37 protein-coding genes, 1 tRNA gene and 1 rRNA gene (1 of these 39 running past the window's edge) are annotated in these 42508 nt (G+C 68.5%); 32 read left to right on the forward strand and 7 right to left on the reverse strand.

Annotated features, from left to right (window positions below):
• Both FFS52_RS14250 and FFS52_RS14255 read left to right on the forward strand, forming a co-directional pair.
• A protein-coding gene (locus tag FFS52_RS14250; RefSeq protein WP_137810071.1) for an SMC family ATPase crosses the window boundary here: on the forward strand, positions 1-2179 show its 3' portion. Its footprint begins 812 nt before the window's first position; 2179 of the gene's 2991 nt are visible here — the last part of the coding sequence; the start codon falls outside the window, past its left edge; it ends in the stop codon at positions 2177-2179.
• 55 nt (positions 2180-2234) lie between these two features.
• Positions 2235-2310: transfer RNA gene (locus FFS52_RS14255), tRNA-Arg, on the forward strand.
• Between the two features lie 318 nt (positions 2311-2628).
• Here FFS52_RS14255 and FFS52_RS14260 read toward each other — a convergent pair.
• The 3 genes from FFS52_RS14260 to FFS52_RS14270 all read right to left on the reverse strand — a co-directional run bounded on the left by FFS52_RS14260 (position 2629) and on the right by FFS52_RS14270 (position 4911).
• The gene (locus FFS52_RS14260) at positions 2629-3057 is read right to left on the reverse strand and encodes a methyltransferase domain-containing protein (protein WP_065632833.1); all 429 of its coding nucleotides are present in this window, start codon (positions 3055-3057) and stop codon (positions 2629-2631) included.
• Positions 3058-3138: 81 nt separating this feature from the next.
• A complete protein-coding gene (locus FFS52_RS14265) occupies positions 3139-4017 on the reverse strand; it encodes a DUF305 domain-containing protein (protein ID WP_137810072.1) in 879 nt (292 codons plus the stop codon).
• A gap of 75 nt (positions 4018-4092) precedes the next feature.
• Complete coding sequence (locus tag FFS52_RS14270; RefSeq protein WP_065632835.1) at positions 4093-4911, reverse strand: DUF3105 domain-containing protein; 819 nt, start codon at positions 4909-4911, stop codon at positions 4093-4095.
• Between the two features lie 150 nt (positions 4912-5061).
• Here FFS52_RS14270 and argS point away from each other — a divergent pair, with 150 nt between their 5' ends.
• The 6 genes from argS (at position 5062) to rho (ending at position 13924) form a co-directional block, all read left to right on the forward strand.
• Positions 5062-6714, forward strand: coding sequence for an arginine--tRNA ligase (argS, locus tag FFS52_RS14275; protein WP_058252745.1), 1653 nt, complete (start codon positions 5062-5064; stop codon positions 6712-6714).
• Positions 6711-8132 (forward strand): diaminopimelate decarboxylase, encoded by a 1422-nt coding sequence (lysA, locus tag FFS52_RS14280; protein WP_065632836.1) that lies wholly within the window; start codon positions 6711-6713, stop codon positions 8130-8132. The genes argS and lysA overlap by 4 nt, the downstream gene beginning before the upstream one ends.
• Positions 8129-9469 (forward strand): homoserine dehydrogenase, encoded by a 1341-nt coding sequence (locus tag FFS52_RS14285; protein ID WP_058252747.1) that lies wholly within the window; start codon positions 8129-8131, stop codon positions 9467-9469. Before lysA ends, FFS52_RS14285 begins: the two co-directional genes overlap by 4 nt.
• Complete coding sequence (gene thrC / locus FFS52_RS14290) at positions 9462-10547, forward strand: threonine synthase (protein WP_068969916.1); 1086 nt, start codon at positions 9462-9464, stop codon at positions 10545-10547. The genes FFS52_RS14285 and thrC overlap by 8 nt, the downstream gene beginning before the upstream one ends.
• Positions 10528-11499 (forward strand): homoserine kinase, encoded by a 972-nt coding sequence (thrB, locus tag FFS52_RS14295; RefSeq protein ID WP_068969915.1) that lies wholly within the window; start codon positions 10528-10530, stop codon positions 11497-11499. The genes thrC and thrB overlap by 20 nt, the downstream gene beginning before the upstream one ends.
• A 337-nt stretch (positions 11500-11836) precedes the next feature.
• Positions 11837-13924 (forward strand): transcription termination factor Rho, encoded by a 2088-nt coding sequence (rho, locus tag FFS52_RS14300; RefSeq protein WP_068969914.1) that lies wholly within the window; start codon positions 11837-11839, stop codon positions 13922-13924.
• A gap of 371 nt (positions 13925-14295) precedes the next feature.
• Here the strand turns inward: rho and FFS52_RS14305 are convergent, their stop codons facing one another.
• Together FFS52_RS14305 and FFS52_RS14310 are read right to left on the reverse strand one after the other, a co-directional pair.
• Positions 14296-15228, reverse strand: coding sequence for a heme transporter (locus FFS52_RS14305; protein ID WP_137810073.1), 933 nt, complete (start codon positions 15226-15228; stop codon positions 14296-14298).
• A gap of 1 nt (position 15229) precedes the next feature.
• Complete coding sequence (locus FFS52_RS14310) at positions 15230-16438, reverse strand: sulfite reductase subunit alpha (protein ID WP_137810074.1); 1209 nt, start codon at positions 16436-16438, stop codon at positions 15230-15232.
• Positions 16439-16739: 301 nt separating this feature from the next.
• On the opposite strand from FFS52_RS14310, the gene rpmE reads away from it, so the two are divergent.
• The 16 genes from rpmE to FFS52_RS14390 all read left to right on the forward strand — a co-directional run bounded on the left by rpmE (position 16740) and on the right by FFS52_RS14390 (position 31277).
• Complete coding sequence (gene rpmE, locus FFS52_RS14315) at positions 16740-16952, forward strand: 50S ribosomal protein L31 (RefSeq protein WP_010842972.1); 213 nt, start codon at positions 16740-16742, stop codon at positions 16950-16952.
• A 120-nt stretch (positions 16953-17072) separates the two neighbouring features.
• Positions 17073-18149 carry a peptide chain release factor 1 gene (gene prfA, locus FFS52_RS14320; protein ID WP_058252753.1) on the forward strand — a complete coding sequence of 359 codons (1077 nt, stop codon included), beginning with the start codon at positions 17073-17075 and terminating at the stop codon, positions 18147-18149.
• Positions 18150-18154: 5 nt separating this feature from the next.
• Positions 18155-19063, forward strand: coding sequence for a HemK/PrmC family methyltransferase (locus FFS52_RS14325; RefSeq protein ID WP_137810075.1), 909 nt, complete (start codon positions 18155-18157; stop codon positions 19061-19063).
• Positions 19064-19067: 4 nt separating this feature from the next.
• On the forward strand, positions 19068-19727 hold the full coding sequence (locus tag FFS52_RS14330; RefSeq protein WP_137810076.1) for an L-threonylcarbamoyladenylate synthase: 660 nt from the start codon (positions 19068-19070) through the stop codon (positions 19725-19727).
• Positions 19724-20983, forward strand: coding sequence for a serine hydroxymethyltransferase (locus FFS52_RS14335; protein ID WP_137810077.1), 1260 nt, complete (start codon positions 19724-19726; stop codon positions 20981-20983). Before FFS52_RS14330 ends, FFS52_RS14335 begins: the two co-directional genes overlap by 4 nt.
• A gap of 51 nt (positions 20984-21034) precedes the next feature.
• Entirely contained in the window at positions 21035-22234 is a 1200-nt protein-coding gene (locus FFS52_RS14340; RefSeq protein ID WP_078112009.1) for an MraY family glycosyltransferase, read from the forward strand.
• A gap of 284 nt (positions 22235-22518) precedes the next feature.
• Entirely contained in the window at positions 22519-22932 is a 414-nt protein-coding gene (locus FFS52_RS14345) for a hypothetical protein (RefSeq protein WP_004021250.1), read from the forward strand.
• Positions 22929-23678: a F0F1 ATP synthase subunit A gene (atpB, locus tag FFS52_RS14350; RefSeq protein ID WP_055474992.1), complete on the forward strand. Its 750-nt coding sequence runs from the start codon at positions 22929-22931 to the stop codon at positions 23676-23678. Before FFS52_RS14345 ends, atpB begins: the two co-directional genes overlap by 4 nt.
• A gap of 136 nt (positions 23679-23814) precedes the next feature.
• Positions 23815-24066, forward strand: a complete 252-nt coding sequence (locus FFS52_RS14355) for a F0F1 ATP synthase subunit C (RefSeq protein ID WP_004021252.1) — start codon at positions 23815-23817, stop codon at positions 24064-24066.
• Between the two features lie 47 nt (positions 24067-24113).
• Complete coding sequence (locus FFS52_RS14360; protein ID WP_055474991.1) at positions 24114-24602, forward strand: F0F1 ATP synthase subunit B; 489 nt, start codon at positions 24114-24116, stop codon at positions 24600-24602.
• Between the two features lie 2 nt (positions 24603-24604).
• Complete coding sequence (locus tag FFS52_RS14365) at positions 24605-26029, forward strand: F0F1 ATP synthase subunit B/delta (RefSeq protein ID WP_137810078.1); 1425 nt, start codon at positions 24605-24607, stop codon at positions 26027-26029.
• Positions 26030-26115: 86 nt separating this feature from the next.
• The gene (atpA, locus tag FFS52_RS14370) at positions 26116-27744 is read left to right on the forward strand and encodes a F0F1 ATP synthase subunit alpha (protein WP_055474989.1); all 1629 of its coding nucleotides are present in this window, start codon (positions 26116-26118) and stop codon (positions 27742-27744) included.
• 45 nt (positions 27745-27789) lie between these two features.
• Positions 27790-28713, forward strand: coding sequence for a F0F1 ATP synthase subunit gamma (locus FFS52_RS14375; RefSeq protein ID WP_055474988.1), 924 nt, complete (start codon positions 27790-27792; stop codon positions 28711-28713).
• Positions 28714-28781: 68 nt separating this feature from the next.
• A complete protein-coding gene (gene atpD / locus FFS52_RS14380; RefSeq protein WP_010842985.1) occupies positions 28782-30230 on the forward strand; it encodes a F0F1 ATP synthase subunit beta in 1449 nt (482 codons plus the stop codon).
• A gap of 9 nt (positions 30231-30239) precedes the next feature.
• Complete coding sequence (locus FFS52_RS14385; protein ID WP_055474987.1) at positions 30240-30620, forward strand: F0F1 ATP synthase subunit epsilon; 381 nt, start codon at positions 30240-30242, stop codon at positions 30618-30620.
• Positions 30621-30836: 216 nt separating this feature from the next.
• The gene (locus FFS52_RS14390) at positions 30837-31277 is read left to right on the forward strand and encodes a DUF2550 domain-containing protein (RefSeq protein ID WP_058252759.1); all 441 of its coding nucleotides are present in this window, start codon (positions 30837-30839) and stop codon (positions 31275-31277) included.
• On the opposite strand, the gene FFS52_RS14395 is transcribed toward FFS52_RS14390, so the two are convergent.
• Entirely contained in the window at positions 31274-31966 is a 693-nt protein-coding gene (locus tag FFS52_RS14395) for a cob(I)yrinic acid a,c-diamide adenosyltransferase (RefSeq protein WP_137810079.1), read from the reverse strand. The two genes, FFS52_RS14390 and FFS52_RS14395, sit on opposite strands and share 4 nt — an antisense overlap.
• Positions 31967-32064: 98 nt before the next feature.
• Between FFS52_RS14395 and murA the strand changes: the two genes are divergently transcribed.
• From murA to FFS52_RS14430, 7 genes are all read left to right on the forward strand, one after another.
• Positions 32065-33321, forward strand: coding sequence for a UDP-N-acetylglucosamine 1-carboxyvinyltransferase (gene murA, locus FFS52_RS14400; RefSeq protein WP_058252773.1), 1257 nt, complete (start codon positions 32065-32067; stop codon positions 33319-33321).
• A gap of 138 nt (positions 33322-33459) precedes the next feature.
• The gene (mdo, locus tag FFS52_RS14405) at positions 33460-34731 is read left to right on the forward strand and encodes an NDMA-dependent methanol dehydrogenase (RefSeq protein ID WP_137810080.1); all 1272 of its coding nucleotides are present in this window, start codon (positions 33460-33462) and stop codon (positions 34729-34731) included.
• Between the two features lie 96 nt (positions 34732-34827).
• Entirely contained in the window at positions 34828-35925 is a 1098-nt protein-coding gene (locus FFS52_RS14410; RefSeq protein ID WP_247452084.1) for a MoxR family ATPase, read from the forward strand.
• Positions 35922-37469 (forward strand): VWA domain-containing protein, encoded by a 1548-nt coding sequence (locus tag FFS52_RS14415; protein ID WP_137810082.1) that lies wholly within the window; start codon positions 35922-35924, stop codon positions 37467-37469. Before FFS52_RS14410 ends, FFS52_RS14415 begins: the two co-directional genes overlap by 4 nt.
• A gap of 78 nt (positions 37470-37547) precedes the next feature.
• Positions 37548-38723: an iron-containing alcohol dehydrogenase gene (locus tag FFS52_RS14420; protein WP_137810083.1), complete on the forward strand. Its 1176-nt coding sequence runs from the start codon at positions 37548-37550 to the stop codon at positions 38721-38723.
• Positions 38723-40102 (forward strand): GAF domain-containing sensor histidine kinase, encoded by a 1380-nt coding sequence (locus FFS52_RS14425; RefSeq protein WP_137810084.1) that lies wholly within the window; start codon positions 38723-38725, stop codon positions 40100-40102. Before FFS52_RS14420 ends, FFS52_RS14425 begins: the two co-directional genes overlap by 1 nt.
• Positions 40099-40755: a response regulator transcription factor gene (locus FFS52_RS14430; protein WP_058252764.1), complete on the forward strand. Its 657-nt coding sequence runs from the start codon at positions 40099-40101 to the stop codon at positions 40753-40755. The genes FFS52_RS14425 and FFS52_RS14430 overlap by 4 nt, the downstream gene beginning before the upstream one ends.
• A gap of 35 nt (positions 40756-40790) precedes the next feature.
• On the opposite strand, the gene mftM is transcribed toward FFS52_RS14430, so the two are convergent.
• Positions 40791-41654 (reverse strand): mycofactocin oligosaccharide methyltransferase MftM, encoded by an 864-nt coding sequence (gene mftM, locus FFS52_RS14435; RefSeq protein ID WP_137810085.1) that lies wholly within the window; start codon positions 41652-41654, stop codon positions 40791-40793.
• Positions 41655-42399: 745 nt separating this feature from the next.
• Here mftM and FFS52_RS14440 point away from each other — a divergent pair.
• Positions 42400-42508, forward strand: a 16S ribosomal RNA gene (locus FFS52_RS14440); the annotation flags it as partial.

Below are 42508 nucleotides of genomic sequence, written 5' to 3' on the forward strand. Positions count from 1 at the left end.
CGAGCTGCGTCGCCGGGGGCGTGCGGCCACCGAGCGACTCGCACGGCTCGCGGACGGCGAAGCCGCTCTGAGCGCGGCGGCACAGGCTCGTCGGCAGGCCCTGCAGGCGGCGCCCATCGTGCCGCTCGCCGACGACGCCGACCGTGTCACTCGCGAACTCACGGTCGCCGAGCAGGCCGTCACGCGTGCGCACGCAGAGCTGTGCGCGCTGCCGGAGGGTGAGTCTCTGTGCGCCGGCGGGTCAGACGAGGATCTCGACGCACGCCTGGATGCGGCGATCGACCGCTGGACCGAGGAGTCGGGGCGGTGGGAGCCCCTCGCCGAACGCGTCGCGCAGCGGCCGGCTCTGGTCGCCGAGATCCAGACCCTGAACTCGGCGATCGTCGAGGCGGACCGCCGCACTGCCCAGACCCGGACCCTGCTCGACGCCGCGCCGGGCCGTCGCGCCGAGGCCGTCGCCGCACTGGCGGAAGCGGGGGAGTTGCGGATGCAGGCTCCGAAACTCCGGGCCGAGCGCGACGCACTCCGCCGCGTACGCGACGCACTCACCGACCGGGACGCGGTGCTGGTCCGGCTCGCGACCGCCGAGAAGGAGTTGCTCGACGCCCGCGACGCCCATGCCGCTGCGCGGGAGCGCGTGCTCGACGCCCGCGAGCGTCGCCTCGCCGGGATGGCAGTGGAACTGGCGGGCGGGCTCGTCGAGGGTGAACCCTGCGTCGTGTGTGGTTCAGTGACGCACCCTCGACCGGCCACCGACGACGGCGACGCCCCGGCGTCCGAGGTCACAGCCAACGAAGACGCGGCAGCGGCCGCCGAGGAGCGGGCGAGCGCGATCAAGGCCATCGCGCAATCCGCGGTGGCGGCTCTCGTCGAACGCCGTACGCATCTCGACGCCGTGATCGGTGGTGCTCGTTCCGACGCCGTCGACGCCGACCTCGCCCGGGTGGGCGCCGAACTGGCTGCCGCGGAACGTGCCGCGTCGCGACTCCCAGCGCTGCAGACGGCGGTCGATCGGATCGACGCCGAGGTCGATGGGTGGCGCACCACCCTCGCCGACGACGAGTCGGCCCAGTCCGCCCGTCGCGAGCGGGTGACCGCGTTGCGGCAGAACCTCACCGAGCTCGATGAGGCCGTCCGGGAGGCAACCGGCGGCCGCGGCGGGGTCGCCGAGCGGCGCCGTGAACTCGCCGAGCTGGTCCGTCGCACCCGTCGTCACCGGAACGCCCGGCAAGAAGCCGCGCGAGCGCGGGACCGGGTCGCCGAGGCGACCGATCGATTGTCCGCGGCGTGTGCCGACGCCGGGTTCGACGATGTCGCCGCCGTCCGAGCGGCATTCGCCCCGGACAAGCAGATCGCGGCGTGGGACACGTTGCTGCAGGAGGCCGCCAGTCTGCGCGCCGCTGCCGAGGAGACCCTCGCCGACGAGGATGTGCGCGCCGCGATGTCGACTCCGGAGCCGGATGTCGAACAGCTCACCGCAGACCGTGACGCCGCCCGCCGCCGCCTCGACACCGCCGCGAAGGAACACGCCGTGGCCGGCCGGCAGGCGGCCGACCTCCAGGAGTACGTCACCCACTTCTGGGAGGCCCTCGACTCCCTGGCGCCTCTGCAGGAACGTCACGCCGAACTCCAGGGACTCGCCGAATTGGTCAGCGGGCGCGGACAGAACGCACGCCGGATGTCGCTGCGGTCCTACGTGCTGGCCGCGCGTCTCGACGAGGTCCTCGTCGCCGCGTCGGGTCGTCTCCGCGAGATGTCCTCCGGGCGTTACGAATTCGTGCACACCGACGCCGCGGGTGTCCGGGGCCGGCGTGGCGGCCTCGGTATCGAGGTCCGCGACGAGTACACCGGCGCGCTCCGCCCGACGACGACGCTGTCCGGCGGCGAGACCTTCTTCGCATCGCTGGCCCTCGCACTCGGACTCGCCGACGTCGTCTCCGCGGAGTCGGGCGGGCGGGTGCTCGACACCATCTTCATCGATGAGGGTTTCGGCACCCTCGATCCCGAGGCGCTCGACCTCGTCATGGGGGTCCTGGATGACTTGCGGGCCGGCGGGCGTGTCGTCGGCGTGGTGAGTCACGTCGACGAACTCCGCGCACGAATTCCGGCCCAGCTGCACGTCCTCCGCGGCGAGCACGGGTCGTCGGTCCGAGTGCAGAGCCCGCTCGGCGTGTCCTGAGCTGCCGATTGGGATGTCGACGGATCGGTGCGCTAGGCTGAGTCCCGCCCGATGAGCCCCCGTAGCTCAGGGGATAGAGCGTCTGCCTCCGGAGCAGAAGGCCATAGGTTCGAATCCTATCGGGGGCACCAGTAGCACTGACCGGCGTAGCCGTTCTTCCCGGGAGTCTCCGGGCCCGATCCCATAATCCCTGGCCTCCGCGCTGAACAGGTGGGCTTGGCGGGGTATGTGCCATTGTCAGGCGGCTTCTGCCGCGTTCAGCAATAGGTATCGGATACCGATACCTATTGCTGAACCGAGCAGCCCGGAGGATGTTCCCTCACACGTACGGCTCTCCCGGCGCCTCCATGCCTGATGCGGTCCGCCACCGGCACGCGGCGCTGGGCAGCAGCGTGCCACAGCCCCGGCGTGATCGCCACAGTTCCACGCGCACGCGGTGCTGATCTGCCTCAACTCGCCGGCAACTCGATGCGCCGCAACGGATCACCGCCGTCGACAAGCAGCACTCCGCCCGGACGCAGCGCCCGGGCCACGGCCCCCACGGCCGCGTCGTAGAGATCGGGGTGTCGCCCGTCTAGTGCGCCGACGCGCAGTGCGAACGCCACGTCGAACGGGATGCGCGCGCCGAGGTCGAAGTCCTCGATGGCGCTGCAGTCGAAGTCGAGTCGGTCCGGACCGAAGCCGCCGGCGATCGCGGCCCGGCGGGCGGCGTTCACGGCTTGAGGCGACCGATCGATGCCGAGTACGAAGCCGTCGGGTCCCACCCGGCGCGCCACCTCGCGTGCTGCCGGCCCGGGCCCGCAGCCGATCTCGAGGACTCGCAGACCAGGGGCCAGTGGCAACGCGTCGACCGCGGCCGCGAGGCGTGGTGAGAGCATGCCGCCATCATCGCCGTTCGGAGAGCCGCGTGGCCCGACCGAACTTGCTCACCTCACCGGCGTGCCCGCCGTGCGGGGCGCTCAGTTCAGCGGAAGTGGTTGTGCGCCACGCAGGGCCAGCATCTGGGTGATGATGGCGATCTCCTTGTCCTGGGTCCGTTTCATGCTCGACGCCAGGTCGCGGACGTAGGCCTGCTCGACGTTGGCGGGGTCGGCGGCGTATTCCATCATGTGCAGACCGCCCTCGTGGTGACGCAGCATCAGCTGGAGGAACCGGATGTCGACCTCGGGACCCCGCATCGCGCGGAACTGTTGCATCTCCGCCGACGTCGCCATCCCGGGCATCGGCGGCTGTTCTGCGTCGGAGTCCGCGGCACCTGAGGCGGGTGCGGACATGTCCCCGTGATCCATGTCCCCGTGGTCCATGTACCCGTGGTCCGAACTGCCGTCGCCACCGTGGCCGTGATCGTGACCGCCGGCGGAGTGATCCGCGGGATCGGAGTGGTCGTGTCCGTCGGTCTCGGAACCGCCGTGGCCCATCCACGCCATGGTCGCGCCGGGGTTGGTGACGGGCTGACCCCATCGCGTCAGCCACGACTGCATCTGGCCGATCTCATTGCTCTGGGCGGTGAGGATGTCGAACGCCATGCTCCGCACCTCGGGGTCGGTGCCGTGTTCGAGTTCGATGGCGGCCAGTTCCACACCCTGCTCATGGTGGCGGGTCATGTCCTGCGCGAAGCCGACGGCCGCCGAGTTCGCAGCCGGGGAATCGTCGCCGGTGGAGTCGTCGGCGAGGCTCGCCTGGATCAGCAGTCCCAGGCCGAGACCGAACAGTAGGAGGGCGGCGCCGCCCAGGGCGAGCAGGATCCGTGGGCGCGACGACGGCTCGGCGGTGTCGTCCGGACCCTCGGGAGTCGTTGTCCCGTCCCGCGATTCGGGCTGGTCGCTGTTGTCGGTCATCGCTGGTCCTCGCCGATCTCGTCGGGGCGTGCGGCCCGGTCCGTTACCTGGTCTGCTGCTCGCTGGGAACCCGCGTCAGCCCGCGGGCTGCTGGTTGCCGCCATCCATCGGGACGGCGTCGGGGCCGGGCTCACCCTCGTCGGCCGGCGGGGGGTTCGACGGATCGAACCCGGGGATGGCGGTACAGGTGGCCTGGGTCTCGGGGTAGGCGGCGGTCTGCGGGTTCTCCGGGTAGACCCCGGGCATCATGTTGCGGCGCAGCGCGGTGATGAACTGGTTGACGCGCGGATCGCGGGCGGATTCGAGCTTGAGCTGGTGTCCCCAGCTCTGCAGCGACACCGGCTGGTCTAGTCCGGGGTAGGGCGAGAGGAACAGGTACTGCTCACCGCGGACAAGCTGCTTGAGGTAGTCGAGGTCCTCCGGTGAGACGGTGTCCGGGTTGTAGGTGATCCAGACCGCGCCGTGTTCGAGGGCGTGGACGGCGTTCTCCGACCGCAGCGGGTTCGGGTACACGACGCCGGTACAGGTCGCCCAGATCTCGTCGTGCGGCCCGCCGAACGGAGGCGACTGGTCGTAGGCGACACGCTGGGTCGCGGTGACGTGCCGCGCGGCCTCGTAGTAGCGCTTCGTCACACCCGGGATGTTCGCCGACGGATCGGGATTCTGCGGTGAGGGCACGAACTCGGACACCGTTTCCACGGCGAAGTCGTCCTTCTGTTCGGCGCGCCGCTCGTTGAACTTGGGGACGAGGTAGATCGCGAGTCCGGCGATGAGGCCGATGACCACCACGACGGCGCCGATCAGCATCCAGTCGACCTGACGTCCCGTCGCCGAGGGAACGGATCCTGCTCGCTTGCGGGACTTGGGGACGTTGGCCCCTGGTTTGCGCGCCATTGACTTCTTTCCTCATCCGACTGCGGGGGCCGAGCGGACCTGCGGGAGACCCGGCCCGCGCTCGGCGCACACGAGTGTACTGGTGGGCCCGATGGGTGGAGCAGGGTGCGATTGTCGGTGTAGTGGCCGCGGCCAATAGGATGGTGTCCTGTGACTCCCGCCGACCTGGCCGCGCTGCTGCGCGACGTGACCCTGACCGTGGTCCGCGACCGCGGACTGGACGAGAACCTGGTGCCCGACTCCATCGTCGTCGAGCGCCCCCGTCACGCTGACCACGGCGACTATTCCACCAACGTCGCCCTGCAGATGGGCAAGCGGCTCGGCGTGAACCCGCGGGAACTCGCCGGCTGGCTCGCGGAGGCGTTCGCCGCGGCCGAGGGTGTCGCGAAGGCCGAGATCGCCGGTCCCGGGTTCGTGAACCTCTGGCTCGGGGCCGCCGCGCAGAACACCGTCGTCGCGGCGGTGCTGGCCCGGGGTGCGGACTACGGCCGCGGAAACGAACTCGCCGGTTCGGTCATCAACCTCGAATTCGTGTCGGCCAATCCGACCGGGCCGATCCACCTGGGCGGTACCCGCTGGGCGGCCGTCGGCGATGCTTTAGGCCGCGTGCTGGCCGCTCGCGGTGGTGCGGTCACGCGTGAGTACTACTTCAACGACCACGGTGCCCAGATCGACCGGTTCGCCCGGTCGCTGGAGGCCGCGGCACTGGGCAACCCGACCCCGGAGGACGGCTACGCGGGCGATTACATCGCCGACATCGCCGCGAAGGTCGTCGAGACGGTCCCCGAGGTGCTGTCGCAGCCCGACGCCGACCGCCTCGAGACGTTCCGTTCGGTCGGGGTGGACCTGATGTTCACCCACATCAAGCAGAGCCTCCACGACTTCGGCACCGACTTCGACGTCTTCACCCATGAGGACAAGATGTTCGCCACCGGCCTCGTCGACGAGTGCATCGGCGAGCTCAAGGCCAATGGCAACCTGTACGAGAAGGACGGCGCGTGGTGGCTGCGGTCCACCGAGTTCGGTGACGACAAGGACCGTGTGGTCCTCAAGAGCGACGGCAACGCCGCCTACATCGCGGGCGACATCGCCTACTACCGTGACAAGCGCAACCGCGGCTTCAACCTCTGCATCTACATGCTCGGCGCCGATCACCACGGGTACATCAGCCGGCTCAAGGCCGCGGCGGCGGCGCTCGGCGACGACCCGGCCACCGTCGAGGTGCTGATCGGCCAGATGGTCAACCTCGTGCGCGACGGCACGCCGGTCCGTATGAGCAAGCGTGCCGGCACGGTCATCACGCTCGACGACCTCGTCGACGCGGTCGGCGTCGACGGCGCGCGCTATTCGCTGATCCGCTCGTCGGTCGACGTCAACATCGACATCGATCTCGACCTGCTCACCAAACAGTCCAACGACAACCCGGTGTACTACGTGCAGTACGCCCACGCGCGGATGTCCGCACTGGCCCGCAACGCCGCTGACCTCGGGGTCGTGTCGTCGCTGGACCATCTCGACCTGCTCGACGATCCCGCCGAGGGCGAATTGATCCGCACCATCGGCGATTTCGACGATGTCGTCGCGACCGCCGCCACGTTGCGCGAACCGCACCGGGTCTGTCGCTACCTCGAGGTCCTCGCCGGCACCTACCACCGGTTCTATGCCAAGTGCCGTGTCCTGCCGCAGGGTGACGAGAAACCGGCGGACATCCACCGGGCCCGGCTCGCCCTGTGCGAGGCCACCCGTCAGGTCTTGGCCAACGGCCTGGGGCTCGTCGGCGTCACCGCGCCGGAGCAGATGTGAACGCACACCCCGCCGGCCCCCGGCACGCCGAACTGCTGGCCGCACCCCATCTCGCCGAGCGTCCGAACGACCCGGCGGTGCTCGCCGCCATCCCCGCACAGGTGTGGCCGCGCAACGCATCCCGCGACGAATCGGGCGAGCTACGGTTGGCCGGCGTGCCGGTGAGTCAGCTCGCCGAAGAGTTCGGGACGCCGGCGTTCGTCGTGGACGAGGCCGACTTCCGGTCGCGCTGCCGGGACATGATGGCGGCGTTCGGCCCGTACGGGCGAGTGCACTACGCGTCGAAGGCGTTCCTGAGTACCGAGATCGCGCGCTGGGTCGACGACGAGGGGCTGTCCCTGGACGTCTGCAGCGGTGGTGAACTCGCCATCGCACTGCGCGCCGGTTTCCCGCCGGAGCGAATCGCATTGCACGGCAACAACAAGAGCGTCGACGAGCTGCGCGCTGCGGTCGACGCCGGGATCGGGCACGTCGTCCTCGACTCGATGATCGAGATCGATCGGCTCGACGTGATCGCCGGCGAACGCGGTGTCGTCGCCGACGTGCTGGTGCGCGTGACCGTCGGTGTCGAAGCGCACACCCACGAGTTCATCTCGACCGCACACGAGGACCAGAAGTTCGGATTCTCGCTCGCCGGTGGGATCGCGATGGAAGCCATCCGGCGGGTCTTCGCGACCGACAACCTCAGGCTCGTGGGTCTGCACAGCCACATCGGGTCGCAGATCTTCGACATGGACGGATTCGAGCTGGCCGCCCACCGGGTGCTCGGACTGCTCCGCGACGTCGTCGGCGAGTTCGGTGTCGAGAAGACCGCGCAGATGTCGGTCGTCGATCTCGGTGGCGGACTGGGGATCTCGTACCTCCCCGACGAGCGTCCGCTGCCGGTGCAGAAGGTGGCGGAGACGCTCGCGGCGATCGTCGAGCGGGAGTCGGCAGCACTCGGGCTGCCCATGCCGACCATCGCCGTCGAACCGGGCCGCGCCATCGCCGGTCCCGGCACGATCACGCTGTATCGCGTCGGCACCGTGAAGGACGTCGCACTGGGCGGCGGCGCCGTACGACGCTACGTCTCCGTCGACGGCGGCATGAGCGACAACATCCGCACCGTTCTCTACGACGCCGAATACGACGTGCGGCTCGTGTCCCGGGTGTCGGAGGCCCGTGCGGTGGTGTGCCGGGTCGTGGGAAAGCATTGCGAGAGCGGCGACATCGTGATCAAGGACTGTTGGCTGCCGGAGGATCTCGGCCCCGGCGACCTGATCGCGGTGGCGGCGACCGGTGCCTACTGCTACTCGATGTCGAGCCGATACAACATGACCATGAGACCGCCCGTGGTGGCGGTGGCCGACGGGAACGCCCGGCTACTGCTGCGCCGGGAGACCATCGACGACTTCCTCAGCCTGGAGGTGGGCCTGTGACCGAATCCGTGCAGAACACAAGTGGCGCAACCGATGCGGACTCGCGCACCATCGGTGTCGCGGTGCTCGGCATGGGCAATGTCGGTGCCGAGGTGGTGCGCATCATCACCGACAACGCCGACGACCTCCGGGCGCGCGTCGGGGCTCCCGTGGAGATCCGCGGCGTCGCGGTGCGGGATCTCGGCCGTCCCCGCAAGATCGCGCAGGATCTCCTGACCGACGACCCGGCGGCACTCGTCGCGCGCGACGACGTCGACATCGTCGTCGAGTTGATGGGCGGCATCGACCCGGCCCGCGGTCTGATCCGGTCGGCGCTCGAGAGCGGCAAGTCGGTGGTGACGGCGAACAAGGCGCTCCTCGCCGAATACACCGGCGAACTCGCGACCGCCGCGGCAGATGCCAAGGTGGACCTCTACTTCGAGGCCGCGGTCGCCGGCGCCATCCCGGTCATCCGTCCGCTGATGCAGTCGCTGGCCGGCGACACCGTCGAGCGGGTCAACGGCATCGTCAACGGCACCACCAACTTCATCCTCTCCGCGATGGACGAGACGGGCGCCGACTACGCCGACACCCTCGCCGAGGCCGGCCGCCTCGGATATGCCGAAGCCGATCCGACGGCCGACGTCGAGGGCTACGACGCCGCGGCCAAGGCGGCGATCCTCGCCTCGATCGCCTTCCACACGCGGGTCACGGCGGCCGATGTGCACCGCGAGGGCATCTCCTCGGTCACGTCCGCGGACCTGGTCGCGGCCAAGAAGTTCGACTGCACGATCAAACTGCTCTCGATCTGCGAGCGCGTCCGCGACGCCAATGGCGCGCAACGGATCTCGGCGCGCGTGTACCCCGCGCTGATTCCGCTGACCCACCCGCTGGCGACCGTGAACGGCGCGTTCAACGCCGTCGTCGTGGAAGCCGAGAACGCCGGGCGGCTGATGTTCTACGGGCAGGGTGCCGGGGGATCACCGACGGCATCCGCGGTTCTCGGCGACATGGTCATGGCCGCCCGCAACCGCGTGCACGGCGGGCGCGGACCGCTCGAGTCGACCTACGCCTCCCTGCCCGTCGCCCCGATCGACGACGTGTTCACGCGGTATTACGTCTCGATGCGGGTGGCCGACAAGCCCGGCGTGCTGGCGCAGGTCGCGGGGGAGTTCTCGAAGCGGTCGGTCAGCATCGCCGCGGTGCGCCAGGAGGGCGCGGGCGACGACGCCCGCCTGATCCTGGTCACCCACCGCGCCCCCGACCGAGCTCAATCGGATTGTGTTGCGGCGCTCGAAGACATGGACGCCGTCATCAAGGTGTCGAGTGTTTTGCGATTGGAAGGTACCGATGACTGAAGCGACTTCTACGCCTGTGCACCGCGCGTGGCCGGGCCTCATCGAGGCCTACCGGTCGCGGTTGCCCGTCGCCGACGACTGGAAGGTCGTCACGCTGCTCGAGGGTGGCACCCCGCTGATCAGTGCGCCGCATCTGTCGTCGCTGACCGGCTGCGAGGTCTACCTCAAGGTGGAGGGCCTCAACCCCACCGGTTCGTTCAAGGACCGCGGCATGACGATGGCCGTCAGCAACGCGGTCAACAACGGCAAGACCGCGGTCCTGTGCGCATCCACGGGCAACACCTCGGCATCAGCCGCCGCATACGCCACCCGGGCCGGGATCACCTGCGCGGTCCTGATCCCGCAGGGCAAGATCGCGATGGGCAAGCTCGCGCAGGCGGTCATGCACGGCGCCAAGATCATCCAGGTCGAGGGCAACTTCGACGACTGTCTCGAACTCGCGCGCAAGGCGACCGCCGAGTTCACCGAGATCGAACTCGTGAACTCGGTCAACCCGGCGCGGATCGAGGGTCAGAAGACCGCCGCCTTCGAGATCGTCGACGTGCTGGGCCGTGCCCCCGACGTCCACGCTCTGCCGGTCGGCAACGCGGGCAACATCACCGCGTACTGGAAGGGCTACAAGGAGTATCACGCCGACGGCGTCTCGTCGTCGGTGCCGCGCATGCTCGGTGTCCAGGCCGCGGGCGCCGCGCCGCTGGTGAACGGCGCGCCGGTGAAGGACCCGGAGACCGTCGCCACCGCCATCCGCATCGGTTCCCCGGCCAGCTGGAACCAGGCCGTCGCCGCGAAGGACGAGTCGACCGGGCAGTTCCTGGCGGCCACCGACGAGAAGCTGCTCGAGGCCTACCGACTCGTCGCCGGCAAGGAGGGCGTGTTCGTCGAGCCGGCGTCGGCGGCCAGCGTCGCGGGCCTGCTCGCCGCGAGTGCCGACGGCTGGATCGAGCGGGGCTCGACCGTGGTGTGCACGGTCACCGGCAACGGTCTGAAGGACCCCGACACCGCGCTGGCGGGCATCCCGGCGGTCGAGGCCATTCCGGTGGACCCGGTGGCGGTCGCGAATGCTCTCGGTGTCGGCTGACGGGGCCGGGTCCGCGGCGGCTGCTGCGGGAACGGTGCCGGTAGGGCTCTCGACGAGGGTCCGCGTGCCCGCCTCCAGTGCCAACCTGGGGCCCGGATTCGACTGTCTCGGAATAGCTCTCGGAATCTACGACGAGGTGATCGTCGAGACGGTCCCGGATGGCGTCACCCTCGAGGTCGAGGGTGAGGGCGCCGACGCCGTGCCCCGCGACGACTCGCACCTCGTGGTGCGGGCGCTCACGCACGGACTGGCACACGCCGGGCTGCGGGCCCCCGGTCTGACATTGCGCTGCGTCAACCGGATCCCGCATTCCCGGGGTCTGGGTTCGTCCGCCGCCGCCGCGGTGTCGGGTCTCGCCGCCGCGTCGGGCCTGATCTCGGCCGCCGGCCTCGGTCCGGGGCTCTCGGCCGACGAACTGGTACAACTGTCCAGCGAATTCGAGGGTCACCCCGACAACGCGGCCGCGAGCGTGCTCGGCTCGGCGGTCGTCACGTGGACCGAATCAGCTGACGGCGTCGCCTCGTATCACGCGCACCGTCTCCCGGTGCACCCCGACATCTACGCAACGGTCTTCGTGCCCGACACCGAGTCGTCGACGTCGTTCACCCGCGGGCTGCTCCCGGATTCGGTCCCGCGCGCCGACGCCGTGTTCAACCTGAGCCGGTCGGCCCTCGCCGTCGTCGCGCTGACCACCGATCCGCGCAACCTCATGGCCGCGTCCCAGGATCGGTTGCACCAGCCGTACCGGGCGTCGGCGATGGCGCCGACGCACGATCTGGTCAGCGCGCTGCGTGCTCGGGGACATGCTGCGACGGTGTCCGGAGCGGGACCGACCGTCCTGGTGCTCGGTACGGCGCCGGTGCCCGCCGAGATCCGTCAGCTGGCGCAGGGCCTCGGGTTCGACGCCCGGTCGGTCGCCGTCGCCGGCGGCGTCGAGATCACCGTCGGCTGATCGGCGTCGTCCGCACGACCGCCGGAGTGAAAGCGCATTCATTTGGCGCTTCCGGCGTGTTGCCCCTATCATGCGAACGGGGTTACCATATTCTGGTCTAGCCGCGCAGGCTTGTCCTGCCGCTTCTCATCCTTCACCGATCGGAGATGACCGGCTGTGTATCCGGGCCGGGGTCATGGATCTCTGTCGACGGTGCCGAAGCGCAGGTGTTTCCGGGCACGCTCGCAGCGGACCACACATTCTCACCGTCCACCGCGGACGGACTCCCTAGCGCACAGAAGCAGGGAAACGTAGACCTCACGCAGTTCTCGTCTGCGGGAGGAACGAAAGGACTTCCGTGACCGATACGGACCTGATCACCGCACCTGCCGAGCAGGAATCCGCGGGTTCGGCCGGCCCCGACTCGGGACGACCGGCCACCAAGACACGTGCACGAACCGGCCTGTCCGGCATGGTGCTCAGCGAACTGCGGACGGTCGCCGGTGAACTCGGCATCAAGGGCACCTCCGGGATGCGCAAGGGCGATCTGATCGCCGCGATCAAGGAGCGCCAAGCGGGTGGCGACGCCCCGGCCGCGAAGAGCGCTCCCGCCCGGTCGAAGGCCGGCACGTCGAAGCCGGCGACGAACGACGACCAGCTGACCATCGGCGACTCCCCGGCCGCGACCGGGGCGGACACGACCGAGAAGAACGACGCCCCCCGGAGCGGCGCGCGCACCCAGCGCGGCGCCGGCCGCAAGGCCGCTGCCGCGGACGCACCGGCCGAGGCGTCGTCCACCGAGACCGCGAACGCCGACGCTTCGGGAACAACGAACAACCCGGCTGCCACCCAGGCCGACGGCTCGCGGAACGGCGCCGACGCGGCGAAGTCCGAGGCCCAGGCCGGGGATGCACCCAAGGGCGGCAGCGCTTCCGAGACCGACTCGTCGGAGACCGGTGCGGGACGCGAGCGACGCCGCGGCCGTGACGGCTCGGGCGAGGCCGCGGGTGACTCCGACGGCAACGACCAGCGCACTCGGCGCAACCGCAACCAGAACCGCGACAACCAGAATCGCGACGGGGGCCAGAACCGCGACGGGGGCCAGAATCGCGACAAGCAGAACCGCGACGGCAACCAGAACCGCGACGGCAACCAGAACCGCGACGGAAATCAGAATCGTGACGGGGGTCAGGACGACGACGGCGAGGGCGGCGGTCGCCGTCGGGGTCGCCGGTTCCGTGAGCGTCGTCGCGGCCAGAATCGCGACACCCCGAACGAGCCGCAGGTGTCCGACGATGACGTGTTGCAGCCCGTCGCCGGCATCCTCGACGTGCTCGACAACTACGCCTTCGTGCGCACCTCGGGGTACCTCGCCGGTCCGAACGACGTCTACGTCTCGATGAACCTGGTCCGCAAGAACGGACTTCGACGCGGCGACGCGATCACCGGTGCGGTCAAGGTGCCGCGTGAGGGCGACCAACAGAACCAGCGCCAGAAGTTCAACCCGCTGGTGCGGCTGGACACCGTCAACGGCGGAGACGTCGAGACGGCCAAGCGTCGCCCCGAGTTCAACAAGCTCACGCCGCTGTACCCGAACCAGCGCCTGCGGCTGGAGACCACCCCCGAACGACTCGACACCCGTGTGATCGATCTGATCATGCCGATCGGCAAGGGGCAGCGGGCCCTGATCGTGTCGCCGCCGAAGGCCGGTAAGACGACGATCCTGCAGGACATCGCCAACGCGATCGCGACCAACAATCCCGAATGCCACCTCATGGTCGTCCTCGTCGACGAGCGTCCCGAGGAGGTCACGGACATGCAGCGTTCGGTGCGGGGTGAGGTCATCGCCTCGACCTTCGATCGGCCGCCGTCAGACCACACCTCGGTGTCGGAGCTCGCGATCGAGCGCGCCAAGCGACTCGTCGAGAGCGGGAAAGACGTTGTGGTGCTGCTGGACTCGATCACCCGTCTGGGTCGTGCGTACAACAACGCGTCGCCCGCGTCGGGTCGGATCCTGTCCGGTGGTGTCGATTCGACCGCGCTGTACCCGCCGAAGCGGTTCCTCGGCGCGGCGCGCAACATCGAGAACGGCGGGTCGCTGACGATCATCGCCTCGGCGCTCGTCGAGACCGGCTCCACCGGCGACACGGTGATCTTCGAGGAGTTCAAGGGCACCGGCAACGCCGAGCTCAAGCTCGACCGCAAGATCTCCGAGCGCCGGGTGTTCCCGGCGGTGGACGTCAACCTGTCGAGTACTCGTAAGGACGAGCTGCTGCTGTCGCCGGAGGAATTCTCCATCGTGCACAAGCTGCGTCGCGTGCTCTCGGGTCTCGACTCGCAGCAGGCCATCGACCTGCTGATCAGTCAGCTGAAGAAGACCAAGACGAACATCGAGTTCCTGATGACGGTGCAGAAGACCGCACCGGGCGGGAACAACGACGACTGAGTTCTGCGACTGCGACGAGCCACGAAGGTCACCGGACCTTCGTGGCTCGTCGTTTTCGCTCCTCGGGAACTGCGGCCTGGCGGCCGTCGTGGACTACGACACAACACTCGAGCATCTGAACCTCATCCTCCCTGAGGTGCGAGCGAAGCGAGCCACGAAGGGTGTAGCAACGTGTCTCGCCAGCCCTTCGTGACTCGTCGACCTCGACGCGCTCCTTCGTCGCTTGCTCGGCCCGGCGGCTTGCGCTCCTCGCACCTCAGGGAGCAGGGGTTTTGTAGTCTCTTCGGATCAGCGAGCGATGGGGGTTCGCTTCTCTCGGATTGGGGAGCGGTGGGAGACGGACGGGGTTGCGCGACTCGCGCGGTGTCCTCTCAGCCGGCGAGGTCGGCCGCCAGGTGTTGCCACGCCTGCGCACTCGGCGGTGCGACGGCCCCGGTCTGGGTGACGATCAGCGCGCACTCGCCTCCGCGGCTGTAGATCTCGAGTGATCCCGTGCGGTCCCACACCCCGCGGGGCCACGTCACCCAGCATTCGCCGACGAGGTCGAAGTTGATCATCACGCGGGCGCTGCCGGATGCCAGCACCATCTGGCCCCGATGCTCGCGGGCTCCGTCGAGACGGTCCTGGCGCATCTGGATGCATCCCGGCGCCGCCGTCGCGAAGGTCACGGTCATCCCCAGTCCCGCTGCGTGCTCGAGTGCGGCGATCACCGTACGTGTCTCGACGCGGACGGTACGCGCGCAGTCGAGATGGGGGAGGGCCGCCAGGCGGGCGACACCTCCGTCGGTGAGTACCGCGTCGAATTGTGCGACCTGATCGTCGTCGATCGAGGCGGACGGGTCCACGCACTGTGGCGCAGGCGAATCCACGAAGGGCCCATCAAGGACCGCGGCCGCGCCGGTGCAGGTCATCGCCTCGAACGCCAGCCGGTCGGAGTTCTCCGTCAGGTAGGTGGCGTGAGCGGTGTTGCCGCGGTGGTCGAACAGTCGCAGGGTCGGCGGAACGTGGGCGGCGGGATCGCTGAGCAACGCCGACGACAAGCGAGAGGGGTTGAGCCGCAGTGCGATCTGCTGCGAGTCGACACGAAGCGGACCGCCCACGGTCGTCGGGAGGTCATGGACTCCGACCGCGTTCATGATCACCGGACCGGCAACGGTGACGCCGACGACCTGGGCCAGGCCGGGCAGGCGCGCGGCGACCGCGGGGACGTCGTGATTCACCGAGGAGTCCGCGAATCCGGCTGTCCGCAGCAGGATCTCGAGATCGCTGCGGGCGTGCGGATGGTCCCCGGCGGAGTGGGTCATCTCAGTAGACGTCGCGTGAGTAGCGATTCTCCGCGCGCAGGCGATCGACGTACGCCGCGGCCTGGTCGGGCTCGAGACCACCGTGTTCGGCGACGATCTCGTGCAGCGCCGCATCGACGTCGTCGGCCATCGTCGTGGCGTCGCCGCACACATACAGATGCGCGCCGGCCTCGAGCCACGCGAACAGCTCACCGCTGTGTTCGCGCATCCGGTCCTGGACGTAGACCTTGTGTTCCTGATCGCGGGAGAAGGCGAGGTCGAGCCGGTCGAGAAGCCCGTCGGTGACGAACCGGTCGAGCTCCTCGGCATAGAGGTAGTCGTGGCCGCGATGCTGGTCACCGAAGAACAGCCAGTTGCCGCCGGGTGCGCCGGCCGCGGCCCGCTCATGCAGGAAACCGCGGAACGGGGCGATGCCGGTGCCCGGGCCGATCATGATGGCCGAGACGTCGTCGGCGGGCAGCCGGAACTTCTTGTTGGGGGAGATGAAGACGGGCACGGTGTCGCCGGGCGCGCAGCGGTCGGCCAGGTGGGTGGAGCACACACCTCCGCGATCCCGGTCGGCGACGCGGTAGCGCACCGTGGCCATCGTGATGTGCACGGTGTCGCCGTGGACCCGCGGGCTCGACGAGATCGAGTACTCGCGGTGCGCGAGGGGACTCAACTCCTCGAGCAGTTCCTCGGGAGTCGGGGTGAAGATCGGGTCCAGATCCAGCAGATCGAGGACGTCGAGTCCGTGGAGCCACGCGTCGAGTGCCTGCGGGTCACCGGCGTCGAGAAGTCGGGCGAGTTCGGGGTGTCCGGTGCGTTCGGCGACGACCCGGACGAGGTACTTCGACGGCGCGCCGATCTCGTACCTGCTGGTCAGTGCCTCGCGCAGGGTGTAGGTCGCCTTGCGGTCGGCGATGATCTCGTCGCCCACCGCGCGCAGCCGGGCGAGCAGGAGATCGACCAGCGCGGGATCGTTCGTCGGAGCGATCCCGATGCCGTCGCCGGGCTCGTAGGTGATGCCGCTGTCGCCGAGATCGAGTTCGAGATGCCGGACCTCCTTGGCCGATCCGGGACCGGAGAGGAGTTCGTTCCGCACGACCGTCGCCGGGTAGGGATTGCGCCGGTTCCACGGCGATCGGGCCGTCTTGCCGGTACGACGGGCGGGGGAGGTCCGTGCGGTGTCGACTGCGAGGCTGCTGCCGGTGGAGGCGGCGTCGTACATCGAGGATTCCTTCGGGGACGGGGTGCGGGGGAGCGTGTGCCGCCGACAGGGCGGGCGACGCCACGGTACTACACTTAGGCAACCCTTACGAGGATCGCGATCTGCGTCACGTGTAGCGAAGTGGCGGTGGCCGTGTCGGGAATGGATCCGAGCAGCCCGCCGTTGAGGCACCTGCGACCGCGGTGACCGGGATTTTTCCCGGGTGATGCCCCCGTGGCATACTGATCGGTCGAGTCCGGTTCCGGTTCACACCGTCGACAAGCGACGGTGACCCGGCGACCTCAGAAAGGGACAGTCAGACATGAAGCAGGGAATCCACCCCGAGTACGCGACGACCACCGTCGTCTGCGGCTGCGGCAACACCTTCGAGACCCGCAGCACCGCTGCCAACGGTCGGATCAACGTCGAGGTCTGCTCGCAGTGCCACCCGTTCTACACGGGCAAGCAGAAGATCCTCGACACCGGCGGCCGCGTTGCCCGGTTCGAGAAGCGCTACGGCAAGCGCGCCAAGTAGACCACGCTGCGACGCCCGCCCGACGATGTCGGGACGGGCGTCGCTGTGTTTTCCGGTCAGAGTTCTTCCCGGTGTCGCCGATCATCCGGCGTGCGCCGGTCGACAAGTGAGGTCGCCTTCATGAGTACGCAGAGTCCCTCGGCCATCGACGACATCCTGGCCGAGCACTCGGGTCTCGAACGCCAGCTGGCCGATCCCGCCCTGCACGACGATCCCGCCGCGGCCCGTCGCGTCGGTAAGCGATTCGCCGAGCTCGCGCCCGTCATGGCGACCTACACCCGGTTGAAGGCGGCACGCGAGGATCTCGAGGCCGCACGGGAACTGGCCGCCGATGACGCGTCGTTCGCCGCCGAGATCCCCTCTCTCGAAGAGGCCGTCGAGGAACTCGACGCGACGTTGACCGACCTGCTCGCCCCGCGCGACCCCCACGACGCCGACGACGTGGTCCTGGAGATCAAATCCGGTGCGGGCGGCGAGGAATCGGCACTGTTCGCGGCGGACCTGGCCCGGATGTACCTCAAGTACTGCGAGCGTCACGGCTGGAAGGCGCAGGTGCTCGGCGTGACCGAGTCCGATCTCGGCGGCTACAAAGAGGCCACCTTTTCGATCAAGTCGAAAGAGGCCGTGCGCGACGGGGTCTGGTCGCGACTGAAGTTCGAGGGCGGTGTGCACCGCGTCCAGCGGGTGCCGGTCACCGAGTCGCAGGGCCGCATCCACACGTCGGCGGCCGGGGTGCTGATCTACCCCGAGCCCGAAGAGGTGGCCGAGGTGACGATCGACGAATCGGAACTGCGCATCGACGTCTACCGCTCGTCCGGCAAGGGCGGCCAGGGCGTGAACACCACCGATTCGGCGGTCCGGATCACCCACCTGCCCACCGGAATCGTCGTCACATGCCAGAACGAACGTTCGCAGTTGCAGAACAAGGCGCGCGCGATGCAGGTCCTCGCCGCCCGGCTGCAGTCCGCAGCCGAGGAAGAGGCGGAGGCCGCCGCCGCGCAGGGTCGTGCGGCCCAGATCCGCACCGTGGACCGGTCCGAGCGGATCCGGACCTACAACTTCCCCGAGAACCGCATCACCGATCACCGGATCGGTTACAAGGCCAGCAATCTCGACGCGGTCCTCGCCGGTGACATGGACAACCTGCTCGACGCGCTCGTCGCCGCGGACCGGCAGGCCCGCATGGAAGCGGAATAGGTGTCGTGACCGGCAGGCCGACCCCGGTGCCGGACGAACTGCGTGCCGCAACCGCCCGTCTCGCCGCGTCCGGGATCGACTCCGCACGCCGTGACGCCGAATGGCTGATGGCGCACGTGCTCGGGATCGATGCGGGCCGTCTCGTGCTGGTGGACGCGATCGACGACGCGCCGGCGCGCGCGTTCCGGTCGGCGATCGACCTGCGGTCGCAGCGGATTCCGTTGCAGCACATCATCGGGACCGCCGCCTTCGGCCCGGTCGAGCTGGCCGTCGGCCCCGGAGTGTTCATCCCCCGGCCGGAGACCGAGTACCTCCTCGAATGGGCGGTCGACCGACTCCGGGCCACCCCCGGACCGCATTCCGCGGCCGATTTCTGCAGCGGCAGTGGGGCACTGGCGATCGGCATCGCCGCGATGAGTCCGGCGACGCGGGTCGTGGCGATCGAGGCCGACGAGGACGCGCTGGTGTGGTTGCGTCGCAACGTCGCCGCCGCGACACCGGCCGTCGGGTCACGGGTCGACGTCGTCGCCGCGGACGTCACCGACCCGGATCAGGTCGGGGGAGCCGTGCCGGCCGGCAGCGTGTCGGTCCTGGTCACGAACCCGCCCTACGTGCCGCTCGACGCCGTGGTCGGACCGGAGGTCGCCCACGACCCGGCTCGCGCGGTCTTCGGCGGCGCGGACGGGATGTCGGTCATCGTGCCGATGGTGCCGGTCATCGCCCGCACGCTGACGCCGGGTGGCGTCGTCGGGATCGAACACGACGACACGACCGCCGACGCCGTCGTGTCGTGCCTGCACGCGCACGGCGACTTCGAGGAAGTCACCCGTCACACCGATCTGACGGGCCGGCCGAGGTTCGTGACGGCGCGCCGACGGCAGGCCGGGTCCGTCGGACGCGGCATGGCAGGATGATCGCGTGAGCACTGTTTTCGACTGCAACGATCCACAGAACCGCTCGTCGGGGATTCGGGCGGCGGTCGGGGCGGCGAAGGCCGGACGGCTGATCGTGATGCCCACCGACACGCTCTACGGAGTCGGTTGCGACGCCTTCGATTCCGACGCCGTCGGTGCACTCCTCGCGGCCAAGCACCGGGGACGCGACATGCCCGTGCCGGTCCTGGTCGGTTCGTGGCACTCGATCGACGGCCTGGTCCTGTCCGTCCCGCAGCCCGCACGCGACCTGATCGAGGCTTTTTGGCCGGGCGGTCTGAGTCTGGTTGTCCGACAAGCACCCTCGCTGGCATGGGACCTCGGCGACACCGACGGCACCGTCATGCTGCGGATGCCGCTGCACCCGGTCGCGATCGACGTGCTGCGCGAGGTGGGGCCGATGGCGGTCTCGAGCGCGAACGTCTCGGGGCGTCCGCCGGCGACCACCGCCGACGAGGCGCGCGACCAACTCGGTGACGAGATCGCGGTGTATCTCGACGGTGGCCCGGCGCCGGCCGCGCAGGCGTCGACGATCGTCGATGTCTCCGGGCCGAGTCCGCGCATCCTGCGCGAGGGTGCGGTCTCGACGGACGCCGTCGCCGACGTACTCGACACGGACCCGGCCGCGCTGCTCGCGGAGCGATGAGCCCCGACGCGCCGAGGTTCGGACCACCCGGCGTCGAGGCGGGCGGCGCCCCGACCGGCGACGCCGCGGTCGACGCCCTGGTGAGCCGCGAGGTCGGCCGGCGCCGCGACACCTTGCAGCTGCTCGCCAGCGAGACCGAGCCGACGCCCGGGGTGCGGGCCGCGATGGCGTCGGTCTTCGACGCGAAGTATGCGGAGGGGTATCCCGGCGCGCGCTACCACGGCGGTTGTGAAGTGGCCGACGAGCTCGAGGAGCTCGCCGTCGGACGGGCCCGCGCGCTGTTCGGCGCCGAGTACGCCAATGTCCAGCCGCTGTCGGGGAGTGCGGCCAACCTCGCCGTCTATGCCGCCTTCGCCCAGCCCGGAGACCCGGTGCTCGCGCTGCGCCTCGAACACGGCGGCCACCAGACGCATGGTTCTCGGGCGAACTTCTCCGGGCGATGGTTCTCGCCGTTGCACTACGAGGTCCGCCGCGACGACGAACTCGTCGACTACGACCAGGCCCGGGATCTCGCGCTGGTGCACCGCCCCCGCATCCTCGTCGCCGGCGCCGCGTCCTACTCGCGGACGTTCGACTTTGCGTCCCTGCGCCGGATCGCCGACGAGGCCGAATGCATCCTCTGGGTCGACGCCGCACATCTCGCCGGGCACATCGCGGCCGGCCTGCTGCCCTCGCCGGTGCTGCACGCCGACATCGTCACCCTGTCCACCAACAAGGTGATCCGTGGTCCGCGCGGCGGGGTCATCCTCGCGCGGGCCGAACACGGCGAGGCCCTGCGCAAGGCGGTCTTCCCGTTCGTGCAGGGCGGTCCCGCGATGCACGCCGTCGCCGCGAAGGCGGTCGCCTGCGCGGAATCCGGTACCGACGAGTTCGCCGGCTACGTCCGTCGTGCGGTTGACAACGCCCGCGGTCTCGCCGCGGAACTGGCGTCTCGGGGCGCCCGGGTGGTGTCCGGCGGCACCGACATCCACCTCGCGGTCGTCGACGTCAGCGGCTTCGGCATCTCCGGGATGGAGGCGCAGCACCGGCTCGGCGCGGCCGGGATCGTCGTCGACAAGGCGGTCCTCCCGTTCGACACCCGCCCCGTCTCCGAGGGATCGGCGATCCGGATCGGTACGCCGGTGGCCACCGAGCGCGGCATGACCGCCGCGATGCATCCGGTCGTCGCCGACGCGATGGCCGCGGCGATGTCGACGCGCGACCGTGAGACACACGAGCGGATCCGTCGCGAGATCGCCGCACTGGCCTACGGGTAGCGTGGTCGCAATGTCAGAGACCCTTGCCCGTCTGACACCGGTGGTGGCGCGATGACCGGTGGCGCACCGGCCTTGCTCGCCGCCGCCGCGGACGGGGGAGGGACGGGGGTTCCTCTGCGCGAGCTCCTGCTCGTGGGGCTCACTGCCGCGGCCATGACCTACCTCCTGACCTCGGCGGTCCGCGTGTTCGCGATCCGCGCCGGCGCGGTCGCCGTGCCGCGGGTCCGCGACGTGCACGTGATCCCGACACCTCGCCTCGGCGGGCTCGGGATGTTCGGTGGGGTGGTGGCCGGGATCGCGCTCGCCGCGAACCTCCCCGCGCTCAATCGCGGATTCGCCTACACCACGGACATGACGGCGGTGATCGCCGCCGGCACGGTGATCGTCCTCGTCGGCGTCGTCGACGACCGGTGGGGCCTGGACGCGCTGACCAAATTCGTCGGTCAGCTCACCGCCGCCGGCGTTCTGGTGCTGCTCGGCATCAGCTGGCTGCAGCTCTACATCCCGTTCGCCGACATCGGCACGCTGGTGCTCGACCCGCTGCAGGCCGGTCTCCTCACGGTCGCGATCACGGTCGCGACGATCAACGCGATCAACTTCGTCGACGGCCTCGACGGTCTGGCCGCGGGATTGGGACTCATCGCCGCGGCGGCGATCTGTATGTTCTCGCTCGGTCTGCTGCGCGACCAGGGCGGCGACGTCAGCTACTACCCCCCGGCCCTCATCTCGGTGGCACTGGCCGGCGCGTGCCTCGGATTCCTCCCGCACAACTTCTCGCCGGCACGGATCTTCATGGGTGACTCGGGTGCGATGCTGATCGGTCTGCTGCTCGCCGCGGCCTCCACGAGTGCCTCGGGCCGTATCGCCGTGAACGCCTACGGACCGGCCGACATCTTCACGCTGCTGTCCCCGCTGATCCTGGTCGCCGCCGTCGTCTTCATCCCGATGCTCGACATGCTGCTGGCGGTGATCCGGCGGACCCGGGCCGGCGTCGGTTTCTACACCCCGGACAAGATGCACCTGCACCACCGCCTGCTCGAACTCGGGCACTCGCAGCGCCGGGTCGCGCTGATCATCTATCTGTGGGTCGGGGTGCTCGCGTTCTCGGCGGCGGCCAGCACGCTGTTCCCGCTGTCGGTGGTCGCCCCGGCCTTCGGTGCGGGCCTCGTCGTCGCGATGCTGGTGACGATGGCGCCGCGCCTGCATCGACGCCTCGCCGAACTGCGAACGTCGACGAAGGCGTACCGCTGACCGGCGTCTGCGACCCTGTCATTTCCGTGAGGGCGATACCTGGGCCTAAGGTAAGGAAACCGTAAATTATCGTGTACTATCGCCCGTAGTAGTCAACATGTGCGCAGACCCGGACACAAAGCCCCGGTTCTGTCTCACACGACGCAATACCCCCCGGTGAGACACCAAGAATGGTGTTGGTAGGGTCACAACGAAACGCGAGCTGACGCCCAGCGGCCATGTGTTGCTGCACGTACGCGGGTGATCCGTGCCATCGGTATGGAGTAGGAGAGCTGAGGAGGGACATGACCGCATCTGCCCCTGATTCGGCCCCCGTCTATCCCCAGGCGCCGACCGGACTCCGCCGCCCCGCGCTCATCGCGGGCGGGTTCATCGTGGTCGTGGCTGCCGTCTCGCTCGCCGTCGGACATCCGCTCTTCGCGGTGTTCTTCCTTCTCGGTGTCGCCGGGATCTTCGTCAACGCGATCCTCGTCCGACGTGCCGTCGACGTCGTGGTCGCCGACGAGAACCCGCGCAAGACCGCCCTTGCTCTCAACTCCGCCATGCGACTCGGTGCCATCACGGCGCTCGCGCTGCTGGCGGCTTTTCTGGTCCAACCCGACGGGTTGGGCGCGATGTTCGGACTCGCCATCGGCCAAGTGGTCTTGGTGCTGAACACGGTCATTCCGGTGATGAAAGGACTTCGTAGCCAACCATGACGACCGCCTTCAACCTTGCCGCAGAGGATGGCGAACCGGCCATCCAGGTGGGTCACTACACCAAGTTCGAGCTGTTCGGACTGACCTTCAACCTGGAGACCATCATCGCGACGGCGCTGGCCGCGGCGATCATGCTCGCGCTGGCGTTCTACCTGAAGTCGAAGGTCACCTCGACCGGCGTGCCGTCGGGTGTGCAGCTGTTCTGGGAGGCCATCACCATCCAGATGCGTGGGCAGGTCGAGAGTGCCATCGGCATGAAGATCGCCCCCTACGTTCTCCCGCTCGCGGTCTCGCTCTTCACCTTCATCCTGATCTCCAACTGGCTGTCCATCCTGCCGGTCCAGGTCGGTCACCACGAGATCCTCAAGCCGCCGGCCGCGGACGTGAACTTCGCCTACGCCCTTGCGCTCTTCGTCTTCGTCTGGTACCAGATCGCCGGCTTCCGGAAGCGCGGCCTGCTGGGTCACCCGAAGCGGATCATCAAGGGCCACGTCGCATTCCTCGCGCCGATCAACGTCATCGAGGAGTTCACCAAGCCGATCTCGCTCTCGCTGCGACTCTTCGGCAACGTCTTCGCCGGCAGCATGATGGTCGCCCTGATCGCACTCTTCCCGCCGTACATCATGTGGGCGCCCAACGCGATCTGGAAGTCCTTCGAGCTCTTCGTCGGTCTGATCCAGGCGTTCATCTTCGCGCTGCTGACGATCCTCTACTTCTCGCAGTCGATGGAGACCGAGGATCACTGACCCGCCCGAACCCGGGCACCGCGCGGAGACGGACACGGCCGCGCCCACAACCGAACATGACGACCTGCTCCGGCACCTGTCGGCGCAACTCCAGACCTGACACACCAGATGTCAGCAACGAAAGGGAAATATCACAATGGATCCAATGATTGGCCTCGGCGCACTCATCGGTGGCGGCCTGATCATGGCCGGTGGCGCCGTCGGTGCCGGTATCGGTAACGGTCTGGCCGGTAGCCAGCTGATCGCCGGTATCGCTCGCCAGCCCGAGGCACAGGGTCGCCTGTTCACCCCGTTCTTCATCACCGTCGGTCTGGTCGAGGCGGCCTACTTCATCAACCTGGCCTTCATGGCGCTCTTCGTGTTCGCCACCCCGATCAGCGCCGGCTGATCGTCGCTCTCCCTTTTGTCGCCGAGTAGAAACGACACCTCACCACAATGACGCTTGCTGCAGAGAACTTCCTGCTCCCGAATGGAACGTTCTTCGTTGTCCTGCTCATCTTCGTGATTTTGCTGCTGGTCATCCGCAAGTTCGTGGTTCCGCCGATCCAGCAGGTCCTCGAGGAGCGGGACGCGATGATCCACCGCACCGTGGAGGACAACCGGACCGCCGCCGCCGAATTCGAGGATGCGGACGTCCAGTTCCGTTCGCTCCTCAAGGAAGCGCGCGGTGAGGCCACCGCCAAGCGCGACGATGCTCGCGCCCAGGGGCGGGAACAGCTGAACGAGATGAAGCAGCGAGCGACCGCCGAGGCCGACGCCGCCCTGCAGTCGACCAGCTCCGAGCTGGCGACGCAGGGTGAGCAGGCCGCCTCGACGGCTGCAGCTGATGTGGACGCACTCGCCAAGACGCTTGCGGCGCGTGTGCTCGGTGTCGACTCGGCAACTCTTTCCGATACCCGATCGACGAGCGGAGCGGTGAACTGATCATGGCTGCCAACACTGAGACCGAATCCGACCAGGGCCCCATCGGCACCTGGCTGCACGACATCGGTGCTGCGTTCGACCCCGCGATCTTCATCGCTCAGCTCTTCGGCTTCGCGGTCATCCTCTTCCTCCTGTGGAAGTACGTCCGGCCGCCGGTGGCGAAGATGATGCGGGATCGACAGGAGACCGTGCGTCAGCAGCTCGCCGAGAGCGAGGCCGCTGCCAAGCGCGTCGCCGACGGCAAGCAGGCCCGCGAGAAGGCGGTCGCCGAGGCCAAGGCTGAGGCGGAACAGATGCAGAAGGACGCCGCGGCTGACGCCGAGGCGATCACCTCCGACATCCGCGCACAGGCCGACCACGAGGTCAAGCGCATCTCCGAGCACGGCCGCAACCAGGTCGCCCTGGTGCGCGCCAACCTCGTTCGTCAGCTGCGCACCGATCTCGGACTCACCGCGGTCGACAAGGCCGGCGAACTGGTGCGCAACCATCTCGCCGACGACTCGGCCCAGGCGGCGAGCGTCGACCGGGTCATCGACGAACTCGAGGAGATGTCGTCGGGTTCGACGAACGCGGTTCCCTCGAGCGCCTCGCTCGTCGGTCTGCACGCGATGCGTGCCGCCAGCCGCGACGCCGCTCTCGCCGTGTCGGAGCACTTCGATTCGGCGGCAATCGATCTCGACGGTTCGGCACTTGCCGACGCCTCGGGTGACCTCACCGCGGCGATCAACTTCCTCGGCGAGAACCCGGTCCTGCGCAAGCGCCTGGTCGAGGACGACGAGAACCCCGAGGGCAAGAAGGCCATGGTGCACCGTCTGTTCGACGGCAAGCTCGCCCCGGTCGTCGTCGAGGTGCTCGCGACCGCGTCGAGTCAGCGGTGGTCGTCGTCGAGCGACTTCGTCGTCGGTCTGCGTCGTCAGAACTCCCTGATCGTCCTCACCGCCGCCGAACGCGACGGGGTCATCGAGCAGGTCGAGGACGAGCTCTTCCGGGTGAGCCGAGTCCTCGAGGCCAACCCGCAGCTGTCCTCGCTGCTGTCCGACCACGGCAAGGACGCCGACAAGCGCGTCGACCTGCTGAAGAAGCTGGTCGGCGACAAGGTCGGCACCCACACCTGGACGCTGCTGTCCTCGACCGTGCGCCTGCTGCACGGCCAGGCCGCCGACGTCGCGGTCGATCAGCTCGCCGAGCTGGCCGCCGCCCGTCGCGGCGAGTCGGTCGCCCACGTGGTGTCCGCCTCTCCGCTGTCCGATGCCCAGATCGATCGACTGTCGGGCGTGCTCGGCGGAATCTACGGTCGGACCATCTCGGTGCAGACCGAGATCGCCCCGGAACTGCTCGGCGGTCTCCGGATCAGTGTCGGCGACGAGGTCATCGACGCCGATGTCGCGACACGGCTGGCCAAGGCCGCCGAGACGCTGCCGCGCTGACGACCACCCCGACACACCCGAACCCACGAAGCCCAGAGCTCAGAGCCTTCGAGACTCCGAGCCACATCAAGGAAAGACGAGAACCCATGGCGGAGTTGACGATCTCACCAGACGAGATCAAGGGAGCGATCGAGCAGTACGTCTCGTCGTTCGAAGCCGAAGCGTCGCGTGACGAGGTCGGCATCATCACCGATACCTCGGACGGCATCGCCCACGTCAGCGGCCTTCCGAGCGCAATGGCCAACGAGCTCCTCGAGTTCCCCGGCGGCGTCCTCGGCGTCGCACTGAACCTCGACGAGGACGAGATCGGCGCCGTGATCCTGGGTGACTACGAGTCCCTGGAAGAAGGCCAGCAGGTCAGCCGCACCGGCGACGTGCTCTCCGTCCCCGTCGGTGATGCGTTCCTGGGACGCGTCATCAACCCGCTGGGTGCCCCGATCGACGGCCAGGGCGACATCGAAGCCGACGAGCAGCGCGTCCTCGAGTTGCAGGCCGCCACCGTGCTCGAGCGCCAGCCGGTCGAGGAGTCCCTCGCCACCGGCATCAAGGCCATCGACGCCATGACCGCCATCGGCCGCGGACAGCGTCAGCTCGTCATCGGCGACCGCAAGACCGGCAAGACCGCGGTCTGCATCGACGCCATCCTGAACCAGAAGGCCAACTGGGAGACCGGCGACCCCACCAAGCAGGTTCGCTGCATCTACGTCGCGATCGGTCAGAAGGGTTCGACCATCGCCGGCGTCAAGTCCGCCCTCGAAGAGGCGGGCGCGATGGAGTACACCACCATCGTCGCGGCTCCCGCCTCGGACTCGGCCGGCTTCAAGTGGCTGGCCCCGTACACCGGCTCGGCCATCGGCCAGCACTGGATGTACCAGGGCAAGCACGTCCTCATCGTGTTCGACGACCTGACCAAGCAGGCCGAGGCCTACCGCGCCATCTCGCTGCTGCTGCGTCGTCCGCCGGGCCGCGAGGCATACCCCGGTGACGTCTTCTACTTGCACTCCCGTTTGCTGGAGCGTTGTGCGAAGCTGTCCGACGAGCTCGGCGGCGGCTCGATGACCGGTCTGCCGATCATCGAGACCAAGGCCAACGACGTCTCGGCGTTCATCCCGACCAACGTCATCTCGATCACCGACGGCCAGGTCTTCCTGGAGTCGGACCTCTTCAACAAGGGTGTTCGACCGGCCATCAACGTCGGTACCTCGGTGTCGCGCGTCGGTGGCGCCGCCCAGACCAAGGGCCTCAAGAAGGTCTCGGGATCGCTGCGTCTGGAGCTGGCCCAGTTCCGTGAGCTGGAGGCCTTCTCGGCCTTCGCCTCCGACCTCGACGACGCCTCGAAGGCACAGCTCGAGCGCGGTGCCCGCTGGGTCGAGATGCTGAAGCAGGACCAGTACAGCCCCTTCTCGGTCGAGGATCAGATCGTCTCGATCTACCTCTGCGGTGAGGGCCACTACGACTCGGTCCCGGTCGACGACGTGCGCAACTTCGAGACCCAGCTGCTGAGCCACCTGCACCACAACGCGACCGGTGTCTACGACTCGATCGCCGGCGGCAAGGTGCTCAGCGACGACCAGGCCGAGGCCCTGATCGCCGAGACCAACAAGTTCAAGAACGGCTACCTCACCCACGACGGCCGTCGCGTCGTCAACGAGGCCGAGGCCGAGGCGATGGATGCCGACAACGTCGAGAACGAAGAGATCAAGATCCGCAAGTGATCTCAGACGTCAACGGACATCGCGAAAAGGAAGGGGTGAGGGCTCATGGCCAGCATTCGTGAGCTGCGCTCACGCATCCGGTCGGTCCAGTCGACCAAGAAGATCACCAAGGCTCAGGAACTGATCGCGACCTCGCGTATCACCAAGGCACAGGGACGGGTGGCGGCGGCCAAGCCGTACTCGCAGGAGATGACCGCCGTGCTCTCGGAGCTGGCGAGCAACTCGGGATCGCTGGACAACCCGCTGCTCAACGAGCGGGAGAACCCGAAGCGCGCGGCGATCCTGGTCGTGACCAGCGACCGCGGTATGTGCGGTGGTTACAACGCGAACGTGCTCAAGGCGACCCGCGAACTCATCGCGCTCCTGCGCGACGAAGGCAAGGAAGCGGTCCTGTTCGTCATGGGTCGCAAGGGTGTCGGGTTCTTCAGCTTCCGGGGTCTGGAGATCTCGGACTCGTGGACGGGCTTCTCGGAGTCACCGCAGTACTCGGACGCGGCGACGGCGACCAGCTTCCTGGTGGACCTCTTCCAGGCAGGATCGGGCACCGAGGTCGAGCGCCCAGAAGGAGACGGCACCCTCGAGGGTGTCGACGAGCTGCACCTGGTCTACACGCGGTTCCAGTCGATGCTGGCGCAGGTGCCCGAGGTCCGGCGGATCGCCCCGCTGGTCGTGTCGCACGACGAGGATTCGTCCGACGACACGCCGTCGCGCAACTACACCTTCGAACCCGGGGCCGACGCCCTGCTCGACGCGCTGCTGCCGAAGTACGTGGCGACGCGGGTCTACGCGGCGCTGCTGGATTCGTCGGCATCGGAGTCGGCCGCGCGCCGCACCGCGATGAAGGCCGCGACGGACAACGCCGAAGAACTGTCCAAGTCGTTGTCGCGCGAGGCCAACCAGCTCCGCCAGGCCCAGATCACCCAGGAAATCAGCGAGATCGTCGGCGGCTCGAGCGCACTGGCGAATTAGCGTGCGCGCCAGCCGAGTCGGATCGACGAGAACCCATACTTCGATAAAGAGGAAGTGACCCAAGCACCATGACCGCAGCAGTAGAAACCCCCTCCGCGCAGTCGGCGGGTTCCGCCGACGGGCGGGTCGTCCGCATCATCGGCCCCGTGGTCGACGTCGAGTTCCCGCGGGGCTCGATTCCTGAACTGTTCAACGCCCTGCACGCCGAGGTCGCTCTCTCCTCGGTCGCCAAGACCCTGACCCTCGAGGTCGCGCAGCACCTCGGTGACAACCTGGTGCGCACGATCTCGATGCAGCCGACCGACGGCCTGGTCCGCGGCGCGGCCGTGTCCGACACCGGCAAGTCGATCGTCGTGCCGGTCGGCGACGTCGTCAAGGGCCACGTGTTCAACGCCCTCGGTGACTGCCTCGACAGCCCGGGCCTCGGCCGCGACGGCGAGCAGTGGAGCATCCACCGCAAGCCGCCGGCCTTCGACGAGCTCGAGGGCAAGACCGAGATCCTCGAGACCGGCATCAAGGTCATCGACCTGCTGACCCCGTACGTCAAGGGCGGCAAGATCGGTCTGTTCGGTGGTGCGGGCGTCGGCAAGACCGTCCTCATCCAGGAGATGATCACGCGTATCGCGCGTGAGTTCTCCGGCACCTCGGTGTTCGCCGGCGTCGGTGAGCGCACCCGTGAGGGCACCGACCTCCACCTCGAGATGGAGGAGATGGGCGTTCTCCAGGACACCGCGTTGGTGTTCGGTCAGATGGACGAGCCGCCGGGCACGCGTATGCGCGTGGCGCTGTCGGCGCTGACCATGGCGGAATACTTCCGCGATGTGAAGCACCAGGACGTGCTGCTCTTCATCGACAACATCTTCCGCTTCACGCAGGCGGGCTCGGAGGTCTCGACCCTCCTCGGCCGTATGCCGTCCGCGGTGGGCTACCAGCCGACCCTGGCCGACGAGATGGGTGAGCTCCAGGAGCGCATCACCTCGACCAAGGGCCGATCGATCACCTCGCTGCAGGCGATCTACGTCCCCGCCGACGACTACACCGACCCGGCACCGGCCACGACCTTCGCGCACCTCGACGCGACCACCGAGCTCTCGCGTCCGATCTCACAGCTGGGTATCTACCCCGCCGTGGACCCGCTGACCTCGACCTCGCGCATCCTCGAGGCGTCGATCGTCGGCGACGAGCACTTCCGCGTCGCCAACGAGGTCAAGCGCATCCTGCAGAAGTACAAGGAACTGCAGGACATCATCGCCATCCTCGGTATGGACGAGCTCTCCGAAGAGGACAAGGTCACGGTGCAGCGTGCGCGCCGTATCCAGAAGTTCCTCGGCCAGAACTTCCTCGTCGCCGAGAAGTTCACCGGCCAGAAGGGCTCGGTCGTCCCGCTCGCCGACACCATCGAGGCCTTCGACCGTGTCGCCAAGGGCGAGTTCGACCACCTGCCCGAGCAGGCGTTCAACAGCTGCGGTGGACTCGACGACGTGGAGGCCGCCGCCGCCAAGATCAGCGGAAAGTAGCGGTTCGCCATGGCTGAGAAGTCCTTCCACGTCGAGGTTGTCTCCGCGGATTCGAGCCTGTACTCGGGAGAGGCCACGTTCGTGATCGCGCAGACCACCGTCGGTGAGCTGGGTGTCCTGGCCAACCACGAGCCGCTCCTGGGCCAGCTGGTCCCGGGTGGCTTCGTGGTCATCGTCGAGGAGAACGGCAACCGTCGTGCGGCAGCGGTCGAGGGCGGGTTCCTCTCCGTCACCGGCGAGGCCGTCACGGTGCTGGCGGAGTCGGCCGACTGGGCCGACGACGTCGACGTCAACGCGGAGAAGACCGCGCTCGACGAGGCGGAGCCGGATTCGCCCGAGTACCACCGTGCTCACGCGCGTCTGACTGCGGCACAACACCTTTCCCGGTAGAGCGAGCCGCGCGAGCGGTTCGGGTCAACGATCGACCTCGGCCGGCCATCGGAATTCTCCGTTGGCCGGCCGAGGTCGTTTGGCGTCTCATGTGCACGTTCTGGCATGCTTGTTCCACAGCCCCCCCTGTCCCGCGTGTATGCAGCCCAAGCCGTCTGGAGCCCTACCGGGTTCGACGCTTCGCCTATCCGCGGTGACTGCACGAAGGAGTAGGTGATGTCGCTGGCGGTCGTGATGCTCAGTGTGCTGCTGGCGGTGGCGCTCCTGTTGTGTGGCTTCCTGGCGCTGCGGCTGGCGCAACTCCGTCGCGCGGGCACTCCGGTCCTGCTGCGCACGGTGCCGGCCGGCGTAGACCAGGGATGGCGTCACGGCACCGTGCACTACAGCGACGACTCTCTGCGCTACTACCGGCTCACGTCGCTGAAACCGGGGCCGAACGTGACGTTCGCACGACAGGGCATGGAGATCTCCGGTCGTCGCGCCCCCGAGGGCACCGAGACGGAGATCCTCGACGGCATGCTCATCCTCCAGGTGCAGACCGCCGGCCGGGCCGAGGACGACTACGAACTGGCGATGGGCCCGGGTGCGGTGACCGCGTTCCAGTCCTGGCTCGAATCCCGGCAGTCCGCGAGATCGCAGCGGCGCCGCAGCGCCTAGGAATCCGGCTGCGCCGGGGCTTTCCCGCCCGTCTTCGCCGGGTCTTGATGGACCGGCTTCGCCGGGGGCCGTTGCCGGTTGCCGCCCGGAACCCACTTGACGTCGCCGGGCGAGTTCGCGCCCTGTTGGTCACCTCCCGCGGCGGGGCGAGTGCGGTTCGCCACCCGCGACAGGATGAACAGCAGATCCGACAACCGGTTCAGGTATTTCGCGGGCAGCACGCTGGTGTCGTCGGGGTGGGCGGCGACCGCGGCCCACGCCGAGCGCTCGGCCCGTCTGGTCACCGTTCGTGCCTGATGCAGCAGGGCAGCCAGCGGTGTGCCGCCCGGCAGGATGAACGAGTCCAGTGCGGGCAGATCGGCACCGAAGGAGTCGCACCAGCGCTCGAGGGCGTCGATGTAATCCTGTGCGATGCGCAGCGGTGGGTACTCGGGGTCGTCGACGACCGGCGTGGAGAGGTCGGCGCCGGCGTCGAAGAGGTCGTTCTGGACGGTCGTGAGCACTTCCCGGAGGTCGTCGGGGACGTCACCACCGAGTGCCAGGGCGACACCGATGACGGCGTTCGCCTCGTCACAGTCGGCGTAGGCGACGACACGCGGATCGGTTTTGGGCACCCGGGAGAAGTCGCTCAGCCCGGTGGAGCCGTCGTCGCCCGTTCGGGTGTAGATCCTCGTCAGGTGTACCGCCATGCGTCGAATGTACTGCGCCGGACGCACAGGATCGGGAGCACGGTCGGAGGACGTACTGGCCGGTGGGCCGGTGACCCCGGACGGTTAAGGTGGCAGTCGTGAGCGATCGGTTTCTGGTGTCCGGGGGAGCGCGTCTGTCCGGCGAGGTGGCAGTGGGGGGCGCGAAGAACAGCGTCCTGAAACTCATGGCCGCGGCCCTCCTCGCCGAGGGGACGACCGTGCTGACCAACGCACCCGAGATCGCCGATGTCCCGCTGATGGCGGACGTTCTCCGCGGTCTGGGTGCGGTCGTCGACATGGACGGCGAGACGGTCACCATCACGGCGCCGGCGGAGCCGAAGTTCCATGCCGACTTCGCGGCGGTCCGGCAGTTCCGCGCCTCGGTCTGTGTCCTCGGCCCGCTGATGGCGCGTTGTCACCGAGCCGTCGTGGCGCTGCCCGGCGGAGACGCGATCGGGTCGCGGCCGCTCGACATGCACCAGGCGGGTCTGCGTGCCCTGGGCGCCACCAGCTCGATCGAGCACGGCTGCGTGGTGGCCGAGGCCGACACGTTGGTCGGCGCACCGATCGCGCTGGAGTTCCCGTCGGTGGGGGCGACCGAGAACATCCTCATGGCCGCCGTGCTCGCCGAGGGACAGACCACCATCGACAACGCCGCCCGCGAGCCGGAGATCGTCGACCTGTGCGTGATGCTGCAGCAGATGGGCGCACAGATCGACGGCGCCGGCACCTCGACGCTGACCGTCGTCGGTGTGGACCGGCTGCATCCGACGACACACCGGGTGGTCGGAGACCGCATCGTCGGTGCCACCTGGGGGATTGCGGCCGCCATGACGCGCGGTGACGTCACCGTGCGCGGCGTGAAACCCGAGCACCTGCAGCTGGTTCTGAACAAACTGGGCGACACCGGCGCGGTGGTCGACACCTTCGACGACGGCTTCCGGGTCCGGCACGATCGCCGGCCCACCGCCGTCAACGTTTCGACTTTGCCGTTTCCCGGATTCCCCACCGATCTGCAGCCGATGGCGATCGGCCTCGCCGCCATCTCCGACGGCATGTCGGTGATCACGGAGAACGTCTTCGAGGCCCGGTTCCGCTTCGTCGAGGAGATGGTCCGTCTCGGTGCGGATGCGCGGACCGACGGCCACCACGCCGTCATCCGCGGGATCGACCGCCTGTCGAGTGCGCCGGTCTGGTGTTCGGACATCCGGGCGGGCGCCGGCCTCGTGCTGGCCGGGCTCGTCGCCGACGGCGTGACCGAAGTACACGACGTCGAGCACATCGACCGCGGGTACCCGCACTTCGTGGAGATCCTGCGCAGTCTCGGCGGTGAGATCGAGCGCGTGCGCGACTGAACCCTGTCCGATCGGACAGGTACCGGCCCGTCCGGCCGGGTGCACTGTGGTCGAGGACGGGCAGGACCCCTTGTCCCGGTTGTGATCTGGACGACATTCTCGTTGTGACAGACCAACCGTCACAAGGAGTTCACCACCATGGCCATTGAGCTGAACCAGATCTGGGACTTCCCGATCAAGGAGTTCCACCCGTTCCCGAAGGCGAAGCTGGGTGTCGGCGCGCACGACATGCTCGGTGTCGAGGCCAAGGACCTGGGCATGACCCGTGCGCTCCTGATGACGACGGGTCTACGCGGCTCCGGGATCATCGAGGAGCTGATCGGCAAGATCGAGTACCAGGGCGTCGACGTGGTGCTCTACGACCAGGTGGAGTCCAACCCCAAGGACTACAACTGCATGGACGCCGCGGCCCTCTACCAGTCGGAGAAGTGCGACGGCATCATCTCGGTCGGTGGCGGCTCCAGCCACGACGCCGCCAAGGGTGCACGTATGGTCATCGCCCACGACGGCCGCAACATCAACGAGTTCGAGGGCTTCTCCAAGGCCACCAACAAGGAGAATCCGAAGCACATCGCGGTCTCGACGACGGCCGGCACCGGCTCGGAGACCTCCTGGGCGTACGTCATCACCGATACCTCGGACATGAACAAGCCGCACAAATGGGTGGCCTTCGACGACACCTGCCTCGTCGACCTGGCGATGGACGACCCGCTGCTCTACTACACGTGCCCCGAGCACTTCACCGCCTTCTGCGGTTTCGACGTGCTCGCGCACGCGAGCGAGCCCTACGTGTCGCGTCTGGACTTCGCACCCTCGCTGGGCAATGCCAAGTACTCGATCGAGCTGATCCGCGACCATCTGCGCACCGCCGTGTACGACCCGCGAAACCTGGCGGCCCGCACCGGGATGATGTACGCGCAGTACATCTCCGCGCAGGCGTTCAACTCCGGCGGCCTCGGTCTCGTGCACTCGCTGTCGCATGCGGTGAGCGCGTTCTATGACAGCCATCACGGGCTGAACAACGCCATCGCCCTTCCCCGCGTCTGGGAGTACAACCTGCCGTCTCGCTACGAGCGTTACGCCGAGATCGCCGCGCTGCTCGGTGTCGACACATCGAAGATGACGACGGTCCAGGCCGCCGACGCCGCCGTCGAGGAGGCCATCCGCTTGGGCAAAGACCTCGGCATCCCCGACAACTTCGGTCAGCTGTCGACGAGCAGTTACGACAAGAACCGGATGAACACCGGCAAGTACGAGGGTCGTGGCGAGACCATGGACACCTCCGACAAGCAGATCCGCGCCATCGCCGAGCACATGATGGACGACTGGTGCACGCCGGGCAACCCGCGTGAGAGCACCGTCGCATCGCTGATTCCGATGGTGGCGCACGCATTCACGGGCAGCTACTGATCCGCCCTGCTCACCCCGCCTGATCCGCGAACCCGATCCGATAGCCCCGATCCGAAAACCGCAGGCCGACAAGGAGTCCGACAACCCATGACGCACATGTGCGCAACCAGGCCATCGAACCAGGACGTCACCGGGGACACCACCGAGGGCAGGTCGTTTTCCTCCGTGGAGGCGCTGACCGACGCCCTGGGTGGGCAGGGGTATCTGATCGGACCGGAACTGGCGGTCGTCGTCCACCTCGCGACGCTCCTCGACCGGCCCCTTCTCCTGGAGGGGCCGGCCGGGGTCGGCAAGACGGAACTGGCGAAAGCACTGGCCGCGGCATCGGGGCGTGAACTCATCCGGTTGCAGTGCTACGAGGGTCTCGACGAGTCCCGCGCCCTGTACGAATGGGACTACGCGCGACAACTACTCCACGTGCAGATGCTGCGCGACCGGATCAGTGCCGAACTCGCCGCCGAGACAACCCTCTCGGCCGCGAGCTCGGCGCTCGCGCGCGCCGAGGTGGGCGTCTACACCGAGGACTTCCTCGTCGCCCGACCGCTGCTGGCGGCCATCACCTCACCGTCTCCGACCGTCCTGCTGGTCGACGAGATCGATCGCACCGACGAGGCGATGGAGGCGGTGATGCTCGAGGTCCTCGCCGAGCGTCAGGTGACGGTGCCCGAACTCGGGACCTTCGCGGCACGTTCATCGCCATGGGTCATATTGACCTCCAACGACACTCGTGAGCTTTCGCCTGCACTCAAGCGCCGCTGCCTGCACTTCCAGGTCGACTACCCGGACCCGCAGACCGAGCGCGACATCGTCGCGGTCCGCGCGCCCGACGTCGAGAAGACGATCATCGGCGAGGTGGTCGACCTCGCGCGGCGTCTGCGGGAGCTCCCGTTGCGCAAGAGTCCGTCCATCGCGGAGGTCATAGACGCCGCGCGAGCTGCTTCCTACCTCGGGTCCCGGGACGGAGAGCCGGGAAGGCCGATCGGCGCAGACGACCACAATGCGCTGCTGGCGTTGCTGGTGAAGTTCGGTTCGGACGGCGAGATCGCCCGTCGCGCTCTGTCTTCCGAACACGGAGGACCGCCGGCGGAAGGCTCGCCGATCGGCGTGGACGGGACCACGCCCGGCGGGTCGGTGACCGCGCGCGCCTTCGGAGCGGGGCGCGCCCGCAGTGCGGGTACCCGTCCGGGCCGATGATCCCGATGTCTGTGCCGGTCGCCGCGTCGAGGCGTGCCGACCCGCTCGATCTTGCCGCGGTCGCGTTCGGGAGGGTGTTGCGGAGCTCAGGGGTTGCCGCTTCGCCCGCCGAGGTGATCGAGATCCGGCGGACCCTGTCGATGGTGGGCACCGCCGAACCGGCGATCCTGCGTGCGGCCCTGCAGAGCGTCTGTGTCAAATACGGTTATGAGACAGCTGGTTTCGAGCGGTCCTTCGAGCTCTTCTTCCTCGGTGCCGAACCCGATCCGGACGGCGGAGACGACCTTCCGCGGGTGCGTGGCGTCGCGGCCGATCTGCCCGATGACGTCGTCTGGGACGAGGAGTTCGAGGGCGCGGCCCGGCAGATCGGCGCCGACGAACACACCGACGAGATCGGCCACCTGATGGCCGAGGACCCCGATGCCGCACACCGCGACGCCGAGAGCGCCCATCGCGAGGAGAACGACTTCAGCGTGTCGGCGGGAGCGGAGCAGCTCGGCGTCGACCCGGACGGCGGAGCGACCGGTGGGGGAGTGACGTACACGGTCGAGGTCGACACCGCGGACTCGTCGACCGTCGGCGAACTCACCGGACCGGCGACTCGCGTGTCGAGCCGGCCGCTTGGGCTCACCGGCGCCGCCGCCATCCTGGCCGCCCTCGATGCCTACGATCCGCGCAAGGCGTACGGTGCCGACGGCAACGAGGACCTCGGCGATGCGCGGAGAGCCGAACTCGAACGCGCACTAGGTGCTTTCGTCGACGCACTGGTCGCCCGACTGGACGCCGACGGAGTCGTCGAGGCAGTGTCCGGCGCGGACCGGCGGGCCGAGGGGTACGTCGACCAGGCGGAGATCGATCGCGCGTGCCACCGGCTGATCCAGCGCATGCGCGGCGCGCCGCGACGGGTGGTCCGTCCGGTCGACCGTGGTGCGCTGGACATCAGGGCAACGATGCGGGCGGCGGCCGCGACCGACGGTGTGCCCGCCGAACTGTGGCGACGCCGCCGGCGCCCCGGTCCGGTCCGGATGCTCGTCCTCGTGGACGTCTCGCTCTCGGTCCGGCCGGTCACGGGGTTCATCCTGCGTCTGGCACAGACACTGCACCGCTTCGGTGACCGTTGCGAGGTCATCGCGTTCGTGGATAGGCCGGTGCGCGTCACGACCGCATTGCGGACCGCGGCCGCCGACTCGGCCCTCGCAGCGGTGCTGGCCGCCGACGGTCTCGATCTCGCCGCGACGAGCGATTACGGGCGCATGTTCGGCGAACTGCTGGGCGAGTTCGGAGACCTGATCAGCAGACGGACCTCGGTACTGGTCGTCGGGGACGCGCGCAGCAACGGACTCGACCCGCGCGTCGACCTCGTCGCCGAGGTGGGCCGGCGATCGCATCGGATCGCCTGGATCACACCGGAACCCGAACGCTACTGGCAGCAGTCCGGGTGCGCGATGGCCGACTACGCCGACCACTGCAGCGGCGTCGTTAGCGTGCGTGACGGTGCCGAGATGCTCGCGCGTTGTGACGAGCTGGGTGCGGCGCTGAGGTGACCTGGGTAGCGTCGGGGTACCGCCGGGGCGAGGTGGTCGGACGGTGCGGTCGGAGTGGATGGAACGGAGGCGGGACGAATGGTGGGTGACGTCCGTCGGCGCGCATCGGGCCAGGTCGCCAAGTTCCACACCCCGGAGATCGTGCTGGGCCCGGGCGCCTTCGGGGAGGTGCCGGTCGCGACGGCGGGACTCGGGATGCGCCGACCGTTCGTGGTCAGCGATCGTTGTCTGGAACGCACCCCCTGGTACGCACAGCTGATGGCCGGGCTGCGTGCCTGCGGCCTCGACGCGGCGTCGTACCTGGATGTCTCGCCCAACCCGCGGTCAGGCGAGGTCGCGGCGGCGTTCCTCGCCTACAAGGCACACGATGCCGACGGCCTCGTCGCCCTGGGCGGCGGTTCGGTGATCGACGCCGCCAAGGGTGTCGCGGTGTTGGCGGCCAACGGCGGTCACATCCTCGAGTACGAGGGAATCGACCGTGCCCGACGACCGCTCCCGCCACTCATGGCGGTGCCGACGACGGCCGGCAGCGGCGCCGACGTCTCCCAGTTCTGCATCATCAACGACGCCGAGCGGCGTACCAAGGTGACCATCATCGGGCGTTCACTCGTGCCGGACGTGACGGTGAGTGACCCGACCCTGCTGATGACCGCGCCCGCCGCGGTCACCGCCCAGGTCGGCATGGATGTACTCACCCACTGCGTCGAGGCCTACGTCTCACTCGCGCACGGACGACTCACCGATTCGCTTGCGCTGGAATCCATTCGTGGCGTGTGGACGCATCTCGAACGCCTCGTCGACGATCCGCGGGACCGGGTCGCGGCCGAGGAGATGTCGCTCGCGGCGCTACGGGCGGGGATGGCGTTCACCAACGCGATACTCGGCGCCACGCACGCGATGAGTCACCCGGTCGGCGGGCACTGCGACGCCCCGCACGGCGCGATCAACGCCGTCCTGCTGCCGCACGTGATCCGCTACAACGCCCATGTGTGTGCCGACGGCTTCGTCGACCTGGCCGACGCCATCGGGGTCGAGACATCCGGTGACGCCCGGACCGTCGCCGACCGACTGGCCGATGCGATCGCCGCGCTCGGCGCCCGGGTCGGCATGCCGGCGTCGCTCGAACCGCTGGGCGTGCGCAGCGCCGACCTCGACCGCCTCACCGCCCACGCGCTGGCCGATTCGTGCATGACCACCAACCCGCGGCGTCCGCAGGCCGCAGGCATCCGGGACCTCTACGCCGAAGCGCTGTGATGACCGGTCCGTCGCCCGAGCGGAGCGCTCTCCCCGAACAAGCCGACCTCGAGAGCCTGGTCGGACTCCGCAGCGTCAAGGGCAGCCACTACGCGGCGCTGCGCGGGGTCGAGGCGCGGCTGAGTCGGGTGGTCGGTGCGCTGGAGCGGATCTCGCGTGCTCTCGTCCGTACCGCCGAAGGGCCCGAGGCTTTGGTCATCGCGGTCGTCGAGGCGGCACGGGACCATCTGGGCGCGGACTGGGTCGTCTTCGCGCTCGCGGACGGCCGACTCGAGCAGTCGGCCCCGCGCCACCTGATCAGCGCGAGCGGTGGTCGGCTCTACGCCTTCGAAGGGTCCGAGCGGGCCGCCACACCCGACGACCTGCCCGACGAGGTGCTCAACCGGCTCAACGACATCCTCCGCGGACACGAGACCGTCCTGCACGGCGCGATCCTCCAGGAGGACCACGTCCACGTCCCCGTCGAACTCGACGGCAACGTCGTCGGGGGACTGTCGGCCTGGACACCGGTCGGTCGCATGGTCGATCCCACCGATCTCGTCGTGCTGCGCATCCTGGCCAGCCAGGCGATCGTCGCACTGCTCAACGCCGAGCTGTTCTCCGAGACCGACCGCCACGCAATGGAACTCGCCGAGCGCAACACCGAACTGGAACGTACCCAGCGCGAACTGTCGGCGGCGATGCGGGCGACCGTGCTCAACGAGGAGCGCGGACGGATCGCCCGCGAGCTCCACGACTCGGTCACCCAGTCGGTGCTGTCGGCGGGGGTGCAGATCGAACTGTGTCGCGGCCTCGTCGAAGGTCCCGCACTCGATCGCCTGGAGATGGCGGGCCGGCTGACCAAGGAGGCCGTGGAGCAGTTGCGGTCGTTCATCTACGCGCTCAACAACGCTACGAACGCGCCGTCGCCGAGTGTGCGCGACGTCCTGACCGAGCTGTGCTCGTTGCACATGCCGCCGGACCTGCGCACGGCGGTCCACATGCGCGGCCGGGAGCGCGATCTTGCCGATGAGGTCCAGCACGCCCTGCTGCGGATCGCCGGCGAGGCCCTCTTCAACACCGCCGTCCACTCGCGTGCCCACCAGGTCACGGTGACCCTCACCTACGCCGTGGACACCGTCGCACTGTCGGTCGACGACGACGGCGTCGGTGATCCCGAACATCTGCGCCGGGTGATGCGCACTGCGTCGCTCGGCGATCTCACGGCCGGACGGCACCGCGGCCTGGCCAACATGTCCTCGCGCGCCGCCGAGCTCGGAGGCGAACTGCGGATCCGCCGGTCGCGCATCGGCGGTATCCGCGTCGCGGTGGTGCTGCCGATCGGCACGGCCGGCACCGCGACGCCCGACGACCCGCTCAGAACGAAGGAGTTCGGTTGAGCGACAACGACATCAGGCGCCCCATCCGGACCCTTCTCGTCGACGACCACGCCCTCCTGCGCCAGGGGATGCGGTCGCTGCTGGAGCGCGAGGACGTCGTCGACGTGGTCGGTGAGGCGGGATCGGCCGACGCCGCGCTGGCCGAGGTGAACGCCCGACACCCCGATGTCGTCGTGGTCGACCTCAAGCTGTCGGCGGGCACCGAGTACGAGGGGCTGCGGCTCATCGAGCAGATCGCGCAGCGCCACCCGGAGGTCGCCGCGCTGGTGCTGACCACGTTTCTCGACGACGATCTGGTCGTGCGCGCCGTGCGGGCGGGAGCCCGGGGGTACGTGGTCAAAGATGTCGACACGACCGAACTCGTGCGCGCGATCCAGGCGGTGTCCGGCGGCGGCAGCGCCTTCGACCCGCGCAGCGCGGCCGTCGTCCTCCGCGCGGTGTCCGGCGAGAACGAGAAGTCCGAGGCACTCAGCGACCGGGAGCGCGAGGTCTTGCGGCTCCTCGCCGACGGGCTGTCGAACAAGCGGATCGGCGAGACGCTCTACATCTCGGAGTCAACCGTGAAGTTCCACATTCGCAACATCATTCGCAAGCTCGGGGTGTCCAAGCGGACCGACGCGGTGTACATCGCCAGCAAACGCGGGCTGATCTGACGCGGTCGCTCGGTACCGCGGCCGGACTCGAGGAATCAGGACCGGGGGGTGAGGACGAGCCATCCGCCGTGATCGACGACGACCTCGGCGCCGGCATGCGGGACGGCTCGAGCCCAGCCGCACAGGTCGTTCTCGGTGAGCCGGACGAGGTGGCCGAAGTGCGGGCTCGGCTCGTCTTCGAACGGCACGCCGATGACCACGCGCTGCCGGGCGACCCGGAGGGCCTCGCCGATCGCGGCGTGCGCCCCCGCGGGATCGAGGTGCTCGAGGAGGTGGATGAGCGTGACGGTGTCGGCCGAGTCGTCGGCGTAGGGGAGAGCGGTCGCGTTCCCGACGGTTGCGACGACGGGCAGTCGGAGTCGGTGAGCGGCGTCGGAGAGCAACGACACCGCTCCGGGCGAGATGTCGCAGGCCGTGACCTGGAGACCGTCCAGGGCGCAGGCGAGAGCGAAGAAGCCGAAGCACGATCCCACCTCGAGGACGGCCCCGCCCGAGACCAGGCTCCGCGCGCGTTTGTGGACGGGAGCGAATGCCGATGTGCCCGTGCGCAGTTCGCGAAGCGAGTTGTCGTAGAAAGCCGCCCAGGCGTCGTCGGCCGTGCCCGCCGAGGTGCGGATGATCCCCATCGCGGCGCATTCGAACTGCGACTGGCCGGCCAGCACGCCGGCCTCGACGAGGGCGACGAGCCCGTCGACGACCACGCCGTCGGAGATGCTCTGCTCGTCGAAGGGATGGGCGATCTGCAGGACGCCGGCCTCCCGACGCCAGGAGAGGAGACCGCAACGCGTGAACCCCTCGGGGACAAGCGCGGACGAGACAACCCGCGGTGGGAGTCCGGGTACCGGCGATGAGCCGATGGGCGCGCTCGTCGGGGTCGTGGCCAGTTCGGTCGCGGTCATGTCTCGACCGTATGAGCGCTCTGACCTGCGCATAACTGACCGACCGGGGGTGATGACCTGTCCGAAAGGACGGTCTGCGACGCACGTCACATCGATGTGATTCACCGAAATCCGCGCGCAGCAGCGGGATTCGGTTCCGCGCGGCAGGCGATGACCTGCGCCGATGGCTGTTGGGGCGGGCGGCGAGCAGGCGATTTGACCCCGACGATCCGGTTGCGTAACTTTCTTCAAGTCAGCGAGCCACGGCGCCGCCCCGGAAGGGCCTGAGAGGGTCTGATGGTGGGGAGTGGAGACCGCGTTTCTTGGCTGGCCGCCCCTGAATGTTTTGGCTTGAGTTGTTGTGGCTCGGGTAGAGTGTTTGGGGTTGCTGGGTCTCTCAGTGGTTCGGAATTCTTCGGGGTTGCGGGCTGCGGGTGGGGTCTGGTAGGCTGGAAGAGTTGCCCCGGAGACGGGGTGGCTGGCAAGGTTGAATGCGAAGTCTGCTGGTGAGAGCCCTGATTTGGGGTGGGTAGCTGGTGGGTGTGTGTTCTTTGAGAACTCGATAGTGTGATGATGAATTGTCTGATGCCAATGTGGCATCGTGCATCTTTGTGGATGTAGATGTTTGTTTTTTTGTGTGGCGTCCGGGCCCCGTCCTGGGTGTCACATTTTGCTAGGTTTATTTTGGTCAGGTTGTGCTTTCCTGGTTGAAGATTTTGTGTTGAAACGCCGGCCTTTTTTGGGGTTGGTTTTGTTTCACTGTTTTTTCATGGAGAGTTTGATCCTGGCTCAGGACGAACGCTGGCGGCGTGCTTAACACATGCAAGTCGAACGGAAAGGCCCAGCTTGCTGGGTACTCGAGTGGCGAACGGGTG

Source organism: Gordonia sp. ALPHA1B1 (assembly GCF_005502615.1).
GTDB lineage: Bacteria > Actinomycetota > Actinomycetes > Mycobacteriales > Mycobacteriaceae > Gordonia > Gordonia hongkongensis.

Excerpts from the sequence above, each read along its gene's own strand:
- FFS52_RS14260 (WP_065632833.1), bottom strand. The coding sequence starts at position 3,057 with ATGCTCTCACCACGCCTCGCGGCCGCGGTCGACGCGTTGCCACTGGCC.
- FFS52_RS14265 (WP_137810072.1), bottom strand. The coding sequence starts at position 4,017 with ATGACCGACAACAGCGACCAGCCCGAATCGCGGGACGGGACAACGACT.
- FFS52_RS14270 (WP_065632835.1), bottom strand. The coding sequence starts at position 4,911 with ATGGCGCGCAAACCAGGGGCCAACGTCCCCAAGTCCCGCAAGCGAGCA.
- thrC (WP_068969916.1), top strand. The coding sequence starts at position 9,462 with ATGACTGAAGCGACTTCTACGCCTGTGCACCGCGCGTGGCCGGGCCTC.
- thrB (WP_068969915.1), top strand. The coding sequence starts at position 10,528 with ATGCTCTCGGTGTCGGCTGACGGGGCCGGGTCCGCGGCGGCTGCTGCG.
- FFS52_RS14305 (WP_137810073.1), bottom strand. The coding sequence starts at position 15,228 with ATGACCCACTCCGCCGGGGACCATCCGCACGCCCGCAGCGATCTCGAG.
- FFS52_RS14310 (WP_137810074.1), bottom strand. The coding sequence starts at position 16,438 with ATGTACGACGCCGCCTCCACCGGCAGCAGCCTCGCAGTCGACACCGCA.
- rpmE (WP_010842972.1), top strand. The coding sequence starts at position 16,740 with ATGAAGCAGGGAATCCACCCCGAGTACGCGACGACCACCGTCGTCTGC.
- prfA (WP_058252753.1), top strand. The coding sequence starts at position 17,073 with ATGAGTACGCAGAGTCCCTCGGCCATCGACGACATCCTGGCCGAGCAC.
- FFS52_RS14335 (WP_137810077.1), top strand. The coding sequence starts at position 19,724 with ATGAGCCCCGACGCGCCGAGGTTCGGACCACCCGGCGTCGAGGCGGGC.
- FFS52_RS14340 (WP_078112009.1), top strand. The coding sequence starts at position 21,035 with ATGACCGGTGGCGCACCGGCCTTGCTCGCCGCCGCCGCGGACGGGGGA.
- FFS52_RS14345 (WP_004021250.1), top strand. The coding sequence starts at position 22,519 with ATGACCGCATCTGCCCCTGATTCGGCCCCCGTCTATCCCCAGGCGCCG.
- atpB (WP_055474992.1), top strand. The coding sequence starts at position 22,929 with ATGACGACCGCCTTCAACCTTGCCGCAGAGGATGGCGAACCGGCCATC.
- FFS52_RS14355 (WP_004021252.1), top strand. The coding sequence starts at position 23,815 with ATGGATCCAATGATTGGCCTCGGCGCACTCATCGGTGGCGGCCTGATC.
- FFS52_RS14360 (WP_055474991.1), top strand. The coding sequence starts at position 24,114 with ATGACGCTTGCTGCAGAGAACTTCCTGCTCCCGAATGGAACGTTCTTC.
- FFS52_RS14365 (WP_137810078.1), top strand. The coding sequence starts at position 24,605 with ATGGCTGCCAACACTGAGACCGAATCCGACCAGGGCCCCATCGGCACC.
- atpA (WP_055474989.1), top strand. The coding sequence starts at position 26,116 with ATGGCGGAGTTGACGATCTCACCAGACGAGATCAAGGGAGCGATCGAG.
- FFS52_RS14375 (WP_055474988.1), top strand. The coding sequence starts at position 27,790 with ATGGCCAGCATTCGTGAGCTGCGCTCACGCATCCGGTCGGTCCAGTCG.
- atpD (WP_010842985.1), top strand. The coding sequence starts at position 28,782 with ATGACCGCAGCAGTAGAAACCCCCTCCGCGCAGTCGGCGGGTTCCGCC.
- FFS52_RS14385 (WP_055474987.1), top strand. The coding sequence starts at position 30,240 with ATGGCTGAGAAGTCCTTCCACGTCGAGGTTGTCTCCGCGGATTCGAGC.
- FFS52_RS14390 (WP_058252759.1), top strand. The coding sequence starts at position 30,837 with ATGTCGCTGGCGGTCGTGATGCTCAGTGTGCTGCTGGCGGTGGCGCTC.
- FFS52_RS14395 (WP_137810079.1), bottom strand. The coding sequence starts at position 31,966 with ATGGCGGTACACCTGACGAGGATCTACACCCGAACGGGCGACGACGGC.
- mdo (WP_137810080.1), top strand. The coding sequence starts at position 33,460 with ATGGCCATTGAGCTGAACCAGATCTGGGACTTCCCGATCAAGGAGTTC.
- FFS52_RS14410 (WP_247452084.1), top strand. The coding sequence starts at position 34,828 with ATGTGCGCAACCAGGCCATCGAACCAGGACGTCACCGGGGACACCACC.
- FFS52_RS14415 (WP_137810082.1), top strand. The coding sequence starts at position 35,922 with ATGATCCCGATGTCTGTGCCGGTCGCCGCGTCGAGGCGTGCCGACCCG.
- FFS52_RS14420 (WP_137810083.1), top strand. The coding sequence starts at position 37,548 with ATGGTGGGTGACGTCCGTCGGCGCGCATCGGGCCAGGTCGCCAAGTTC.
- FFS52_RS14425 (WP_137810084.1), top strand. The coding sequence starts at position 38,723 with ATGACCGGTCCGTCGCCCGAGCGGAGCGCTCTCCCCGAACAAGCCGAC.
- mftM (WP_137810085.1), bottom strand. The coding sequence starts at position 41,654 with ATGACCGCGACCGAACTGGCCACGACCCCGACGAGCGCGCCCATCGGC.